Genomic DNA, 54,811 nt, shown 5'->3' with positions numbered 1-54,811 from the left:
TCGCGTTTGCCCGAAAGTGCGAGCAGATCGCGCGCCGCGTGCAGGTCTTCCTGGGAGCGGCGCAAGAGGGCGGTAGCCAAGGCGGGATAACGGCTGATCGCGCGTTCCATTTCGGCACCGGCGAAAACACACAGGGTGCTGTCGGTCAGCGAAACGACATCGTAATGGGCGAAGGGCGAAAACATCTCGCCCACGAAACCGGAGGGGTGGACGAGCGCGAGAATTCGCTCATCGCCCGCGGCATCAGTAGCGCTGATCTTCAACGCGCCGCTGATCAGCGTCGCGCAGGCGGAGGATTCGTCCCCTGCGGCGAACAGGGTTTCGCCGCGAGAGAGCGTGCGGGTGCGGCCGACCGATGCGAGCGCTTCCCTTTCCTCATCCTCCAGCACCGAGCACGCTGCGCGGTCGCGCACGGCGCAGGTGCTGCAGGCAAGCGCGGTCACAGCCGGCCGCGTAGCCTGGCAAGCACGGCGTCTTCCTCCGCGACGAGCGCCTCCACGTTGCTGCGCACCGATCCGATCGCTTCGCGCGGGCCGGGCTCGATCGTCGAATCGACCCACAGCGAATCGAGGTCCGCAAGGTTCACGGCGACCCGGCTGCGAATCGAATCGAGATTCGCCAGCGCTACCTGGGCTGCTGCCCAGCTATCGGTGCCGATCGCCCCGGCGCCGCTTGCCAGTCGTTCGGTCGAAGGGACGGCAGATACGAATTCGCGGTGCGCCGCTTCGGCCTGCCGGGCATTCTCGGCCAGGCGTGCGGCGAGATCGGCTGTCGGGGTGATCGGAACGGGGGCAACCGGTGCAGCCTGCTCCGGAGTGAACGTACCTTCCACGCGCTCGGCCGGGCGTTGGGCCAGCGAGGGGTAGTCGCCCGACGTGGCACATGCGCCCAGGGTCAGGGCGATCGAAAGGACGGGAACCGCGCGTAGAATTTTCACCGAAGAGCCTTTAGCACGCGAACTGCGTCGCGAAACCATCTGCACGGGTCGAACCTGCAAACCGTGCCGCATTTCCTACTGGGGCGTTGACTTGGCGGGATCGTTCCCCTAACGGCACCCATCTTTCCGGGACCCCTCACGGGCGTTCCGGTTTCGCCGCCTTTAGACGGGTGGCCACACACGTAAAGCGGAAGTGAAGAACCGATGTTCGCAGTAGTGCGTACGGGCGGCAAACAATACCGGGTTGCCGCCGGAGACAAGATCGCGGTCGAGAAGCTGGCGGGTGACGCCGGCGACACGATCACGCTGGGCGACGTTCTCCTCGCCGGCGAAGGCGACAAGATCGCCGACGCGGCCAAGACCGTCGTCTCGGCAGAGATCATCGCCCAGGCGAAGAGCGAAAAGGTCATCGTCTTCAAGAAGCGCCGCCGGCACAACTATCGTCGCAAGGCGGGTCACCGCCAGCAGATGACTCTGCTGCGCATCGTTTCGGTCGGCGACAGCAAGGCCGAGAAGAAGGCCGCGCCGAAGGCGGACGCCGCTCCGAAGACGGAAGCTCCGAAGGCGGAAGCTGCTCCCAAGGCCGAAGCGCCGAAGAAGGAAGCCGCCGCTCCGAAGAAGGCTGCGGCGCCCAAGGCCAACGCGAAGCCCGCTGCCGACAAGAAGGCCCCGGCCAAGAAGCCGGCCGCCAAGAAGACCGACAAGTAAGAAGGTAGGACGAAACAATGGCACATAAAAAAGCAGGCGGTTCGTCCCGCAACGGCCGCGACAGCGCGGGCCGTCGCCTCGGCGTCAAGAAGTTCGGCAGCCAGGAAGTGATTCCGGGCAACATCATCGTGCGCCAGCGGGGGACGAAGTTCTACCCGGGCAGCGGCGTCGGCATGGGCAAGGATCACACCCTGTTCGCGCTCGTCGAAGGTCGCGTGCGATTCCACGCCGGCAAACTCGGTCGCAAGTACGTCTCGGTCGACATGCAGGCGATGGCCGCGGAATAATCGGACGACCCGAAAAAGGGGCCGTCCTCTGGATGGTCCCCCGCCGGAGGTAAAATCCGGCACGAAGAGGGAGATGGGGCCATCCTGAGAAATCAGGGGGCCCGTCTCCCTCTTGTCGTATCTCCCTCACCGATCGTCGACCCGAAGGGGCGGCGCAACGAGAGTGTCACGCGCCGCGGCTAGCGGGCGGACAAAGAGGAGATGGCACGTGTTTCATCGGACGGAGAGGCTGTTCCTGCGGCCCGCTTGGCCCGAAGACTGGGAAGCGGTTCTGGGCGGAATCGCGGACGAGGGCGTGGTGATGAACCTCGCCCGCGCGCCCTGGCCCTATGGACCCGAAGAGGCGCGCGAATTCGTCTCGCGGGGGCAGGACCTGTGCTGCCCCAGTTTCCTGCTCGTGCGGCCCGACACCGGCAAGGCTATCGGGTGTGCAGGTCTGGGCCGCGACGGCGAAGACTTCGAGATCGGCTACTGGATCGCGCGGCCGTTCTGGGGACAGGGCTTCGCGACCGAGGCCGGCCGGGGCGTGATCGAGATTGCGCGCCTGCTCGGCCACCGCCGTCTGAGCGCGGGGCACTTTGTCGACAACCCCGCGTCGGGGCGCGTGCTCCGCAAGCTGGGCTTCGTGCCGACCGGCAAGGTGCGTGCACGGCATAGCTGCGCGCGCGGTGCCGAGGTGCAGTCCGTGGAATACGCGCTCGATCTCGACGAGCAATCCGACCCGGTCATGCGAGCCGCATGAATCGAAAAGCGCCGCCCCGGCTGGACCGGAGCGGCGCTTCTTGGTTCCGCGACAGGGCGATCAGGACGGCAGCAGCGCGTCCGCGAATTCGCCCTCGTGCTTGCTGATGAGGTGGCGATCGTCCTCGTTCCAGGGATGGAAGCCGGGCAGGAAGAACGCCATCCACGGCAGGGCTATGCGCCGCAGGAAGCCGGGGCGGACGAGCAGGTATGCCCAGATCCGCGCGGTCACCTTCCAGCCGGTCGGGCCGTCCTGGGCCAGCAGGTCCTTCATGTCCTTCACGCGGTTGCCGATAAAGCGCTTGGTGACGATCAGCATGATCAGGCTCTTCACCTTCCAGCGCCGCCAGCGGCTCCAGTCGCGCGTGGCGTGCAGCCAAGTGTCGTAGGCGACGCCCTTGTGCTCGATCTCCTCGACCGAATGCCAGCGCCAGATGTCGCCCAGGTCGCCCTCGGCACCCTTCAGGTGCGCGGGGTTGGCGAGCAGTTCCTGGCCGAACATCGCGGTAAAGTGCTCCAGCGCCATCGTCGCCGCGAGATTGAGGTAGGCGGGGCGATCCTTGAGCAGCGCGAGCAGCTCCTCGACGCGGCGGTCGATGAACGCGATATCGTAGCCGCTGTCTTCGGCCAGCTTGTTGAGCACGATATGCTCACGCGTGTGGTTGATTTCCTGGCGGATGAACGCGCGGATCTCGCCGGCAAGCTTGGGATCGGCCCCGTCGCGGAAGGCGCGGACGGATTCGATGAAGAAGGCTTCGCCGCGCGGGAAGGTCGCGCTCAGCGCGTTGAACCATGCGGTGGCGATCGGGTCTCCGTTCAGCCACCAGCGCTTCGCCTTCTGGCCGCGAAGGAAGCGGCGGTCGCGGATCACGATCTCCAGATCGTCCGGCGTAGCGGTGGAACGAGCAGCGGGAGCGAGATCGAACTTGGCAGGAGCATTCATCGAATCAGGTCCTTTAACTGACATCAATGTAAGTACGGTCAACTGACATCAGTGTCAATAATGGCCTTCGACTTTGGCAGCTTGTTCCACGCGCCTCGGCGGACTAGTCGCAATGACGATGGCCACCCGCAAGCGCCTTAAGCCTGAAGAATCGCGTACGGCCGCTCTCGAGGCGGCGCGCCACCTCTTGATCGAGACAGGACCCCAGGCGGTCACGCTGAAAGCGGTGGCTGGGCGTATCGGGCGCACCCATGCGAACCTGCTCCACCATTTCGGCTCGGCATCGGGCCTGCAGAAGGCGCTGGCGCAGCACCTCGCCGAAACGGTCTGCGAGACGATCAAGGAAGCGGTCCGCGCGAGCCGGGCGGGGCTGGGTTCGCCGCGCGAAGTGGTCGACCTGACCTTCGACGCCTTCGACAAGGAAGGCGCGGGCGCACTGGCCAGCTGGATGCTGCTCACCGGCAACGAAGACGCGCTCGACCCGATCGTAGAGACGATTCACGAGCTGATCGACGAAATCGCGCCGGAGGAAGCCGACACCCACAGCGGCGTCCTGGCGCTGCACGAAACGACGCTGACCCTCGTGCTGCTGGCGCTCGGCAACGCGCTCATGGGCCCGGCGCTTGCGCGCTCCCTCGGCCTGCCCGAAGGAAGTGCGCGCGATCGTGCCGAACGACTATTGATCGGATCGCTCGCGCGCGATCCTGCACAAAGCTAGAGCGCCGGAACCTAGAAGGCGCCGGGCATCTCGCGCTGCGCTGCGGTGGGTTGTTCGGGCCTGATCGGCTCGCGGCGCTGACCGGTCGATTGAGTCCCGATACCACCGGACGATGCGATCGGCGTGCAGGTCCGGCCACCCAGGAAATCGAGTGCAGCCTTGATCGCCGCCTCCTGCGGATCTCCCAATTGCCGGAAGATGTCGTCGGGTGCCGCGCACGTGCGGGGGAAAACGCTGGCCAGGCCGGTGTAATAGTTGCCCTGGCCGTCGCGGTTCTCGGTCTGGAACGCGGTCACCCGCATCCGGTCGTCGCACTCCGCCCTGTCGAATGCGATTTGCCCGACCGGTTTTCCGAAAGTGTTGCCGCCGATAAGGGCCGTGTTCGTGCCCAGGTACGGAATGAACGCGTTTGCCACCAGTTCGCTTGCCGAAGCGGTGCCGGAATAGCCGATAAATGCTATCTTCGTCGCCGCGATGGCCTGGGTCTGGGCGGCGAAAGTCTTGGTCGTATTGTTTGCGGCCTTGCTGTCGCGGAACGTCGTCCGGCTGAACACCTGCCCGACCCGGTTGGCCGAGAGAAGGTCACCGAACAGTTCGGCGATGCGCACGAGCCCGCCGCCATTGTATCGCACGTCGACGATCACTTCCGTCACGCCTTGCGACTTGAAGTTGGCGAACGCCGCGCGGAGATCCGCATCCGCGGTATCGATAAAGGTGCGCAGGTTGATGTAGCCGACCAGCTTTCCGCCGTCGTTCAGCACCTTTGCGCCGTACCGGTTCGAAACCGGATCGAGCGCGAACTCGGTCTTGGCGACGGTAACTTCGCTAACGGTCCCGCCGTTGTTGATGCGCAGCACGCGCGAGACGCCCGCCGTGTTGGGGCCGAGCGCATTCACCACCGCCTGCGGTCCGCCCGAAGCCATCAGATTATTGACCGTCTGCAGGTTGCTCGAGCTCGTGCCGATTGCGACAATCTCGGTTCCGCGATCGATGCCCGCGGCAAGGGCGGGGGCATTCTCGAAGGCTTCGGCCACGAAAACGCGGTTCTGCGTCGTATCGTAAACGAGTCGAACGCCGAAGCCGGCGCTGGAGCCGGAATTGAAGAATGCGTTCTCCTCGGCAATCGAGGTGATGTAGGTGAAGAAGCGATCACGCGACTGCGCGCGGGCCGGCGCGACCAGCGCATCGATGTAGCCCTGGACGGTCGAATAGCTCGCCTTGTTGACCGAACTGTCGACGAGCGAAGGGAACAGGTACCACTCGTCGATGACCGCCTTCGCGAAATCCTGGCGTGCCGAAAGGGCGCAAGCGCTGGTGGTTGGCGTCGGAGTTGGCGAAGGCGTCGGCGTCGGCGTCGGAGCGTTGCCGAAATTTCCGCCGCCACTGCTGCCCCCGCCCCCGCAAGAGGCAAGGGAGGCTGCGAGGACTATCGAGAGCGAAGTGCGACCCATGCTCATGGTGAAATACCTTCCTGATCCATCGATTATGCTTCTATTCGGCCCGATCCCCACCACGACCGTATCAGTGCAAAATGCCGTTGCAACGGCACTTGGGCAAACGAATCTTGCCGACAACGCCCAATAATTCGGCGATTTAGGCCGAAATACCTCTCGCGCCTGTCGAAAACTCGGCTCCCGGGGCCTTGCGCCCTCGCAGTAAGGCGGTGGAGCGCCTAGGATCGCCTCCATAGCCAAGCAGGAAAGGACCACTAATCATGGCTGGCAAGAATAACGCTCTGCAGAAGCCCGTGAACCTGACGGGAGACCTGGAATCCGTCGTCGGCAAGGGTCCGATGACCCGTGCACAGGTCACCTCCAAGGTGTGGGACTACATCAAGAAGAACGGCCTTCAGGATTCGAAGGATAAGCGCATGATCAATCCCGACGCCACCCTGGGCAAGGTGATCGGCAGCGAACAGATTTCGATGTTCAAGATGACCGGTGCCGTTTCCAAGCACATGAGCTGATCCTTCGGGATCACTTGCCTGCTGGGCGGGCGAACGGCCAGTCGGTCGCTTCGCCCGCCCACAGCGCCAGCCATATCAGCACCGGCTGAAAGGCAAGCCGGGAAATGTGGTAACCTAGCCCCAGGCCGCCATCCGCTCGGTCCATGTCCAGCACCATATGCTGGAAGTTGGCGGGCCAGACGCACAGCGCATAGAGTGCCAGCCCGATACCGGCCGCTCGCCGAAGCTCGGGCCACCGCGATTGCAGCAGCCCTGCCGCTCCCGCCAGTTCGGCGATCCCGGTCGCCGCCACAACGCTTTCCGGCATCGGAACCCACGCGGGCGTTATAGTGAGAAATGGCGCGGGTGCCGCGAGATGGAAATACCCGGCGACCGCATAGAAGATGGCAAGCAGCCAGCGGAAACCGGTCCGGATCATGCTGGAAACAATTGGATCGCGTTTTGCCGCATCGCCAGCCCCTAACGCACGCGATCGTTTCCGCACAGGGTCAGATTGACATTGCCTCTTACGGATGGAGCATGGCTCTCGTCCGAAAATGAATTTGCAGCCCAATGGCAAGGCGATACGTAGTCTTGCCAAAACGGTGATCGCGGTCGCGTTCGCCCTAAATCCAGGAGCCGATCGATGCGATTGACCGTTCTTGCGCTCGGTGCGCTTTGCCTCGCTACCACTGCAACCGCGCAAACCCCGGAGCAGACCGCCGAAGCCGCACTCAAGGCGACGCCGGTCTGGGACGGACACAACGACCTGCCCGAGCAGCTCCGCAGCCGATATCGCAACATGATCGCCGGCTTCGATTTCGCCGACACCACCGACACCGCCGAGCCTGCGAAGAACATCGGGGCAATGCACACGGACCTGGCGCGTATCGCGCAGGGTCGTCTCGGCGCGCAGTTCTGGTCGGTCTACATCAGCGCCAACCTGACCGAGCAGCAGGCCGTGCAGGCCACTCTGGAACAGATCGACGTGATGAAGCGGATCATCGCCCGGCATCCCGACAGGCTCGAACTGGTCACCACCGCCGACGGCGCGGAGCGTGCCATGAAGGCGGGAAGGGTGGCATCGCTCATCGGCATGGAAGGGGGGCACTCGATCGGCTCGAGCCTCGCGGTGCTGCGCCAGATGCACGCGCTTGGTGCGCGATACATGACGCTGACGCACTCGAAGAACACTCCCTGGGCCGACAGTGCGACCGACGTGCCCGCCCACGGCGGCCTGACCGACTTCGGCAAGGACGTCATCCGCGAAATGAACCGGCTCGGCATGCTCGTCGACCTGAGCCACGTCAGCGAAGACGCGATGAACGACACGCTGGACCTCACAGAAGTGCCGGTGATGTTCAGCCACTCGGGTGCGCGCGCGGTCAACGGCCACGCCCGCAACGTGCCCGACGGCGTGCTGACCCGCCTCAAGTCGAACGGCGGCATCGTAATGGTCGTGGGCTATCCCGACTTTCTCAGCGAGAAGCGGCGCCAGTGGGGCGCGTCGCAAGCTGCCGAGAAAGCGCGGCTGGAATCGCTGTGGCGGGGCAACCCGCAGGCGGTCGTCGCGGGCATGGAAGCATGGCGCAGCGCGAATCCCGAAGTGCTCGCCACCGTGTCGGATTGGGCCGACCACATCGACCACGTCCGCAAGGTTGCGGGTGTCGATCACATCGGGATCGGCGGCGACTACGATGGGATGGAAACCGGCCCGGTCGGGGCGGAGGACGCCGCAGGCTATCCCGCGCTGTTTGCCGAGCTTGCGCGCCGCGGATATTCGCGGGCGGATCTGCAGAAGATCGCCGGCGGCAATATCGAGCGGGTGCTGCGGGCTGCCGAGGCCTATGCGACCGCGCACCGGACCGATCCGCCGATCGAGAATCCCACCGCTTTTTAGCGCCAGCAGCGCCGCCCGAAGCTCGGATCAACGCGAGGCGATTTCCGATCCGAGCTTCAAAACCTTCCCGCCGTCTTCCTGTTCGATCAGGTAGGCAGGATCCGCAGCCGTCCCGTTGCGGACGATCCTGGAGCCTTTGATCGTTCGCTGAACGCGCCGCTCGAACCGCTCCGCCACCTTGCCGTGCGCGGTTCCCTCGCCCCACTTCCAGGACACTTGCGCGCCCTTCCGGAACGAGCGACCGTCCGCCACGATTACTGCGCGTCGTTGACGGGATCGCCCGCAGGCGCGTCGCCCGGCGTCGCTGCGGGCTGGGGACCTTCCATCGCGGGCGCGATCGGCTCGCCGCGATCGACCTGTGCGTCCTGTTCAGCCGCGATCGTGTTGCTGACACTCGTTTCGCTATCCGGGCCGTCGTCCTGCACTGCGGCGCCGGTGACCCAGATGATCGTGAGGAAGCCCACTGCCAACAGGAGCCCGATAATCAGGACCCAGCGTACCACGCCTTCCTTCGAGCCGCCGCTCGCTTCGGTTTGGGTGGCGTGAACTTCGTCGCCGTGCTGGTGCATCGATGTGGCTCCCTTCCAGATGTCCTCGCACTACGAATAGCCCAAGCGCCGGTTCCTAGTCACGCAGAAGATCGTTGATCCCGGTCTTGGCGCGGGTTTGCGCGTCGACCGTCTTGACGATGACCGCGCAGTAGAGGCTGGGGCCGGGGCTGCCATCGGGCAAGGGCCTGCCGGGGAGCGAGCCGGGAACGACCACCGAATAGGGCGGCACCCGCCCAATATGGATTTCTCCGGTCTGGCGGTCGACGATCTTGGTGGAGGCGCCGATGAACACGCCCATCGACAGGACCGCTCCCTCGCAAACCCGCACGCCCTCGACGACTTCGGACCGGGCGCCGATGAAGCAGCCGTCTTCGATGACGACCGGCCCGGCCTGCAGCGGCTCCAGCACCCCGCCGATACCCACGCCGCCCGAAAGGTGGACGTGCTTGCCGATCTGGGCGCAGCTACCGACGGTGACCCAGGTATCGACCATCGATCCCTCGCCGACATAGGCACCGATGTTCACGAAGCTGGGCATGACGACCACGCCCTTGTCGATGAAGCTGCCGCGGCGCACCACCGCGCCGGGCACGACGCGGAAACCCGCTTCGCGGAAGCGATTGTCGCCCCAGCCGGTGAACTTCAACGGAACCTTGTCGTAGGCCGGCGCGCTGGCGCTGCCGCCTTCGATCACCGCATTGTCGGCCAGCCGGAAGCTGAGCAGCACCGCTTTCTTCAGCCATTCGTTGACGCGCCATCCGCCCGATCCGTCCGGCTCAGCGACGCGCGCCTTGCCGGTGTCGAGCAGTTCGAGGGTCGCCTCGACCGCCTCGCGAACTTCGGTGCTCGCCGGTGTAACCTCGGTCCGGCGCTCCCATGCGGCTTCGACGGCTGCTTGGAGATCGGCTGACATGGCATAAGGCTCCGGACTGGAATTGGCTGTGGAGGCGCTAGCGGCGCGTGGTTGGCGGAGCAAGCTGCCTTGACGTTTCGCACTGGTGCCGGTGTGCCGCGTTCAGGCAGTCTTCAACATCTTGGTGCAAGGTGCCCGGAAATTCGGGGACGCTGCGCACAGTGATGGAACGTCGAGAACGGACTGACTGGAAGATCGGCTGCGCGCTCGCCGCCCTCCTGGCCCTATCGGGCTGCGGCGGTGGCGGTGGAGGCGGCGGCGGCGGAGTGATCAGCACCCCGGCGCCGGTCCCCACGCCAACGCCAACTCCCACGCCCACTCCCACGCCCACGCCTCCTCCGGTTTCGCCTGCGTCGTTCGACACCGCGGAGTTCCGCCGGTCGGACGGGCCCGGCTACCACAACGCGCCGACCGCCTGGGCACAGGGCGCGACCGGCTCCGGGGTCAAGATCGCGGTGATCGATACCGGGATCGACACCGACAGTCCGGAATTTGCCGGCAGGATCGATCCGGCCAGCGCGGACGTCGCCGGCAACGGCACGGTCGAGGCGGTCGACGATCACGGCACGAACGTTGCGATGATCGCGGCGGCCGCACGTAACAATACCGGGATCGTGGGCATCGCCTACAATGCGACCATCGTCGCCCTGCGGGCAGATCGACCGGGCAGCTGCACGAACAACTCTCCGTCCACCACCGACGGCTGCGTATTTTCGGACCGCGATATCGCCGCTGGCGTCGATCGTGCGGTTTCGGCAGGCGCGACCGTGATCAATCTGTCCCTGGGCGGCTCTGCTCCAGGGTCGGCCCTGGTAGCCGCCGTCCAACGGGCCGCTGCAGCAGGTACCGTGGTGGTCGTCGCCGCGGGCAACGAAGGCGACGGCAGCGACGCGGACGTCGACCCGAACCAGCCCAATCCATTTGCCACCGGTGTTCGCAACGCTGGCGGCTCCAACGTCATCATCGCCGGCTCGGTGAACGACGCGGGACAGTTTTCCGCGTTCAGCAACAAGGCGGGATCGCAAGCGAGCTTTTACCTGTCCGCCCTCGGCGAGCGGGTGTGCTGCGTGTACGAGAACGGCGTTCTCAAGGTCGAGGAAACGCCGAGCGGCAGTTTCGTCACGGTCATTTCCGGCACCAGCTTTTCGGCACCGCAGATCGCGGGTGCGGTCGCGCTGCTGAAACAGGCGTTTCCCAATCTTTCGGGCACGCAGATCGTGGACATTCTGCTGTCCAGCGCGCGGGATGCGGGGGCAGCGGGAACCGATACCACCTACGGCCGGGGCATTCTCGATATCGCTGCGGCCTTTGCTCCGCGCGGCGCGACGACGCTGGCGGGTGGGGCGGTCTCGGTCCCGTTGAATGACGACACGGCGATTGCCTCGACCCCGATGGGAGACGCGCTTGCCGGCACATCGGTGCAGGCGATCATTCTCGATTCATACGGTCGCGCCTACGGAACCGATCTGGGCGGCAGAATGCAGCGTGCGGGCATCGCCCCGCGCTTGCACGGTGCCTTGGACGATGCTTCGCGCCGGGTCGACGTCCGGCCGTCCGAGGCCATGAGCCTTTCTTTCTCGATCGCCGATCGGGCTGTTGGCGGGAGCTTTGGGACAAGTCGGCTGCTTTTGAACCGCGCAGATGCAGAGGCCGCCCGCGTCCTGGCCGGCCGTGCGGCGCTGCGGCTTTCGCCCGGCCGCCAGGTGGCATTCGGGTTTCGCGAAAGTGCCGACGGTCTGGTCGCGCAACTACAGGGGCACGATCGTCCGGCCTTCCTGATCGCCGGCGAAGCGCGTGGCGATCTCGGCTTCACCAAGGGAGCCGACGCAGCTTTCGCATTTCGCCAGCAACTCGGTCCCTGGGGCGTGTCGGCGAGCGCGGAGCGCGGCGAGGCGTGGCTCGGTACGTTGCGGGTGGCCCACGGTGCGCTGGGCCGCCGCCGCGAAACGAAGGGTCTTTCGACCTTCGCCTTATCGGTCGACCGCAAGTTCGGCGCTTTCGAGACCGCGGTCGGGCTGAGCTGGCTCGACGAGGATCGCACCGTGCTTGGCTCCTATTTCCATGAGGCGCTGGGCGGGGGCGGAGCGCGGACGCTGTTCGCCGACGCCAGCGCCACCTGGCGGTTCTCCGACGACTGGCGTCTCGGCGGTGCGCTGCGGCAGGGCTGGACCCGTGCCGACCGCGTCGGGACGATCGGCGCGGGGTCGAATTTCGTCAGTCGATCCTGGTCGCTCAACGTCTCGCGCGAAGGCGTATTCGCTCGCGACGATAGTTTCGGAGTGCGCCTTTCGCAGCCTTTGCGGGTCGAAAGCGGCGGGCTCGCACTCAATCTGCCGGTCGGATACGACTACGCGACGTTGACGCCCACTTACGGGACGCGATTCGTTTCGCTGGCACCGGGCGGCAACGAGCTCGATGGAGAGATCGCGTGGGCCGGGCGGCTGTTCGGCGGTAGCGCCATGGCGAGCCTGTTTTATCGCCGCGACCCGGGGCACCTGGCAGCGACGCCCGACGACAAGGGCGTGGCGCTGCGCTGGTCGCGCGGGTTCTAGCGGGCGCCGGCTTTCTCGGCAAAGCTCCAGGCTCTCTGCGCCAGCGGATCGACCCGCGCGCTCATCGCCTTGGCGTGCGCCGAACTGGCGGTCCCGTCGATCACCCGCTTCTTGATGCCCTGCAGGATGCCTGCCAGCCGGAAGTGGTTGTAGGCGAAGTACCAGTTCATGTCGGGCACGTCGCTGCGCCCGGTCGCCGCGCAATAGCGTTCGACCACTTCGTCGAGCTCCGGGATGCCGAGGTCCGCACGATCGAGATCCATGACGCCTGATCGTCCGCCGTTTTCGGTAACCCAGGCCATGCAGAAATAGGTGAAGTCCGCCAACGGGTCGCCGAGCGTCGACAACTCCCAGTCGAGCACGGCGAGCACTTCGGCCCGGTCGTGCGCGAAGATCATGTTGTCGATGCGGTAATCGCCGTGGACCACGCTGGTGCGGGTCTGTTCGGGCAGGGTCGCCGGAAGATACTCGATCAGCTTTTCCATCGCGGGCATGTGCTCGGTCTCGGACAGCCGGTACTGCTTGGTCCAGCGGTCGACCTGCCGGCCGAAATAGTTGCCGGGCTTGCCGTAATCCTCGAGCCCGGCCTCGCTCAGATCCACGTTGTGGAGGGACGCCAGGGTGTCGGTCATCGCGAAATAGACCGCGCGGCGTTCATCCGCTGAAGCGCCCGGCATAGCGCCGTCCCAGATCGTGCGCCCGTCGACCATGTCCATGACGTAGAACCACGAGCCGACCACATCGTCGTCGGTGCACAGCCCGTATTGCCGCGCGACAGGGAAGCCGGCCTTGTGGAGGCCCGATTGGACCTTGAACTCGCGGTCGACCGCGTGTGCGCTCGGCAGCAGCTTGCCGAACGGCTTGCGGCGCAGGACGTAGTTCTTCGTCGGCGTGGACAGCTTGTAGGTCGGGTTCGATTGCCCGCCCTTGAACTTGCCCTGGGTCAGCGGTCCGCGGAAGCCCTCGACGTTGGCCTCCATCCATGCCGTGAGCTTGGCCTCGTCGAGCCGATCGGCCTCGGACGGTTCGATCGTGCCGGTGAAAGCTGCCTGGGCGTCCTGGACTGCGGGCTGATCGCTCATTGGTCGAACACGATCACGCTGCGCGCACTGTCGCCGCCCTTCATCTTCTCGAACCCTTCGTTGATCGCCGATAGCGGTATCCGCTCGGCGATGATCGTGTCGAGATCCAGCAGCCCGCGCATGTAGAAATCGACGAGGCGCGGCAGATCGACCGGGAAGCGGTTCATGCCCATGATCGCCCCCTGCAGCTTCTTGCCGCCGAGCAGGTCGAGCGCGCCGAGGCCCACCTTGCAGTCGAGCGGCATCATGCCGAGGATCGTGGCGGTCCCGCCGCGGCGCAGGACCTTACAGGCGAGATCGGCCGAAGCCTGCCGCCCGACCGCCTCGATCGCGTGATGGACGCCGCCCTTCGACAGCTCGATGACCTGCTGCGCGGCATCTTCGGCGAGTGCGTCGACGGTGTGGGTTGCGCCGAGCACCTTGGCGAGTTCGCACTTGGAGGCGATCGGATCGCAGGCGATGATCTGGCCGGCGCCGGCGATCTTGGCCGCGTTGATCGCCGCAAGGCCCACGCCGCCGCACCCGATCACCGCCACCGTTTCGCCCGGCACCAGCTTGCAGGCATTGAAAATCGTCCCCGCGCCCGTCGTCACCGCGCAGCCTATCACGGCGGCCCGATCGAGCGGCATTTCGGGATCGATCCGCACGCAGGCGTGCTCGTGAATCAGCATCTGTTCGGCGAACGCCGACAGGTTGAGCATCTGGGCGACCGGACTCCCGTCGGGGCGCGACAGCCGGGCCGGATCGCCTTGCGCCCGCCGCGTATCGGCACCCAGGCACAGCGCCATCCGGCCGGTGACGCAGAATTCGCAATGGCCGCAGAATGCGCTGAGGCAGGACACCACATGGTCGCCCGGTTTCACGGTGCGGACCTCGCTGCCCACAGCCTCGACCACACCCGCCGCCTCGTGTCCCGGCACCGCGGGGAGGGCGTGGGGATAGGTGCCTTCGATGAAGTGCAGGTCCGAATGGCACAGGCCGCACGCCGCGGTGCGGATCAGCACCTCGTGCGGACCGGGCTTGGCAATGGAAATGTCCTCGACCTGCAACGGCTGGTTCGGGGCGACAAGTACGGCGGCTTTCATTCTTCTCTCCGGTACCCCTCCCGTGTTCGGGACAGGTCAGTATCTTGGCTAGTGCTTCACCCCCGACCCCTCCCGCAAGCGGGAGGGGTGGCGTCGATTTATCGCGTAGCTGCCATGTCGCCGGAGCTGAATTCAGCATCTCCGGAAGCGCTGATATTCGGCGCATGGCGAGCGAATTCCATCCGGGCGATGGCGCGCGCGTGCACCTCGTCCGGACCGTCCGCCAACCGCAGGGTACGCTGGTGAGCATAGGCGTTGGCCAAGCCGAAGTCGTCGCTGACGCCGGCCGCACCATGCGCTTGGATGGCATCGTCGATGATCTTGAGCGCCATGTTCGGCGCCTGCACCTTGATCATCGCGATCTCCTGCGCGGCCGCCTTGTTGCCGACCTTGTCCATCATGTCGGCCGCCTTGAGGCAGAGCAGGCGCGTCATGTCGATGTCGATCCGCGCGCGCGCGATCCGCTCTTCCCACACGGAATGCTGGTAGATCGGCTTGCCGAACGCTTCGCGCGTCTGGAGGCGGCGGCACATCTTGGCGAGTGCTTCCTCGGCGACGCCGATCGTGCGCATGCAGTGGTGGATGCGGCCCGGCCCGAGGCGGCCCTGCGCGATCTCGAAGCCGCGCCCTTCGCCCAGGATCATGTTCGAAACTGGCACGCGAACGTTGTTGAGCACGATTTCCATGTGGCCGTGCGGCGAATCGTCATAGCCGAATACCGGCAGGAACCGCTTGATCTCGACGCCCTCTGCATCGAGCGGGACGAGCACCTGCGATTGCTGCTGGTGACGCTTGGCCTCGAAGTCGGTCTTGCCCATGCAGATCGCGATCTTGCACCGAGGGTCGCCCGCGCCGCTCGACCACCACTTGCGTCCGTTGATGACGTAATGATCCCCGTCGCGCACGATGCGGGTTTCGATGTTGGTGGCATCCGAACTGGCGACGGCTGGCTCTGTCATCAGGAAGGCTGAGCGGATTTCACCCTCCATCAGCGGCTTGAGCCATTCGTCCTTCTGCTCGCGCGTGCCGTAGCGGTGGAACACCTCCATGTTGCCGGTATCGGGGGCAGAGCAATTGAACACCTCGCTCGCCCAGCCAACGCGGCCCATTTCCTCGGCGCAAAGCGCATATTCGAGGTTGGTGAGGCCCGGACCGTCGAATTCGAAAGTGTCGTCTACATGTGGGCGGCCCGCCTGGGGGGGCATGAACAGGTTCCAGATGCCCTGCGCCTTGGCCCGCGCCTTTTCTTCCTCGACCACGGGATTGACGCCCCAGCGATCCTTCGCATGAGCCGCCTTGTACTCGTCGTTGCGCGGGCGAACGTGGCTGTCAATGAAATGGCGCACACGGTCTCGCCAGTGCTTCTGCCGTTCGGTGGGTTCGAAATCCATGGCGGTTACGTCCTTCCTTGCAATCGATGTTGTGGTGACAGAGCGGGGCTGGCTAGCCAAGCCCCGATGGTGATTGAGCCGCCAACCCGTTCTCGCGAGCGGCTAGCGTGGCGATGCGGCTGTTGTGATCGTCCTCGCCCAGTGGGTAGCGCAGGAACATTGTGATCGCGGCGGTGACGAATAACGCCGTCAATATGACGAAGACGAGGATGAGCCGGTCGATCACCGCAGGGTCGACCGCTCCCGGGACGGCGTTCTGCGGAAAGCCGACCATTGTGATCAGGCTGCCTGCGGCGAAAGTGCCGATACCCGTCACGCACTTCTGCATGAACAGGTTGCCCGCGAAAAACAGGCCTTCCTCCCGATATCCGGTGCGCATTTCGGAGTCCTCGATGACGTCGGCCAGCATCGAGCCTGTCAGGATCATGGGGCAGATGCCCAAGCCGGTCGCGGCCGTCACGAATGCGAAGAACAGCGGAATGGTGAGAGGATCGCCATTTTCCGGAAATATGCCGAGGAGTCTCAGCACGTAGGGGGCCATACCGACGAGTACGGCAAGTCCCGCCGTCAGCGCTGCGCCATGCTTCTTGCCGAACCGCCGGGAAACGACCGGCGCTGCCAGAAATGCAAACACGACCCCGACCAGCAGCGTAACCGGCCAAGCCGAAAACGCCCACGCAGGGAATTCCCAGACGTATCCCTGCATGTAGGTGCTCGTCGCGAAGTTCAGTCCCTGGTTCGCGTAGGCGAAGACCCCGGCGGCCATGAGTGTCAGGAAAGCGCGGTTCCGAAGGGTGCCAAAGATTGCCCTCAACTCCGCTTTCAAGGGCTTCCGCTCGGGCAGTTTCGCTGGCGGTCGCGCCATTCGCTTGTGGGTGCCGATCGCCGCTATCAGGATCGCGACAACCATAATGGCCGCTCCGGTCAAGGCATAGGCGTCGTATCCCTCGCGCCGCAGCAGTCCTGCGGGCTGGTCAGCGGTGGGGGCAAGGAAAACCGCGTAGGCAAGCCATAACAGCGCCAGGCCACCGATCCATCCGAACAGGAAGCGGTACCGCAGCACGTCGGTCCGCTCGCGATAATCGCGCGTCAGTTCCGGCAGCAGCGCGATCGAGGGCACCTCGCTCATTGCGATTGCCGAGCGTACCAGAATGGCCGAACCGATGAGGTACAGCAGCACCAGGGTCTGGTTTTCGAGGGCCGGTGGATGCCAGAGCAGGAACCACGACAACGCCACGGGAATGACCGAAGCGTAGAGCCAGGGGTGTCGCCGACCCCAACGGGTGTCGGTGCGGTCCGACAGATGGCCGATGACCGGGTCGATAAACGCATCGATGATCAGCGCGATCATCACCGCAAGCCCGACGAGATTGGCGGGCAGGCCGATGACCTGGTTGTAGAAGATCAGAAGGAATACGGAAAAACCGTTGTCTTTGACCCCATAGGCCATCGCGCCCATGCCGTAGGCGAGCTTGATGCGCACGGGCACGCGGGTCAATTTCCGCGCCTCCTGAACTGCCCTTTCGGGACAGGGGTATTGTCGAATCGCATACCTCTCCCCGAGGAAACTCGTAAGCCGGGTATGGTAGAGCCGGGCACAGGCGCGTCAACGTCGACGCGCTGACGCTACGGCAAGGCGTAATGCCCAATCGGGCCTTGCCCCGGGTCGCGAATCGGCCTTAACGTAAGCGTCAAGAAGAGGAGACTCCCGATGGCCGATCTTGACGCCTTCCGCTCGGAAACCCGCGCTTGGCTCGAAGCGAACTGCCCCCCCGAAATGCGCGAACCCGTGCAGAGCGAGGAGGACGTCTATTGGGGCGGCCGCCGCGCCACGTTCAAAAGCGACGCGCAGAAGGCCTGGTTCGAGGCGTGCCGCGACAAGGGCTATACCGTTCCCTCGTGGCCGAAGGAATACGGCGGCGCCGGCCTGTCGCCTGCCGAGGCCAAGGTCCTACGCGAGGAAATGGCGCGCATTTCCGCCCGTCCGCCGCTGTCGAGCTTCGGCATCTGGATGCTCGGCCCCGCGCTGCTGCACTTCGGTACCGAGGGGCAGAAGAAGCACTTCCTCAACCAGATCGCCCGCGGCGAAATCCGCTGGTGTCAGGGCTACAGCGAGCCGGGCAGCGGATCCGACCTCGTCTCCCTGCAGACCTTCGGCGACGACCAGGGCGACCACTGGGTCGTCAACGGCCAGAAGATCTGGACAAGCTACGCCGACAAGGCGGACTGGATCTTCTGCCTCGTCCGCACAGACAAGGCGAACAAGTATCAGGGCATCACCTTCATGCTGTTCGACATGGAATCGGCTGGCGTCTCGACCAAGCCGATCCTGCTGATCAGCGGCAACAGCCCGTTCTGCGAGACGTTCTTCGACGACGTGAAGGTGCCCAAGTCGTACGGTGAGGGCATCCCGGCGCAGGTCGGCGAGGTCAATCGCGGGTGGGATGTCGCCAAGTATCTGCTGGGCCACGAGCGCGAGATGATCTCGGGCGCGGACGGCGGTGCGCGCACCAGCGCGATCGGCGCGGCGATGAAGCGCGCTTCCGGGGAACTCGATCCCCTCCTGCGCGCCGAACTGGCGATGTTCGATGTCGACGCGCTGGCATATGCCGCCATGGGCGAAAAGTTCCTCGACGAGATCAAGGTCGGCAAGGCGCACCCCGCGCAGCCCAACATGATGAAGTACGCCGGAACCGAGCTTAACAAGCGCCGCCACGAAATGTTCATGGCCGCCGGCGGCTCGACCGCGCTGGAGTGGGACAGCGAGGAAACCCGCGGCGGCGCAAGGGCGCGCGAATGGCTGCGGACCAAGGCCAACTCGATCGAAGGCGGCACCAGCGAAGTCATGCTGAACGTCGTCGCCAAACGCATTCTCGACCTGCCCGGAGCCTGAGCCGATGCCGCTGTATCATAACGAAGACCAGGCAATGCTGGCCGAGACCGCAGCCCAGTTCATGGGCGAGGAAGGCGCGATCGGCAAACAGCTGCGTCACTGGCGCGACCGCGAGTGCAAGGACGGTTTCGGGCACGCGCTGTGGAAGCAGATGGCCGAGATGGGCTTCACCGGCCTGCTCGTGCCCGAGGCGGACGGCGGACTCGGCATGGGTCATGTCGAGGCCGGGATCGTGCTCGAGGAGATCGGCCGCAACCTCACACCCTCGCCGTTCCTGACCAGTTCGGTCATGGCGGCCAGCGCACTGGCGCACGCCAGCGACGAGGCGAGGGGGCGCTGGCTCCCCGGCCTCGTGTCGGGCGACAGCGTGTTCGCGGTGGCGATCGACGAAGGGGCCAAGCACCGCCCCGAACGGATTGCCACGCGCGCCGAACGGTCGGGCAACGGTTTCCGGCTGACCGGCAAGAAGGACTTCGTGGTCCACGGCGCCAGCGCCGACATGATCGTCGTCGCCGCCCGCACCGCCGGAGCGGACAGCGACGAGGACGGGGTGACCCTGTTCGCGGTGCCCCGGGATGCCGCCGGCCTTGGCCACAACTCGGTCCGGCTGGTCGACAGTTCGATGGCCAGCCAACTGACGCTCGACGGGGTGGAACTCGACGGCGATGCGGTGATCGGCGAAGTCGACGGCGGCCGCGCGGTTCTCGACAAGGTGCTTGACGCAGGCCGCGTCGGCGCGGCGGCCGAAGGCGTCGGCGTTGCGCGCGGGGCGATGGACATGACGGTCGATTACCTCAAACAGCGCAAGCAGTTCGGCAAGCTGATCGGCGAATTCCAGTCGCTTCAGCACCGCGCCGCGCACCTCTATTCCGAAGTTGAGATTGCCCGCGCGGCGACGATCAAGGCGCAGCAGTTGCTCGATGGAGGCAGCGAACACGCCAGCCTGATGGCCTCGGTCGCCAAGGCCAAGGTCGGCAAGGCTGCCGGTCTTTCGGTGAAGGAAGGCGTGCAGATGCACGGCGGCATCGGCATGACCGACGAATACGACATCGGCCTCTACATGAAGCGCGACCGCGCGCTCGCGGAGTTCATGGGCGACGTGTACTACCACGCCGACCGCGTCGCGCGGCTGAGCGGGTATTGATTCAGGCTCCCCTCCCGCTTGCGGGAGGGGTTGGGGGTGGGAGTGGGCCGTGAGGCCCACCCCGCTGCGACTAGGCAGGCAAGCTGCCAAGTCTCGCTCCCCTCCCGCAGGCGGGAGGGGCGACAGGAGAGAGAAATGACCCTCGAAGAGATGTTCGGCCTCAAGGGCCGCGTGGCACTGGTAACCGGCGGCAGCCGCGGAATCGGACGGATGATCGTCGAGGGCTTCCTCGCGGCCGGAATCGACCGCGTCTACATCACCGCGCGCAAGGGCGGGGAATTGCACGAAGCGGCAGCGGAGCTCGGCGACAAGGTCATCCCGATCCAGGGCGATATATCGACCATGGCCGGAATCGAGGAACTGGTTCGCGAGATTTCCGCGAAGGAAAGCAAGCTCGACATCCTCGTCAACAATGCCGGCGCGGCGTGGGGCAACGACTTCGAGGATTTCCCCGAAGAGGGCTGGGACAAGGTCATGGACCTCAATGTCAAGACGCCGTTCTTCCTGACCCAGAAGCTGCACGGTCTGCTCAAGGCCGCGGCGAGCCAGGCGCACCCGGCCAAGGTGATAAACATCACCTCGGTCGACGGGCAGCGGGTCAACCCGTGGGAGACCTACAGCTACCAGGCGTCGAAGGCCGCGCTGATACACCTGACCCGGCGGATGGCCGCGCGGCTGGTGAAGGATCACATTTACGTCACCTCGCTGGCGCCGGGCGCGTTCCCTTCGAACATGAACAAGGCCGCGCGCGATCACGCCGATCGTTCGGCGGCGGGCATTCCCAACAAGCGTGTGGGCGACAAGTGGGACATGGGCGGCACCGCCGTCTATCTCGCGAGCCGCGCGGGCGATTACACCGTCGGCGAAACGGTCACGGTCGACGGCGGGATCGTCAACGCGCACCTGCCGACGCACTTCGCCGAGCCTGCCTGAGCGGAGTGACACGGGCCGCCGTATGCGGCTTCCTGTGTCACGCTTTCGGTCTGTTTTTTCAAACCCGGTCACCATGTGCCCGGGTCGCCTCGCTCGACCCTTGCCGCGATCGCTTTCGTGCGGCGCAAGTATTCCAGAAGCGCGGAATTGTCGGCTTTTTTGCGGATCGCGGTGATGCGCCCGCAGTGGATCACGGGTGCGACCAGCCCTTGCTCGAACCGGCGGTTGAGTTCTCCAAGCGTGACTTTCCGCTTTGCGGGCCCGGCGGCATTTACGTGTCCACGACCGGGCGGCGTGAGAACGCGGTCCCACTGATGCGCGAAGCTGTCTGCCCCATCGCGCCTGCGCAGCCGATGCGCGCTTTCGCGCGTCATGCCCACGGCGCGCGCGGCTGCCGCGACCGATCCGGTCAAGTAAAGCTGGGCGAGAAACGCGCACTGCCGCACCACCGTCCACCCGTCGCGCCGCGCGCGGAGCGGCACCGGATGAAAAAACCCCGGCTTGCGGCGGATGCGATGCGCGGGCTGCGGCATCCGCGAGGGTAGGGCACAGTAGATCGTCTGTAGGAAAGTGGTTTCGCGGGCGAGGTGGGAAACCTGTCGGCGATCGGCAGGTTTTCAGGAAACGATCCTGAGCGATTGATTGTCCGCAATCAGGGTGGGAAGCGGAGATCGGCCGAGTCCACCCCGAGCGGCGATTGCTGGGCAGATTGCGCAACTACAGGTTCCATGCGACGAGAACCGAAAGCAGCCGTTCGGTCGGGCAATCAAGATCGGCAGATCATGACCCGATACGGTCGTCCACGATTGCAAAATCGAACGTCTGGGTCCGCCTGTCCAGCGAGGGACGAAAAACCTTATCCAGGGATGTGAATCCCGCAAAGCTTGTTGCCGTCGGGATCGCGGACATAAGTCAGGTGTATCGTACCCATCGCGGATTCTCGCGGGCCAGGAGCGTCTTCGATCGACGTTCCGCCGTTGGCTACAGCTACATCATGAAATTGCTGAACTTGCTCGGGCGAATTGCACGAGAAAGCGACGGTGCTCCCGTTCGCCACGGTGGCAGGTTCATCGTTGATCGGCTGGGTGACGATGAAGTTGGTTCCGCCCTGGTTCGGGTAGAAGAGGCGCGTATGTCCGCTTCCCGCAATGTTAATCATCGGCTCTGGCACCCCCAGAACACCCAAGACCGCGTCGTAGAACCGCCGCGATCGCTCGATGTCATTGGAGCCTATCATCGTGTGGAACAGCAATTTCTCTCTCCCTATCGTTACGAGGACGCTTGTGGAGGCGGTGCGGGATCGGAGCAAGCCGCGAGTTGCGCTCTCAGCCGATTTCAGGCGATTGGCCAGCGAGCCGCACTGGTCGTTTAGAGGGCGCAATGTGGACGAATTTCGAAGCTTCGCCCGATGTCTGCTTTGGGGTCGTTTGCCGACAGTCCGCTTTCGCACCCCACGGCACGAAAGCGGACACTCTCATCGGCATCAATCCATGAGTTGCTGCATCAGGTAGACGTACTGGTACGCCTGCAGCTTGGCGCGCTGTGCGTTGTCGACTCCGCCCGAGTGGCCGCCGGTCATGTCTTCATAATAGTAATAGGGCTGGCCGTTGGCGCTCATCCGGGCGGCGGCCTTGCGGGCGTGGGCCGGGTGGGTGCGGTCGTCGGCCGTGCTGGCCCAGTAGAACGGGGTCGGGAATTCCTTGCCCTTCACCAGCTTCTGGTAGGGCGAGTATCCCTCGATCCAGGCGCGCTGTTCGGGGATCCGCGGGTCGCCGTATTCGCCGACCCACGATGCTCCGCGGCCGATCAGGTGCAGGCGCAGCATGTCGAACAGCGGGATCGCCACGATCGCCGCGTTGAACAGGTCGGGCCGCTGGGTGAACGCCGTTCCCACGAGCAGGCCGCCCTGGCTGCCGCCCTGGATGCCGAGCCGCTTCGGGTTGGTCAGGCCGCGCTTCACCACGTCGTCGCCGATGGCGATGAAATCGTCCCAGGTGCGCTGCTTGTTCGCGCCCATCGCGGTCTGGTGCCATTCGGGCCCGAACTCGCCGCCGCCGCGCATGTTGCCCAGCACGTATGCGCCGCCCTTTTCGAGCCACAGCTTGCCGAGCGTGCCCGAATAGCCGGGAAGCTGCGGCACCTGGAACCCGCCGTAGCCGTAAAGCAGCGTCGGCGTGTTCCCGTCGAGCTTCACGCCGTCCTTGGCGACGACGAAGTAGGGGATCTTGGTCCCGTCCTTGCTGGTCGCTTCGAACTGCGAGATCTTGAGGCCGGTGGCGTCGAACCGTTCGGGGCTGGTCTTGAGCACGGCGGGCGCGCCCGTTCCGTTCGAATACCAGAGCTGCGAAGGCGAAAGGAAGTCGGTGGAGGAGAACATCACCTCGCCCGTCGTGTCCGACGCCGCTGCGATGCCGACGGTGGCGTTCTGCGGCAGGGCGACGGGCGTGGAGGTCCACTTGCCGCCGTCGAAATTGAACCGCAGCACCCGCCCGCGCACGTTGTCCAGCAGGCTCACATAGAGCGCATCCTTGGTGATCGCGCTCCCCTGGGATGTCTGCTTCGGTCCCGGTGCCCACACCAGCGTCTTGGCGGCCTTGTCGGGATTCGCCTTGAATTCCGCCAGGTCGGCCGAAAGGATCGAGTCCGGTGCATAGACCGTGTTTCCGATCCGCCATTCCTCGTTCGTGCTGAACAGGATGCGGCCATCGACGATCCCGCCGAAGCTCGCCTTCTTCGGCATGTCGAGCTTCAGCCATTCGCCATTGTGCCAGACGAAGTTCTCGCTCTCGAAGAACGAGACGCCCCGGCGTGCCCCGCGGCCGTGGATCGTGCCTTCCGAATCGCGGATCAGGTAGGCGCCCGAAGAGACGTCCTTCGCATCGCCGCGGAAGATTGCCGGCGCGTCGGCCAGCGGCGTGCCGCGCTTCCATTCGCGGGTGGTGAAGGGATAGAAGCTCTCGGTCACGGTGCCGCCGCCGAAATCGCGGCTGACGAGCAGGGTGTCGGCATCGACCCACTGCGCACCGCCCTGGCTTTCAGGCAGGAAGAAACCGTCCTTTACGAAACTGCGAGTGGTCACGTCGAACTCGCGCAGTTCGGTCGCGTCCTTGCCGCCGTCCGACAGGGCGACGAGGCACCGCGTCTCGGCGGGCGGCAGGCAGGTCATGCCCTTGTACACCCACTCGCGCCCCTCGGCCTTGGCCAGCGCGTCGATGTCGAGGATGGTTTCCCAGGTGGGGTTGTCGCTGCGATAGCTATCGAGCGTGGTCACTCGGACCAGCCCGCGCGGGTTGGTCGCATCCTGCCAGAAGTTGGTGAGCCCATAAGGGGTGAATGACACGCCCGGGATGCGGTCCTTGGCATCGAGGATCGTCAGCGCCTCTGCCTGCAGCTGGGCGAAACGCGGATCCTTTCCGAGCGTCTGCTCGACCCGCTCGTTCTGCGCGCGGACCCAGGACAGCGCTTCTTCGCTGCGCGCCTCCTCGAGCCAGATGAACGGATCGTCTTGCGCGGCCTGTGCGTCACCGGCGGGCGCGGGCGCAGGGGTAGCGGTCTGGGCGAAAGCGGGCGTGGCAACGGTCATCGCAACGGCGATGGCAAAAGTGGATACAAGCTTCAACGGTGATCTCCCCGGGGTCAGGGGGCGTACCCTAACGGATTGATCGCGAAAGCAAAGACCTCGGCGCTTAATTTGGCGGTCCGGTCAGCCGCCCATCAGTTCGCGCACGAAATCGATCAGGCCCGTCTGGCGGCGGCGCTTGATCCGCTCGGTCTGGAGAATTCCGCAGACCGACGTGAAGCACGCGTCGACCTCGTCGTTGATAACGACGTAGTCGTAGGCATCCCAGTGGCTGATTTCCGCGCGCGCCCGCTCCATGCGCGCCTCGATCACCTGCGCGCTGTCCTGGGCGCGGTGCTCGAGCCGGCGACGCAGTTCCTCGATGCTAGGGGGCAGGATGAAGACCGGGACCACGTCCTGCTTGTCCTTCTGGATAAGCTGCTGGGTGCCCTGCCAGTCGATATCGAACAGGAAGTCCTGCCCGTCCTTCAGGCCGGAGCGGATATGCCCCTTGGGCGTGCCGTAGCGGTGGCCGAAGACGTGCGCCCACTCGTAGAAATCGTCTTCTTCGACCATGCGATCGAAATCGGCATCGGTGCAGAAGTGATAGTGCACCCCGTCGATTTCACCCGGACGCGGCGGGCGAGTGGTGACGCTGACCGAAAGCTTGAGCGTCGGCTCCGCTGCCAGGAGCATGCGGCTGATCGTGGTCTTGCCCGCGCCCGACGGCGAGGAGAGCACGAACATGAGCCCGCGGCGCTTGAAGGCGGGGGATTGGATGTCGGACGTGGCCATGCGCGCTCTTGCGCCGGGCGGCCCCGTCGAATCAAGCCTTGCGCTTCAATCCTTCGCCATCTTCTTTAGCGAACGGTCGCCGCTGCGCCGGGCGGTGCGCTTCGACTGGCTGCGATCGAACAGGGTCTTGGCGACTAGCCCCGTCCCTACGAGCAGCGCGCCCGGCAGCGATCTGGTGGCATATCGGGCGAGGACCGATGTCACCATCGTATGCATCAGCGAGCGATTCTCGACGATCGCCTTCGCCCCGTCGCCGCCATAGCGACCCCGCAGCAATCCCTTCTCGACAGTGTGCCGCACGAGCCGACCACCGGCGCGGATGGCGATGTCCTGGATGATGAGATTGGTCGCGGGGTTGCTGCTGGGGCCGGGGACTTCGCTCGACTTGCCCGTCATGGCAGAGACTGCCTTGCCGCCCGCGTCGGATATCCCGCCGCCTGCCTCGGGCTTTTCCTGATACGGTATCCTGCGATTGGTTGGCTTCTTCGCCACGCCGCCCCCTTTTTGTAGCGGCAATGGCCGCCGGGTTATTTCTTGCGACCGAAATCGACCGTTACGACGTTCGATCCGTCGTCGCTTTCGGTAACGGCCGGGTGAGGGCCGCGTTCCCCTGGCTCGCCCGATCCGTCGTTCTCGGCATGATCGTGCGCCTCGGGCGCCATGTCGGCCACGGTTGCCTGGAACTGAAGGCCAAAATCAACCGCCGGATCGACGAAGGCGGTGATCGCGCCGAACGGAATCTCGAGCTTTGCGGGTATCTGGTTGAACGTGAGTCCGACGCTGAAGCCGTCCTCGTCGACCTTCAGGTCCCAGAACTTGTTCTGCAGGACGATCGTCATCTCGTCGGTGAATCTTTCGCGCAGGTGCGACGGGATTTGCACCCCCGGCGCACCGGTCTTGAAGGTGATGTAGAAGTGGTGGCTGCCGGGAAGGGTTCCGCCGCCCGCTTCGACCTCTCCGAGCACGCGGCCCACCACTGCGCGCAGGGCCTCCTGCACGATTTCGTCGTAAGGGATCAGGCTGTCGGGCGTCTCGTCGGTCATCGCCGGCACAGGTGGCGGCGCCGCGCCGTCCGGTCAAGCCGGAAAGCGGCGGCACGAATGCTTGCACCCGGCCCATCGGCGCGTATAGGCCGCAGCCCATGCGCACCGGCCGGATCGAACGAAAGACCACCGAAACGTCCATCGAGGTCGAGGTCGATCTTGACGGGACCGGCACCTATGTCGTGTCGACCGGGATCGGGTTCCTGGATCACATGGTCGAGCAGTTCAGCCGCCATTCGCTGATCGACGTGACGATGAGGGTCGTCGGCGACCTTCACGTCGATCAGCACCATACGACCGAGGACAGCGCGATCGCGCTCGGACAGGCGCTCGCCCAGGCACTCGGGGACAAGGGCGGCATCGGCCGGTACGGTCAGGCCTATTCGCCGATGGACGAGACCCTCTCGCGCGTCGCGCTCGACATTTCGGGTCGGCCCTACCTCGTCTGGCGCGCCGGTTTCAGCCAGGAAAAGCTGGGCGAGTGGGATACCGAGCTGATCGAGCACTGGTTCCATTCGGTCGCGCAGGCCTGCGGCATTACGCTTCACGTCGAGCTGCTGTACGGCACCAACAACCACCACATATGCGAAAGCATCTACAAGGGCTTCGCGCGGGCTATGCGCCACGCGGTCGAACTCGATCCGCGCAAGGGCGGGGCGGTGCCGAGCACCAAGGGCCAGCTGGGCGGCTGACGATGGCGGAAGCTATCGCCCTGATCGATTACGGCGCGGGCAACCTTCACTCGGTCCACAATGCGCTGCAGGCGGCTGGAGCGGGTCACGTCCATGTGACCGCCGATCCGGCGATCGTCCGCGGCGCACGGCGCATCGTGCTGCCGGGCGTCGGATCGTTCAAGGCCTGCGCGAACGGTCTGAAGGCGATACCGGGCCTTGTCGAAGCACTGGAGGATCGGGTGATCCACGCGGGCGTGCCGTTCCTCGGCATCTGCGTCGGAATGCAACTCCTCGCCACGCGTGGAAAGGAGCACGGCACCACCAAGGGGCTTGGCTGGATTGCGGGCGAAGTGCGGGCAATCGAAAGCACGGATCCGGCGATCAAGGTGCCGCACATGGGCTGGAACGACGTGATGCCCATGCCGCATCGCGACGGCGCGCAACTGGTCGAGCAGGGCGAGGCCTATTTCCTCCACTCGTATCATTTCGCGGTCGCCGAAGGGCGCGATGTGGCCGCGATGACCGATCACGGTGGCGGCCTGGTCGCGGCGGTCGCGCGCGACAATATCCTGGGCGTGCAATTCCATCCCGAAAAGAGCCAGGCCTACGGGCTGGGTTTGCTCGCGCGCTTCCTCGAGTGGAAGCCGTGATCGTTTTCCCGGCGATCGACCTCAAGGGCGGCGAAGTCGTCCGGCTGGCCGAAGGCGACATGGCACGCGCCACCGTTTACGGCGACGATCCCGCCGCGCAGGCGCTGTTGTTCGCCGAGGCGGGTGCCGAGCACCTCCATGTGGTGGACCTGGACGGTTCGTTCGCCGGTCGGGCTGAAAACCGTACCGCCGTCGAAGGCATCATCGCCGCGTTCCCCGGATACGTCCAACTCGGCGGCGGTATCCGCAACCGTGAGGCGGTCGAGGGCTGGTTCGATCTTGGCGTGGCTCGCGTGGTGATGGGTTCGGCCGCGCTCAAGGACCCTGAATTCGTGAAGGACATGGCCCGAGAATTTCCCGGCGGCATCGTTGTCGCGGTCGATGCGAAAGACGGCATGGTCGCGACCGAAGGCTGGGCGGACGTGTCCGACGTTCCGGTGGCGGACCTGGCCCGCCGGTTCGAAGACGCCGGGGTCGCGAGCCTGCTTTTCACCGACATCGGCCGGGACGGGCTACTGAAGGGTGTGAACATCGACGCGACACTCGACCTCGCGCGCCGGGTGGACATTCCGGTGATCGCCAGCGGCGGGGTGAAGGGACTCGACGACATCCACATCCTGTCGCTTCATGCGAACGAAGGGATCGAAGGCGTGATCACGGGACGAGCGCTGTACGAAGGGCGGCTCGATCTCGTCGCGGCGATCGCGATGGCGGGGCGGGCATGACCGTCCGCATCCGCGTCATCCCCTGCCTTGACGTGCGCGACGGGCGCGTGGTGAAGGGCGTGAACTTCGTCGACCTGAAGGATGCCGGCGATCCGGTCGAGCAGGCGCAGGCCTACGACCGGGCCGGGGCCGACGAGCTGTGCTTCCTCGACATTTCCGCCAGCCACGAAGGGCGCGGGACGCTGCTCGACGTGGTGCGACGGACGGCCGAGGTCTGTTTCATGCCGCTTACGGTCGGCGGCGGGGTGCGTTCGGTGGAGGATGCGCGCGCGCTGCTGCTAGCCGGGGCGGACAAGATCGCGGTCAATTCGGCGGCGGTGGCGCGGCCCGAACTGGTGGGCGAGATCGCCGCCCGGTTCGGCAGCCAGTGCGTCGTCGCCAGCATCGATGCGCGGCGCAGCGGGGCGGGCTGGCAGATCTTTACCCACGGGGGGCGCAAGCCGACGCACCTAGACGCGTTCGAGCACGCGGTGAAGCTGGCGGAACTCGGCGCCGGCGAACTGCTCGTCACCTCGATGGACGGAGACGGCACGCAGGGCGGATATGACCTGGCTCTGACGCGCGAGATCGCCGACGCGGTCAGCGTTCCGGTGATCGCGAGTGGCGGGGTGGGTACGCTCCAACACTTGGTGGAGGGTGTAACCGAGGGCCACGCGAGCGCCGTCCTTGCTGCGTCGATCTTCCATTTCGGCACGCACACCATCGCGGAAGCCCACGAAGCCTTGCGCGCAGCGGGACTTCCGGCGCGCGCCTGACCGTCCCGACGCGGGACGCGGCAAATTGATCGGTTGCTCGCAAGCGATTGAGAGTGCTGACGAAATGCGTGGTCCGCGCTTCATTCATTCTTTGCCTGATGGTTTCGTCCAGCCCCGCGCTGGCGGCAAACGAAGGGTTTGCAGAACCGTCGAATCTCCCCCTTTTCGGCTTGGGAGTGTTGGGTGTCATAATCGGTCGCCAGTCCTCGCGAGGGCGACGCGATTGACGGGCACTTGACCGGCACGGGCCGTAACCGCCAATGCGGACGGAATGGATACTCTCTCCCGGCTCGAACAGACGATCGCAGGGCGGCTCACGACCGGTGATGCTGCGGACAGCTACGTCGCTCACCTCAAGGCGCGCGGGCTTCCGGTGATTGCACGCAAGGTGGGCGAGGAAGCGATCGAGACTGTTACCGCCGCGCTGGCCGGCACTAACGACGAATTGACTGGCGAAGCGGCCGACCTGCTGTTCCATCTTCTCGTCCTTTTGGCGGCGAAGAATGTGCCGCTTGCCGACGTCCTCGCGGAGCTCGACCGGCGGGAAGGCACTTCGGGCCACGACGAAAAAGCCAGCCGGAGCACCTGATGCCGATCGATCCCACGCTGCCCTATGACGACGCCAACATCTTCGCCCGGATACTGCGCGGCGAATTGCCTTCGAAGAAGGTCTACGAGGACGAGTGGGCGCTGGCGTTCGACGACATCGCGCCCCAGGCGCCGGTTCACATCCTGGTGATCCCCAAGGGCAGCTATGTGAGCTGGGACGACTTTTCGGCCCAGGCGTCGGATGCGGAGATCGCGGGATTTGCCCGTGCGGTCGGGCAGATCGCACGCGATGCGGGGCTGGTCGAACCGGGTTACCGGGTGCTTTACAATGTCGGCCTGCACGGCGGGCAGGAGATACCGCACCTCCATGCGCACATCTTCGGCGGCCGCCCGCTGGGGAGGATGATCGGATGAATTTCCCGGTTTGATCCCACTGCGCTTGCCACGCGAGTCGCCCGTCCGCTAAGCGCCGCCTCGCATGACTGCCAACCCTTCATCGCCGGCCCCCAACCCTCCAGGCGGAGTGATCGACGGGTCGCGCCACCTGTTCGCGGTGCGCGCGTACTACGAAGACACGGACTTGTCGGGTATCGTCTATCACGCCAACTACCTGCGCTGGTTCGAGCGTGCGCGCAGCGATCTGGTGCGGATGCTGGGGATCGACCAGCGCGTTGCGGTGGAAGGAGGAGAAGGCGCCTATGCGGTCGCCGATCTCCACATTCGTTACGCGCGTCCCGCACGGCTGGACGACACGGTGGTGATCGAAAGCCGCTGCCTAGAATTGGGCGCGGCCAGCGTGCGGATTCATCAGCGGGCAATGCGCGATGATGAACTGATTGCTGAACAGACCGTCAGGGTAGGATTCATCGATCCGCAGGGCCGACCGCGCCGCCAGCCGGCCGCGTGGCGCGCGGCTTTCACCCAGTTCGCAGAAGGAACCGAATGACCGACCTGCTTTTCCTTGCCGCCGCCACGCCGGAGCTTCCCGGACGGCTCGATCCGCTGCGCCTGTTCCTCGATGCCGACATCGTCGTCCAAGCGGTGATGCTGGGACTGCTTCTCGCCAGCGTCTGGGTCTGGATGATCATCGTCGGGTTCTCGATGCGCATCGCCGCCGTGCGGCGTCGGTGCCGCGAATACGAGACGGATTTCTGGGAGGCCGACAGCTTCGAGACGCTGATGAAGGAGCGGGGCAAGAAGGACATCGCCAGCGCGCGCGTGGCCGCTGCCGCCATGCGCGAATGGCGAGCATCGGTGAAGGGCGGCCGCGTCGCCGATCGCGACGGGCTGCGTCAGCGTCTCGCAGGCGCGATGCACGGCCAGATCGCCACCGAGGCGGACGAATTGTCCAACCGGCTCAATTTCCTCGCGACGGTGGGGTCGGTCGCGCCCTTCGTGGGTCTGTTCGGCACCGTCTGGGGCATCATGAACAGCTTCTTCCAAATCGGGCAGCAGCAGAATTCGTCGCTCGCGGTGGTCGCTCCCGGCATTTCAGAAGCGCTGTTCGCGACGGCGATCGGCCTGTTCGCGGCGATTCCCGCCGTGATCGCTTACAACCGGTTCGGCCACGCGGTGAACTCGGTAGAATCGCGTCTCCATCGCTTCGCCGACCGGTTTCATGCGAGCCTCAGCCGCGAGATCGAGACGCTCTGATGGCGATGGGATTGCACCGCGCGGGCGCTCGCGGAGGCAGCCGCAGTCGGACGCCGATGGCGGAGATCAACGTCACGCCGTTCGTCGACGTGATGCTGGTGCTGCTGATCATCTTCATGGTCACCGCGCCGCTGCTCAACGCCGGCGTTCCGGTGGAACTGCCCGACAGCCGCGCCAATCCGCTCGATCAGACGCCGGATCAGGTAACCATCTCGATCGACCGCGAGGGGTACATCTACATCGACGAGACGCAGGTTGCCGAAGGTGGCTTGGCGCAGGCGCTGGACGATTTGCGCACCGGCGGGGAAACGCCGCCGCAGGTGACGCTGCGAGCCGATCGGGCGCTCGATTATGGGCGGGTGATGGCCGTGATGGGCGAACTCAACCGCGGCGGGTTCAATTCGATCAGCCTGGTCACCAACAGTTCAGTTTCGGCACCATAGCCCGATTACGATGGTTTTCGAGAACCTCAGACGCGAAGAGCGCATCGGTCTCGGCATCGCTGTGGTGCTGCATATAGGGCTGGGCGCGGCGTTCCTGGTCCAGTCGACGAACCGCGAAGCCGTGCCGCCGGTCGAAAAGATGACGGTCAATCTTGCCACCGACGTCGGGCTCGAAGCAACCGCGCCCGATCCGGTTTCCGAAAGCGCAGCGGCGATCGCGCCCACCCTTGCGCCGGAACCGGCGGCGGCAGTCGAATCTGCAGTCCAGCCGTTGCCTGAACCTCCCACGCCGCGACCTGTCCCGCGCGCGACCGCAGCACCGCGACCCGAGCCGCCGACGCCGCGTCCTGCGGCGCGGGCCACGCAATCGCCGCGGCCCCAGCCGGCACGCGCGGCGAGCGAAGCCCGTCGCCGTCCCGATGCCCCTGCGAGCCGCGAGCGCGCGGCGCCGAGGCCTGCGGGCGGTAGCCGTATCGGAGCCGACTTCCTGCCCGGAGCCGGAGACAGCACGACGACCCGCGAAACCCGCGTTCCCGCCAGCCAGATCGGCGCGAGCGCCAAGGCGTCGCTGGTCCAGGCTATCGCGCGAGAGATCAAGCCGAAGTGGTCGCCTCCCGACGGACCGGACGTGAACGAGATCACGACCTATCTGCGGTTCCGCCTCAATCCCGACGGTAGCTTGGCCGGAAGACCCGAACTGATCCGCCAGACAGGGATCAATGACGTGAACCGCGCGCAAGCCGGTCGCCACGCCGAGCAGGCGATCCGCGCCGTGCAACTCGCGGCCCCGTTCGATTTGCCGGAAGAATACTACGAGGCATGGAAGCTCGTCAGCCCATTCAGTTTCGATTGGAAGCTATCGCAATGACCAAGACATTCCTCGCCCTGCTTTTGCTTTCGACCGCGATCCCAGCGGCGGCGCAGGACCTGGGGCAGAAGCCGCCCGAAACCGTCCCGGTCGAAACCACCGAAGAAGAGGGCTTGTCGGGGTCGGTTAGTTTCGAAGGCAATCTCGAGGATCTCGGGATCGCGATCCCGGCCTTTGCTACCGACCGCAATGCGCCGACCGCGGCGAATTCGGCCGGCACGGCAGCACTCGGGCGCGAGCTGGCGCAGGTGGTGTTCAACGACCTGCGCAACAACGGCCTGTTCAAACCGACCGGTCCCGGCTCACTCCCGGTCCCGAGCTATCCCGAGATCACCAACCCGGCCTGGGCCACCTGGACGAGCCGCGGAAGCGAGATGCTGGTCAAGGGATACGTGCGCGGCGGGGAGGACGGACGGCTCACGGTCGGCTGCTATCTCTACGACGTCGCTTTGCAGAAGGAACTGGCGCGCGCTGGCTGGGTGGTGCCGCCGGTCGACTGGCGCCGCGCCGCGCACAAGTGCGCCGACCTGGTCTATTCGCGGCTGTCGGGCGAGAGTCCGTTCTTCGACAGCCGGATCGCATACATCGCCGAAACCGGACCGAAGGATAATCGGGTCAAGCGCCTCGCGATCATGGATTCGGACGGGGCGAACCACCGCTTTATCACCAATGGACGCGCCACCGCGCTGACCCCGCGTTACTCGCCGGATTACCGCAAGCTGCTCTATCTCAGCTACGTCGACGGGAATCCGCGCATCTACAGCTACGATATCGGGACCGGGCGCCAGACGCTGATCACGCAGAGCCGTAACCCCACGTTCGCGCCGCGCTGGTCGCCGGACGGACGCTGGGTGCTCTATTCCATGGCGGTCAACGGCAACACCGACATCTATCGCGTTTCGGCCGAGGGCGGTGCGAGCACACGGCTGACCGATACGCCCGGCATCGACATCGGCGGTTCGTTTTCGCCCGACGGACGTCAGATCGTGTTCGAAAGCGACCGGTCCGGTGGTCAGCAGTGCTATGTCATGAACGCCGACGGATCGAACCAGCGCCGCATCAGTTTCGGAGGCGGGCGCTGCGCCACGCCCGAATGGAGCCCGCGCGGCGACCAGATCGCGTTCACCAACGCCAGCACGTTCAATATCTCGGTCATGTCGCCTTCGGGCGGCGGGGTGCGCACGCTCACCAACGGTTGGCAGGACGAGGCGCCGACCTGGGCGCCCAACGGCCGCGTGATCCAGTTCTTCCGGACCGAGCGCAATTCGGGCCGAACGGGCCTCTACCAGATCGATCTGACGGGAAAGAACGAGCGCCGACTGGCGACGCCGGCCGATGGATCGGACCCCGCATGGGGACCCATCCTGCCGTGAATGCATTCGGGTTTCAGGTGGGTCGCACCGCTTAAGGCTATCTAGGAGAGTTGATATGAACCGCCGCATCCTTGTCACCGCGTTGCTCGCGGGCACCGCTGCGCTGTCGGCCTGCAAGAAGGAGCCGCCGGCTTCGCTGCCGCCCGAACCCCAGCCGACGATGACCAGCACGCCGGGCGACAACATGAGCGGCGGCATCGCGCAACCGGGAAGCCAGGCGCATTTCGAGCAGGGCGTTAACGGCCAGAATGTGATCTACTTCGAAACCGATCGCTACAACGTCGACAGCACCGATGCAGCCGCGCTTCAGACGCAGGCGCAATATCTCGGCCAGTATCCGCAGGTCTCGATCACTATCGAGGGTCACGCCGACGAGCGCGGCACGCGCGAATACAACTTGGCCCTGGGTGAGCGGCGTGCGAACGCGGCGAAGAACTATCTGACCTCGCTGGGCGTCGCCGCCAGTCGGATCAGTGTCGTCAGTTATGGCAAGGAACGCCCCATCGCTCTGGGTTCGAACGAGCAGGCCTGGGCGCAGAACCGCCGCGCGGTCTCGGTCGTCGTTAATTAGCGCGGAAGCAAAGTGGGAAGCGTGGGGAAGTCCGGCAGGTCTATCCCCACCACCGTCGGCACGGGCGACCCATGGTCGCTCCGATGCCCGCCAATCGACGACGCGTTCAACGCAAGCGCCACCAGCGCGAGCGCGCTCGCTGAGGCGGACATGATCAATTGAGGGCTCGGCTTCGGCATGACGGGTTTCATTTAGGGACTTTCATATTGCAGTGCAACAAAGTTCCTAAGGAACCGTTCCCTTGGCTTTCATTCTCTCCGCAAGCCACCTAGGTAGCCAGGCATGGTTGGCGCGCGCAGATCGGTCGATTGGGGCTTTCCCCGCTGGCGTGGCTACGGCTCGTCGCGCGAAGCAACGACCGTGCGCCTGTGCGATCGGCACGGCTGCGACGATCCGGGCAACTGTCCCGCACCCAAAAGTCCGAACAGCCCCGAACGGTGGCATTTCTGCCAAAAGCACGCCGCCGAATATAATTCGAAGTGGGATTATTTCGAAGGGCTGTCGAAGGAAGAAGCGGCGGAGCGGGCGGCGAACGAGCAGCGCGACAATGCCGGTTATGCCGAAGCCTCGCACTACGGCTGGGCCGGCAGCGGCGACGGCAGCCGCTCGGCTGACGAGATGCGCGCGCTCGAGGCCCTGGACTTGGAATCGGACGCCGATTTTACCACTATCAAGAAGGCTTATCGCGAACTCGCGAAGAAGGTTCACCCCGACGTCGCGCCCGGCGACAAGGCCGCGGCGGCCGAATTCCAGAAGATCCAGATCGCCTACGAAGTCCTCCGCCAGGCCGAGGAACGGCGCGAGTGGAAGGGCTAGCGGGGGCAGGCTAACCCTTTGGCAATCCGTCGAACATATTCTGGCTTGAAGGGCCAGGAAGAGACGAAGTGTTCGGATTGTTTAAGCGGAAGGGGGATGCCACAGTTCCCGATGAACCCATCCAAATGTCCGTTTCAATCGAAATCGAGAAGGCGGCGGACGATGTTTACGCGCTCCTCGATTTCGGTGACGAACGTCATCAACTGCGTGCACGGGGCAGCGAAATCCGCGAGATATCAGGCGATCCGCTGACATACCGCCTTTGGTACGACCTTACGCCAGATATGAACTACCTCTTCACGGTAACCGAAGCGGTGCCTGGCCGATCCTATGCCTATAGCGCCTCGATCGTGCCTCAGATCGGTCTGCGGACGGGCTCACACGAAGCTTATGCAATCGAGCCGATCTCGAGCGGTTCGTGCCGCCTCACTATCGTGAACACGATTCACCATGCTCCCGGGATGAACCGCCGTCAGTTGGACGCCGAAATCGCGAAGTCGTCGCAAGCGGTCGCGAGCTCGCTGACCAAACTCAAAATTCAAGCGGAAAAGGGCGTCGAAGCGGTCGAGGAGTTCGAGCGGCAACTCGGTCACCGCTGACCCCTCCTCGACCGGCTTCGGTAAGGCTCAAACCGCGTCGAGCGCCTGCGCGAAGTCCGCGATCAGGTCGTCGGCGTCCTCGATCCCGATGCTGATCCGCACCAGGTTGTCGGTGATCCCCAGCGCGCTCTTGCGGGCGTCGGGGACCGACAGGTGCGTCATCGAGGCGGGGTGGCTGGCGAGCGTCTCGGTACCGCCCAGGCTGACCGCCAGCTTGGCGATGGTCAGCGCGTCGAGGAAGCGGAAGCACTCGGCTTCTCCGCCCTTGATGAACAGCGAGAACGTGCTGCCCGCGCCGGTGCAGTGGCGTAGGTATATGTCCTGCTGGCGCGGATCGTCGATCATGCCGAGGTAGCCGAGGCCGTCCACCTTGGGGTGGCTCGCGAGGTACTCGCAGACCTTCGCCGCGTTCTCGCCCGCACGGCTCATGCGCAGTTCGACCGTCTCGAGGCTGCGCACGAGCATCCAGGCGGTGTTGGGATCGGCGATGCCGCCCATCGTGTTGCGCAGCATCCGCACGGGCGTCAGCCACTTCGTCGCGCCGGACACGCTGCCGGCGACGAGGTCGGAGTGGCCGCCGACGTACTTGGTCAGCGAATAAACGATGAGATCCGCGCCGTGGTCGATCGGCTTCGACCAGAGCGGACCGAGGAACGTGTTGTCGATCGCGATTGGACATTCGGTGCCGAGCAGAGCGTTGCGCGCATCGCGCACCGCCTCAACGTCGACTAGCGCATTGGTCGGGTTGGCGGGGCTTTCCAGATAGATCATCGCGACCTTGCCGCCGTTCGCCTCAGCCTGGGCCTTGGCCTTGGCCATGACCGCGTCGAGCTCGTCGCGACCCGCGCCTGCCGGGAAATCGATGTAAGTCACCCCGAAGCGGCTCATGTGCTTGGCAACGAAGCCTTCGCTTGCGGCATAAAGCGGGCCCGAGTGGACGATCACGTCGCCGCTCGAGCACAATGCCAGCATCAGCACGCAGATCGCGGTCATGCCGCTCGAGAAGCACAGCGATTCCTCTGCGCCGTCCCAGATCGCCAGGCGTTCTTCCAGGATTTGCTGGTTCGGCCCGTTGAACCGCGAATAAACGAGGCCCTCGGTACCGCCGGGACGCTTGCCGGTGATGCCCTCGAAATGGTGCTTGCCCGCTGCCGCGTTCTCGAACGCGAACGTGCTGGTCAGGAACATCGGCGGCTTGAGGCTGCCTTCCGAAAGCTGCGGATCGTAGCCTGCGCCCATCATCAGTGTGGCCGGCGACAGTTCGCGGTTGCCGATGCGGGTAAGGGTGGGCTTGGGCTTGCGGCCTTCGGACGGCTTGCGGGTATCGGACATGGTCTGCCTCGTTTTCCAAACGCTCCCAGGGAGGCGGGAGCCGATGGGACGAGAAGCCGGGGCGCTCGCGCCCTAACCTCCGCAGGACGCATCTCCGCCGGCTCGCCGGACGGGCGGGCCGTTACCGCGTGGCGAAGATGATTTCAACCGTAACCAAGCACCGTGTGCATGGTCCAGATGACGCCCACGATGAGCAGTGCTCCCAATACGTCGAGCCAAAACCCGGCGGCGATCATCCGTTTTAGGGTGATATGCCCGGTCGCCCAGGCGAGCGCATTCGGTCCCGTGCCCGCTGGCAACATGAAGCCCCAGCTTGCGGCGATCGCGGCAGGCAGGGCGATCAGCAGCGGGTCCGCGCTCATCGACGGGGCGAGCGCGGCGACCACCGGCATGATCCCGCTTGCCGTGGCGATGTTGCTTGCGAATTCGGTGATCACGATGATGAAAGCGACTACCACCAGGACCAGAACGAACGGCGGCAGGCTGGCCAACGGCAGGAGAGCTTGGCCCAGCCACTCGGCAAGGCCGCTGGCGGTCATGCCCATGGCGAGCGCAAGGCCCCCGCCGAACATCAGCACGACGTCCCACGGCGCTCGGTTTGCTTCGGGCCAAGTCAGCATCGGGCGCCCGGTGCCGTCCGGCAGCAGGAACATGGCGAGGCCCGCGGCGGCTGCGATCGTGCCATCGGTCAGCCCGCCTTTCGGCAGGAGAGGTTCGGTCCATGGCTGGGTGATCCAGGCGAGCATCGCGAGCACGACGACCACCATGAGGCGCCTCTCCGCAGTCGACCAGGCACCGCCGTCCGTGGCGATCGACGCGCGGGCGGCGACCGGATCGAATGAAGAATCCGCAATCCGCTGCACGCGCGCGATAAGAAATGCCGCGAGCGGAATGGCGATCGCAACGAGCGGGAGGGCGAACAGGCTCCACTCAAGGAAGCTGATCTTCACGCCCAGCGCCTGCTCGATCAGGCCCGCGCCGATCACGTTGGTCGGCGTACCGATCATCGTGCCGAGGCCGCCGATCGATGCAGCGAACGCTATCCCCATCGGGAGCGCACCGGCAAAACCGCCGGTGTCGGTCGTCTTGACGCCGCCGGCGGCGAGCATGGCCACCGCCATTGGCATCATGATGAGGGCCGAAGACGTGTTCGAGATCATCATCGAGAGCAGCGCGGTCGCGCACATCACCCCCAACAGGAGCTGCCACGATTTAGGCCCCGTCATCCCCATGATCCACAGCGCCAGTCGCTTATGAAGCCCCGTTCGCTCGATCGCGAGCGCGAGGAACGCGCCGCCGATGAAGATGAATATGATCGGAGAGTAATAGGCGGCTGCGGTCTTGTTGGCGTCGGCCACTCCGGCGAGCGGCAGGACGATAAAGGGCAGGAGTGCCGTAGCATAAAGCGGGATCGCCTCGGTCATCCACCAAGCGGCCATCCACATGACGAGGCCCGCGGCAGTCCACGCCTCGCGGCTCATGCCGCCGGGGGGAGGCAGGACTACGGTGAGCAGGAAGAGGACCAGTCCGGCCACCAGGCCGATGCGGCGTGTTGTCATGGTTGCGGCATTCTCCCCCTGTCGCCGGGTCTAGCGAAACCTTAAGCGGAGGCAACCGCGCGGTTCAGTGCGTTGCAATCGGATGGGGGGCAATGTCGGCACCATGAAGCAGTATATAGCGCCCTTCGCTCTGTTCGCTGCAATTGCCGCACCCATAGCCTACGCGGCGGCGCAGCCAGCCGAAGCGTGGCGCATCGGGCCGGTGATCCGGGGCAAGAACTACTCGGTCGGTATCTCCGGTACGTTGCGGGAAGGACCCCAGGGACCATGGTTTCAGTTTCCTACCGAGGGGCGCGGCCACATTCACTATGTGACCCTGAATACGGGCCCGATCGAAGGCGCACGGCAGATCACTGTGCGTTACCGTATCGATGCGGCGCCAGAGACGAAGTTCGTGGCGCATGAATTCGGGCGCCCAGGAAATTTTGGCCTCGCGTTTCAGCGCACCGGAGACAATTGGACCGCACGCGGGCGATACGACACCTATCGCTGGTACTCACCATCGATCCTGCCGCTGCGACCAGGCGTGCATACCTTTACCGCCCGGCTTGACGACCCCCGCTGGATCAGCGTGGGCTATCGTCCGGCTGCGAACGACCCTCAGGCCTTTACCGCAGCACTTTCGCAAACGGAGAGCGTCAGCATGACGTTCGGGGCGGAGGGTGGCCGGGGGCACGGCGTCTATTCCACCGCGCCCGCCAGGTTCACATTACTCGATTTCCGGATGGAGTGAGCGACAGAATATTCGCAGCTAACGTACGATTTCCGGCGGTGGCGGTGGGTTGGCCTCCCCCGCCTGAACCGTCACCTTGCCTTGGCGTTCGTTCTGCCGAACGGCCCGCTCTATCTTGTCTTTCCGCTCCGCAAGCAGGCGTGCGATCGCTGGGTCCACCGAAGTACTCTGATACTGGTCGCCCTTGACCAAGTTGGTCAATTGCGGCTCACGCTCACCTTTCGATAGGTCGGCGATATCGGTTTCCGACACACTCGCATCCACCGCGCTCGTACTAGCAAGGATGGCAGCGACGTCCTCTTCCGCATGCTTGGCGATGTGCGCTCGTAGATCCGCGGGCCAGTTCGGAAAGAAAAATGGTCGGGCCTCGTCATAAATGCTGGAGACCAGCATGGTGTTGCCCGACTTCTGGGTTCCCCGGAGCGAGTTGACGAACTCCAGTGCTAGGAAATCCAGTTGCGCCCCAACGTTATCGGAAGCGAATGCTTCGCGGCTGATAGATGGCCCGCCGATATCACCGCGCCAAAAACCGTAGATCACCTTTGGATCGCGCCAGTTTGGATAGACAATCTTCGTGCGAATATCCTTCGGGCTCAATTTAACGCCGGCCACGGTAATGAAGGGGGACTCGTCCAGCGGTAGGCCGCTGTCGCCCACCGGGATCAGCGACGGCTTCTTGACCGGATATGCCAGTGCAATCTGCTCGATAACCGCCACGTTGTGCAGATTCATCCAATAGGCAAGCTGCTCGTTTCTGCTGAGCCGAGCTATTGGAACAGTGGCAGCAAGTTGCTCAAGGTCTCGCCGATAGTCGGTGAGCGACTGGATCACATCGGGCGGAAGAAGCGAAAATGCGACCCGGTTGCCTTCAAGTCGGTAGGCCGAATCGTGCCCGTAAGAAAAGCGTGTACCCAACTGGGTGTCCGGCCGTGGTTCGTACTCGCGCAAGGACCGGCCCATGCGCAGTACGAACCAACGCAGAGCGGTGTTCCAATAAGTGAAATCCAGCCGCGTCGATATCGTATCGTCCTGCGGCACGAACTGAGCGAAGTTACCCGCCTGCTCAGTCTGTGGGGGTTGCGACTGCGCTGTTGCCGGTGTGCAAACGATCACAATCGCGCAGGCCGAGAGTCCGCATAGCAGGGCAGATCGCATCAGTTTGGTGCTCCATCCAGACAGTCTTGTCCGGAGCATGTCCTTATCGATAAGTCGATGCAATCGACAGGCAATCCGTCGATCCTGCCTGCCGTTCGTCGATCCGTCGGAGTTTGAGACGCGGCAACGGCGGCTGCGATCAACCGCCGTCGCTCGTTGTCACTTGGGCGAGAGGACCATCAGCATCTGACGGCCCTCGAGACGTGGATACGCCTCGACCTTGGCGATCTCGGCCGTATCGTCCTGGACGCGTTTGAGCAGATTCATGCCCAGTTCCTGGTGCGCCATCTCGCGGCCCCGGAACCGCAGGGTCATCTTGACCTTGTCGCCTTCGCCGATGAACTTGGCGACGCTGCGCATCTTCACATCGTAATCGTGATCGTCGATGTTCGGACGCATCTTGATCTCTTTGATGTCCTGCGTCTTCTGCGTTTTGCGCGCGGCGTTCGCCTTTTTCTGCGCCTCGTAGCGGTGCTTGCCCACGTCGAGGAACTTGGCGACCGGCGGATCGGCGTTGGGAGAAATCTCGACGAGGTTGAGGCCGATTCCGTTGGCCTGCTCGATAGCCTCGCGGGTGTACATCACCCCGAGGTTCTCGCCGTTCTCGTCGATGACGCGAACCTTGTCGGATTGAATCATGCTATCGTAGCGCGGGCCGCTCTTTACGGGCGGGGCCAGCATGCGCCGGGGGGGACGGGCTATGGGGCGTTCTCCTGGAAATTGCCTTTGGTCAGGGGCCGCTACTTAGGGACGAATCGCCTGCGAAGGAAGGGGGCCGATTCAGGCGGCCGCACGCCACAGGGGAAATGTGGCAAGCTTGCCACCAGCAGGCACGAGAGCGTCGATCGCACGCGCGGGCTGTAACACCCTGAGAATCTCGTGATCGGCCGCATCCATTCCGCCGGTAAGCGCACCGTAAGCGGGCAGGATCATCCGTCCGGCACCGTCGGCATCGGTGCTGATCACCGCGCAGGGGCGTCGGATTCTCCGCTGGCGCACGGTAATGTGGAGGCGGGGGTGATAGTGGCCAGACAGTTCCGGCCTCGTCTCCCCCCGCGTGGCCCTGTGGCGCAACACCAGCCCTGCAATCTCCAGCTCTTCCGCAAGGGTACCACCCGCCGTCGCTTCCATCGCAGAATCGTGGTTGCCCGTGATCCAGACCCAGTCCGTTGCACGGGTGAGGGCCGCCAGCATCCCCGCGGCGTGCGGTTCGAGCCGGGAGGGGCCCGCCGAATCGTGGAAGTTGTCGCCCAGGGTATAGACCCGGCGCGCACCCGTCTCGCGAATGGCCAGCGCAAGGCGCTCCAGCGTCTCGCGGCTGTCGTAAGGGGGAAGCATCTGTCCGTGCCGCGCAAAGAAGCTTGCTTTTTCGAGGTGCAGGTCGGCCACCAGAAGCGCGTTCTCGCGCGGCCAATAAAGTGCGCGCCCCTGAATCAGGGCAAACTCCTGGCCTGCGAACGAAAAGGGAACCATTGGTTGCTCTTGCCCCGGTGCATCGGGCTTGGCAAGGGTGGCAGGACATGACTGACTGGACCCCCCAAACCGCCCGCGCAAAGGATTGGTTCGAGTCGCTACGCGACCAGATCTGCGCCGCATTCGAGGCTATCGAACAAGAGGCGGGATCGGACGCGCGCTTCGAATATGCACCTTGGAGCCGAGAGGAAGACGGCAACGACAATCCCGGCGGAGGCGTTCGCGGCGTCATGAAGGGCAAGGTGTTCGAGAAGGTCGGGGTCAACGTCTCGACCGTCCACGGCGCTTTCGCTCCCGGCTTCGCGGCGACGATTCACGGTGCGGACGACGACAACCCCGGCTTTACCGCCACCGGAATCAGTCTCGTCGCGCACATGGCCAATCCCCACGTGCCCGCCGTCCACATGAACACGAGGTTCCTGACGACCGGCAAGACGTGGTTCGGGGGCGGGGCGGATCTCAATCCGCCGATCCCCTACGAAGAGGATACCGCCGAATTCCATGCGGCATTCCGGGCGGCCTGCATGGCGCACAACCCGACTTACTACGAACGCTTCGCCAAGTGGGCCGACGAGTATTTCTTCATTCCGCATCGCGGCGTCCACCGGGGCGTCGGCGGGATTTTCTACGACCACCTCGAATGCCCGGACGACGCGGCGTGGGAGCGCAATTTCACGTTCACGCAAGACGTCGGCAAGGCTTTTCTCGACGTCTACCCTAAGCTTGTGCGAAGGCGCATGGGCATGGAGTTCACGCCCGAGCACAAGCGCACCCAGCTCGAATGGCGCGGACGCTATGCCGAATTCAATCTGGTCTACGACCGTGGTACCCTGTTCGGCCTGAAGACGGGCGGCAACATCGAGGCGATCCTGATGAGCCTGCCGCCCGAAGCGGTCTGGACCTGATCGCGCCGGCGGCTAACGGGGCGCGTAAACCCGCACCCAATCGACCTCCATCGACAGTTCGCCGCGCTTGATGCGTTCGGCGGTCGCGAGTGGGAGGCCAGGATAGGGCTGCTTGGCGGTGTTGTTCTTCACCGGGTAGGCGCCGCCGAGCGCGAAATTGACGATCACGTGTTCGGGATTGTCGAACACCCAATTTCCGTAGTGTTCGACCATCGGCCGCGTGACGCGGTATGTGAGGCGGTCGTCGATGTAGAATTCGACAGAGTCCTTCTTCCATTCGGCGGCATAGACGTGCCAGCCGGTCGCATCCTCCCCGGGCGGGAAATAGAAACGATCGACAAACGGCGTTTCCCCCGAATATTTCGGGCCGTGCATCGCCACGCCGATCCAGTCCTTTTCACCGACATATTCCATGATGTCGATTTCGCCGGTGGACGGCCACGGTCCGTTGCCCAGGAGCCAAAAGGCCGGCCAGACCCCGACCGCGTCGGGCATCCGTATGCGCGCTTCGGCGCGGCCATAGGTAAAGTCGAACTTGCCCTTGCTCTCGATCCGTCCGGCGATGAAGTCCGCCTTGCGCCGCTCAATCGTGTCCACACCGGGCGCGTAGCGCGGGGTGAGGACCAGGGACCCGTTTCGAACCTCGAGAACGTCGGGCCGATCGACATAGGCCTGCTGCTCGTTGTTGACCCAGAAGTCGGGTCCGATGACCTGCCACTTGCTGCGGTCGAGCGACGTACCATCGAACTCGTCGGCAAACAGGAGCGTCCGCCCCGTTGTGGGTGCATCGTCGGCGGGAGCGATCGTCGCGCAACCGCTGAGCGCCAGGGCGGCGGGAAGGGCGAACGGCAGAACGGTCAGTCTCACGGGCAGCCTCTCGATCGTTATCTTGTGAACGTTCTCATAACGTGCGTCAGCGAGGCTGCCAAGCGCCCGCGAGGTATGTCCTCAGGATGGAACCAGCCAGTATCGGATCGCCATCGCCACCAACCCTAGTGCTGCGACGCTGGCTATCCAGATGGCGACCATCCACGCGAGGCGTTTGATGAGCGATGGCTCGGTCAATGGTAACCGTCCTGGTCGACCTTACCGCGGAATACCCAGTACGCCCATGCGGTGTAGGCGAGGATCAGAGGCATCGTGATGGCGACGCCGATCAGCATGAACGACTGGCTCCGTTCGGGCGCGGCGGCATCCCAGATCGTGACCGATGGCGGCACGATGTGCGGAAAGATGGTCACTCCCAGCCCCGCCATGCCCGTGAGAAACAGACCCAGTGAACAGCCGAACGGCGCTGCTTCGCGGCCTTGGGCTAGGGCGCGGAGCAGCGCGATGGCGAGTAGCCCCGTCACGAACGGGATCGGCGCTGCCCAGAGCAGATCGGGCATGGACAGCCAGCGTTCGGCGTATTCGGGCCGCAATACCACGTTGTAGAGGCTCACCGCGCCCATCAGCGCGATCGTCGCCCAGGCGGCGCGGACCGCCATCCGTCGCGCATGGTCCTGCGCGGCTCCCTCGAGCTTCCAGACGAGCCAGGTGCTGCCGAGCAGGGCATAACCGGCGACAGTGCCGAGGCCGGTGAGAAGGGTATAGGGCGTCAGCCAGTCCCACCAGCTACCCGCATAGGCACGATCCTCGACCGCGATACCCTGAAGCAAGGCGCCCAAGATCATCCCCTGCGAAAGCGCGGCTACAAGCGAGCCGCCTGCGAACGCGAGATCCCAGAAGCCGCGGTGTGCCGAGTCGCGCCAGCGAAATTCGAACGCGACCCCGCGAAACACCAGCCCCAGCAGCATCGCAATGATCAACGGGTAGGTCGCGGGCATGACGATCGCATAGGCAAGCGGAAACGCGGCAAACAGGCCGCCGCCGCCCAGCACAAGCCAGGTCTCGTTTCCATCCCACACCGGCGCGATGGAATTCATCGCCGAATCCCGCTCGCCGCCCACCGCGAAGGTTGGAAACAGGACCCCGATGCCAAGATCGAATCCGTCCATGACGACGTACATGAACACCGAAAAGGCGATCAGGAACGCCCAGACGAGCGGCAGGTCGATCATCGCTCGGTCTCCGTCGCTTCGCGCGGATCGCCTGCGTCCATCCCTTGCGCGGCGGGTGTGATGCCCGCCGCCCTGATCGGTCCGGCCACTCCGCTCGACGGTCCGCTTTCGCCGGTCTGCACTCCATCCGCCATAAGACGCAGGATGTACCACACGCCCGCGCCGAACACGGCGAAGTACACAACCACGAAAGCGGCCAGCGAAGTCGCGACGGCGGGGGCATCGAGCGGGCTGGCGCTGTCGGCGGTGCGGAGCAGGCCGTGGATGGTCCAGGGCTGTCGACCGACCTCCGTCGTGATCCAGCCGGCAAGGACCGCGACGAAGCCGGATGGCGCCATGACAAGTGCGGCGCGGTGCAGGCCTTTCGACTCGTAGAGCCTGCCGCGCCAACGCGCGAACAGGCTCCACATGCCGAGTGCGAGCATCGCCATGCCGATGCCCACCATGATGCGGAACGACCAGAAGACGATTCCGACAGGCGGGTGGTCTTCGGGCGGTATGGTATCGAGGCCGTCGAGCGGTGCATCCGGATCGTGCTTGAGGATCAGGCTCGACGCCTTGGGAATTTCTATCGCGTAACGCACCGTGCCCGCTTCGCTGTCGGGGATGCCGAACAGGATCAGCGGTGCGCCGTCCGGATGGCTCTGGTAATGCCCCTCCATCGCCATGACCTTGGCCGGCTGGTGTTCGAGCGTGTTGAGGCCGTGGAGGTCGCCCAGAACGATCTGCAACGGGGCAACCAGCGCCGCCATCCACATCGCCATCGAGAACATCGTGCGCGCGTGCGGCTGGGTGCGATCCTTGAGCAGGTGCCATGCACCTACCCCGCCGACGACGAATGCAGTCGTCAGGTATGCCGCAGTGATCGTGTGGAGCAGGCGATAGGGAAAGCTGGGGTTGAAGACGATGTCCCACCAGCTCGGCCCCGGCAGGAACTGGCCGTTGGCGGCGATCTCATACCCCGTGGGCGTGTGCATCCAGCTGTTGACCGACAGAATCCAGAACGCGCTGATGAAGGTGCCGAGTGCCACCATGCAGGTCGCGGCAAAGTGCAGGCGCTTGCCGACCTTCTTCATCCCGAACAGCATGACGCCCAGGAATCCCGCCTCCAGGAAGAATGCGGTCAGCACTTCATAGGCCATCAGAGGTCCGATGACTGGCCCGGCCTTGTCGGAGAATACGGCCCAGTTCGTGCCGAACTGGTAGGACATGACGATCCCGCTCACCACGCCCATCGCGAAGGCGACGGCGAAGATCTTCAGCCAGAACTTGAACAGGTCGAGATAACGCTGCTGTCCGGTCTTCAACCACAGCCCCTCGAGCACCATCAGATAGCTTGCCAGGCCGATCGAGAACGCCGGGAAGATGAAGTGGAAGCTCACCGTGAAGGCAAACTGGATTCGGGCTAGAAGCAGCGCGTCGAGGTCCGGCATGATCGGCAGGTATGGCGTGTCGTCGGGCTTCGCTCAATCCGCGTTTCCACACACTGCGTTGCAAGGAATGCAACGCTGCAATTGCGAAAAGACTTGCCGCGCGCCGAACAATCCGCACATCGTGGCGGCAAGATGCTGCGACAGTACGAACTAGTGGAACGGGTCAAGGAATACGACCCGGACGCCGACGAGGCGCTGCTCAACCGCGCCTACGTTTATACGGTCCAGAAGCATGGCACGCAGAAGCGGGCGAGCGGCGACCCCTATTTCAGCCACCCGGTCGAGGTTGCGGGCCTGATGACCGACCTGAAGCTGGATCAGGAAACGATCATCACCGCGCTGCTCCACGACACGGTCGAGGACACGCTGGCGACCATCGAGGAGGTGGAAGAGCTTTTCGGCCCCGATGTCGCGCGGCTGGTCGACGGCGTCACCAAGCTGTCGAAGATCGAGGCGATGCCCGAGAACGAGCGTGCGGCGGAAAACCTGCGCAAGTTCCTTCTAGCCATGAGCGAGGATATCCGGGTGCTCTTGGTGAAGTTGGGTGACCGGCTGCACAACATGCGCACGCTGCACTTCATAAAGTCGCCAGAAAAGCGCCAGCGCATCGCCCGCGAAACGATGGATATCTACGCACCGCTCGCCGAGCGGGTTGGGATGTACGAGTACATGCGCGAGATGCAGATGCTCGCATTCGAGCAGATTGAGCCCGAAGCTTACGGCACGATCACCGGCCGCCTCGCGCAGATACGCTCTGCCGACGGCGGACAGGTCGATGCGATCGCTTTGGCAATCAAGCAGGCGCTTGCCGCGGCGGGCTTGACCGTCGAGGTCTCCGGACGGGAAAAGCACCCCTATTCGATCTGGCGCAAGATGGCCGAGCGCCATGTCAGTTTCGAGCAGGTGACCGACATCATGGCGTTCCGCGTGATCGCCCAGAACGACGCCGACTGCTATCGCGCGCTCGGCGTGCTGCACACGACCTGGCAATTCATCCCCGGCAAGTTCAAGGATTACATCTCGACGCCCAAAACCAACGGTTACCGGTCGCTGCACACAAGCCTGATCTACGAGAATTCGATGCGGGTGGAGGTGCAGATCCGCACGAAGCAGATGCATCGGACCAACGAATTCGGCCTTGCCGCGCATTGGGCCTACAAGCAGGGCGAACGACCGGACGGGCAAGTCGGCTGGCTGCGAGACCTGATCGAAATCGTCAATGCCAGTCACGATGCCGAAGAACTGCTCGAGCATACCCGTCTCGCGATCTACCAGGACCGGATTTTTGCCTTCACGCCCAAGGGTGCACTGTTCCAGCTGCCGAAGGGGGCGACGCCGGTGGATTTCGCCTTCGCGGTGCACACCGATCTCGGCGCGCAGACGGTCGGCGCGAAGATCAACGGCCGACACATGCCGCTGCGGACGGTGCTCAACAACGGTGACGTCGTCGAGATCATCAAGGGCAAGAACGCCGAACCGCAAATGAGCTGGCTCGGCTTCGTAACCACGGGCAAGGCGCGCGCATCGATCCGTCGTGCCGTGCGCCTGAAGGAGCGCGACGAAGTCGCAACCTTGGGCCGAAAGCTGTTCGACGAGATCGCCGCGCGGCTGCCCGCCAAGATCGGCAAGAAGGCGATCCGCGAAGCGGTCAAGCGGCTCGATCTCGAGGACGAAGACGAGTTGATGTATCAGGTCGGCGCCAACAAGCTGGGCGACCGCGCGGTGATGGAGGCTCTGGTTCCCGGCAGCACCTCCGACCTCGGAGAGACGGACGAAGTTCCACGGCAGGAAAAGGCCATCTCGATCCGCGGCCTTACCCCGGGGGTCGGATTCCACCTCGCCGATTGCTGCCACCCGGTCCCGGGCGATCGGATCGTCGGCCTTCGCAAGACCGATGCACCGGTGGAGGTCCATACGATCGACTGCCTGGAACTTGCGAGCGGGATCGACGCGGACTGGATCGACCTCAATTGGGGCAAGCGAAGCCAGGGCGCGGTCGGGCGGCTGCGGGTGACGCTTTACGACCGGCCGGGCACACTGGCCGAAATGGCCGGGCTCTTCGCGCAGAATCATGCCAACGTCGTTGCGCTCGACCAGACGCAGAACGATCACCCGTTCACGACCTACGACGTCGAGCTCGATGTCGCGGACCTTGCGCACCTCACCCGCATCCTCAGCGCCCTGCGCGCCAGCGACGCCGTCGCCCAGGCCGAGCGCCTGTGATCGATTGCCTGATCGAGGGGCTGGACCACGTCCAGATGGCGATGCCTGCGGGAGGCGAGGATCGTGCGCGCGCGTTCTATGCCGGCGTTCTCGGGCTAGCCGAAGTTCCCAAGCCTGCCGACCTCGCGGCGCGAGGCGGCTGCTGGTTCGAGGGCGGCGGGGTGTCGATACACCTCGGCGTGGATGCGGATTTCAGGCCCGCGTCCAAGGCGCATCCGGCATTCCTCGTGCGTGATCTGGAGGCGACGAGAATGCGCCTCGCAGCCGCGGGCGTCGCGTTTGCCAACGGCAAACCGATCGACGGATACGAGCGCGGCGATATTGCCGATCCATTCGGCAATCGCATCGAGCTGATGCAGCGACTCTGAAGGTCCGCTCAAGCGCAATGCGACTGGCTCTCTACGAACCCGAAATCGCCGGAAACGTCGGCGCGGTCTTGCGGCTGGGCGCGTGCATGGGCGTCGCTGTCGACCTGATCGAGCCGATGGGCTTCGAGTGGGATGACCGGCGGGTGCGCCGGACCGCGATGGATTACATCGATCATGTCGACGTAGCGCGCCACGCCGGTTGGGATGCGTTCGCCGGGACCGTCGGCAATGCCCGTCTGGTGCTGTTCACTACCAAAGCAACGCAATCGCTCTACGACTTCGCGTTCTCTCAGGACGACGTCCTGCTGTTCGGCAAGGAAAGTGCGGGCGTGCCCGATATGGTCCGCGATGCAAGCCATGAGAAGCTCCGCATTCCCATGCGGCCTGCCGTGCGATCCATGAACCTTGCGACATCCGCCGCGCTCTCGGTCGGCGAGGCGCTCCGCCAGACCGGTGGGCTTGGCGCCTAGGGAGCCCGGCGAACGGGCACGGGTATGTTGCATATGTCCGCGCCGCCCGCCGGAACGATGAAGAAGGGGTCTCTGCGGTTGGCCCTCGCATCGGCATAGCGGGTGAAAGTCGTGCTGTCGGTAGACAGGTATTCGTAGGGGGGCAAATCCGCGATGTCGCTGCCCAGACGGATCGATACTATCGGCGTTCGCTCATCGGGCGTCCCGTAGAACCCCAGCGCTTCCGTGCCGCGGGGCAAAGTGGACAGGTGCTCGATCCCCTCGATCACTCGTCCCACCAGCGCGATGTTGCGGTCTAGGTGGCGCGGCGCATGACCGATGACCGTGTAGAGTTCGGCGCCCGAGCCGGCGTCTGGCGGCATGTTTCTACCGACACCGACCGAGCCGTAGCAGTGGACCGGCCACTTTGCTTCGGCCATCCAGCCGATCGGCCATCCGCGGTAAAAGCCATGGTGATTGGCGTAAGGACCGTTGGCCCATTCGAACCATGTTGCATCACCCGATTTTCGGGTCGTTACGTAATCCGCCTCATTTGTTCTCGATAGACCTTGCGGCAGCGCCCTGGCTCTCGCCGCATCCTCGGCGTCGGGATCGCCCCACTGGACGACGTAGTTGTCCTGGGTCCGCACGATCGCGAGGCCGTTCCACCATCCTGCCTTCGCCAAAGTGCGAATGTTCGCGATCCACGGTTGGCTGAACGGTGGCGGCATGAGCTGGATGACAACCCGTCGCGCTTTCCCGTCGCGGTCGGGCGCGAGGTCCATGACCAGCAAGTCCTGAGGCGCAATCCGCATCCATTCGCCGGCCGCGGCGGCGGCCACGATCTCGCCGGGCGAGGGTGGAACAGGGGCTTCCTGCTGGGCGCCAACTGGTGAAGCGGCAAGGGCGGCGACGAGGGCGAAATGTTTGATCATCCAAGCGTTGTGCCACGCGCTGGGCGCAAAGCAAGGGTCAGTCCGCGGCATTCTCGAGAGCATGCATGTCGTCATCGCTCAAGCCGAAGTGATGGCCGATTTCGTGGATCACCACGTGCGCGATCAGGTGTTCGAGATCGTGTCCGTCTGCCACCCATTCGTCGAGGATAGGCTGGCGAAACAGGCGCACCCGGTTAGGCATCTGCCCGCTGTCCGAAATCGACTGATCGGTCATGCCGATACCCTCGAACAATCCGGTCAGCTCGAACGGATCCTGGATGCCCATTTGCGCCAGCGTTTCCTCGTCGGCGAATTCCTCCACGCTCATCACGACATCGCCGATGTGGGCTGCAAATTCGGCCGGGAGCCGTTCCAGCGCGGCAAACGCCATCGCTTCGAATTCGGCAGGGGATGGCGGCGCTCCGAACGTGCGTTTCATTGGGCGGCATATGATTGGTCGTGGCACGCTTGTCACCATCGGCACACATGGCTAGGGGCGCGCTTCCAGTGCATGCGGAGCGGTGGCCGAGTGGTCGAAGGCGCTCGCCTGGAAAGTGAGTATACGTCAAAAGCGTATCGAGGGTTCGAATCCCTCCCGCTCCGCCAGCCACCTTCCGATCATTGAATGCGAGTCACGCGCATCCACACCAAATGGTGTCGTTCGCCACTCCCCCGAAGACCTAAACACAGGCAGGTCGGAGCACCTTGCGTTCGAACTCTCGTTCCGCCATCCCTCCGGTCAAGGGACACAGGGGGGGCGCCCTCCGCCACATCGAGAGAGTCTGAATGCTGTCGAAGCTTCCGTTCGTTTGCGTCTTGCTGGCGGGTTCCGCCATTGTTTCCGCGCAGGAGGCACCGCCGGTCGAAGCCTCGCCGAGCGAAGCGGCCTCCCAGCATCAACCGCCGGCGAATTCGGGTGCGGATCCCGCCGCTGCGAAAGCCGCTTCGGCCTGGAGCGTGGACGCACCGCAAGGGCTCACCTTGCGCAAGGTGTCGATCGACACGAGCGAAGGCACGTGGATGAACGTGGACGTGTCGCCCGACGGCACGCGCATCGCGTTCGACATGCTCGGCGATATCTACGTCATGCCGATTTCGGGCGGAACACCGACCCGTATCGCCGAAGGCATGGCTTACGATCAGCAGCCGCGCTGGTCGCCGGACGGCACCCGGATCGCATTCGTTTCGGACCGGGGCGGCGGCGACAATATCTGGATCATGCGCGCCGATGGCTCGGACAGGAAGCAGCTGACGAAGGAAGACTTCCGCCTCCTCAACCAGCCTAGCTGGAGCCCCGACGGCCGCTACATCGTGGCGAAGAAGCATTTCACCACCGCCAGGTCGCTGGGGACCGGCGAGGTGTGGCTATATCATGTCGACGGGGGCAGCGGCGTCCAGCTGATCAAGCGCGTGGACGAACGGCACCAGAAGGAACTGGGCGAGCCGACCTTCGCGCCCGATGGCAAGCACATTTATTTCAGCCGCGACATCACGCCGGGCGCAACGTTCCAGTATGCCCAGGATTCCAATCGCGGCCTGTTCGCGATCGAGCGCTACGAACTGGAGACGGGCGAGACGCGCCGCGTGACCGGCGGGAACGGCGGCGCGGTGCGGCCCAATCCTTCACCTGACGGGAAATACCTGGCTTTCGTTCGCCGCGAGCGGGCCAAGTCCAAGCTGTATGTGCGCGATCTGGCGAGCGGCAACGAACGCAAGCTGATGGACCTGCCCGACCAGGACATGCAGGAGACGTGGGCCGTCACGGGCGTCTATCCGAACATGGACTGGACCGCGGACAGCAACGAGATCGTGCTGTGGAGCGGCGGAAAGATCCGGCGAGTCCCGGTACGCGGCGGAGAGGCGCGCGACATTCCGTTCTCGATCGCGGACGACCGCACTGTCGCGCAATCGCTTCATCCGGAAATCGAGGTCGCGCGCGACACCTTCCAGACCAAGATGGTGCGGTGGGCCCAGGTCTCTCCCGACGGGCGCCAGGTCGTGTTCGAATCGCTGGGCAAGCTGTGGGTCAAGTCGGCCAACGGTGGAGAGCCCCGGCGGCTTACCCGCACGGCCGCCGATCGGTTCGAAGCCTGGCCCAGCTGGTCTCGCGACGGAAACTCGATCGTGTTCGTCGATTGGACCGACCAGGAACTGGGCCGGGTCATGACGGTGCCCGCCAGCGGCGGCACGGCGCGCCCGGTAACGACCGAACCGGGGCATTATTCCAGTCCGCGCCTGTCCCCCGATGGCAAGATCATCGTGTTCGAGGCGGGATCGGGAGGCGGGCTCACCGCCGATCGCTGGAACCGCGAAGGGGGCACCTACATGGTCCCCTCGGGCGGCGGCAAACCACAGCTGGTCGAGCGCGGCGGTGGTAATCCGCAGTTCGGCGCAAGTTCCGACAGGGTGTTCATGAGCGGCCGGTCGGGTGACAAGTTGCAGCTGTTCAGCACCGATCTCTCCGGAGAAGCCCGGCGTACCCATGCCTCGGGCGACCTGACGAGCGGTTTCGAGGTCTCGCCGGACGGTCAGTACGTCGCTTTCCGGCAGAACTACGAAGCGCACCTGATGCCGCTGCTGCCCGGTTCGCAGGACGTAACCGCGGCGACCGACAAGGGCGCGCTGCCCGCTGTCCGCCTCAGCCAGGGCGGCGGCGACTTCATCCATTTCTCTGACGGCGGGCGCCGCGCGCACTGGAGCATCGGGCCGGTCCTTTACAGCGCCGACACCGGGAGCCTTTTCAACGGCGAATACAAGTATCCGGATGCCGGCCTCGACCTGTCCCGGACGGTGCGCGCGGACCACACGGCGGGGACAGTCGCGTTGACCGGCGCGAGGATTGTCACGATGCGCGGTGAAGATGGCGGGATCATCGAGGACGGCGTCATCCTCGTGAGCGGAGATCGCATCACCGCAGTCGGACCGCGAGCAGACGTCGTTGTCCCTGCAGGCGTGCCCGCCGTCGACCTCAGCGGAAAGACGATCGTTCCCGGGTTCATCGACGCGCACGCGCACGGACCGCAAGGCGTGAACGGCCTGGTGCCGCAGCAGAATTGGTCGGCGATGGCCAATCTCGCGCTGGGCACGACCACGATCCACGATCCGTCCAGCAGCGCGATCGAGATATTCGCCGCGAGCGAAATGCAGCGAGCCGGACTGATCCTTGCGCCGCGCATCTTCTCGACCGGCGAGATCGTCTATGGCGCCAAGGCTGCAGGCCGCTTCGCCGAGATCGGCAAGCTCGACGACGCGCTGGCCCACGTCCGCCGTCTGAAGGCGCAGGGCGCGATGAGCGTGAAGAACTACAACCAGCCGCGGCGCGAGCAGCGCCAGATGGTCGTCAGCGCCGCCCAGGCGGAAAACATGCTGGTCGTTCCGGAGGGCGGATCGCTGTTCAACATGGACATGAGCCTGATCCAGGACGGAAATGCCACGGTCGAACACAACGTCCCCGGAAGCGTCTTCTATAAGGATGTCCTGCAGTTCTGGTCGCAGACGGGGGTGAACTACACGCCGACGCTCGTGGTGGCTTATGGCGGGCCCGGTGCCGACCCCTATTGGCGAGCCCGTACGAACCTGTGGGAACACCCGTTGCTCATGGCGCACATTCCCCCGGGCACGCTGGCAGCAGCAGGCGCTCGGCGCGAAATTGCGCCCGAAGATGACTACGCCGATACGTGGGCGGCACGCGAGGCGCGCAAGCTGGCCGATCGCGGTATCCAGGTGAATATCGGCGCGCATGGCCAGCAGGATGGCATCGGCGCTCACTGGGAAATGTGGAGCTTCGTGAAGGGTGGATGGACGCCGTTGCAGGCCTTGCAGGCCGCGACGTTCATGCCTGCCAAGACGCTTGGCATGGCCCGCGATCTCGGAACTCTGGAAGCCGGGAAGCTTGCCGATCTGGTCGTTCTAGACGCCAATCCGCTCGAGAATATTCGCAACACCGAAAAGGTGTCGCGCGTGATGCTCGGCGGGCGGCTCTACGATGCGGCGACGTTGAACGAACAGGTGACCGGCGATCGCCGCCGCGCGCCATACTGGTGGGAGGGAAGCAGCGATTGGGCTGCTGGAAAACCCAGCGAACCGGCGCATCGGCACTGATAGCGACCGCGAATCGACTAACGGCAGTGCCTGCGGGATCGGGCACTGCCGCGTCGTAACCCAGCCGGAAGATCGACCGTAAATTCGCGGGCTTGTCTGTTGCCGGGCGCTGGTCCAAACATCCGTCCGAATGGCGCAGTTTCCCGAAAAAATATACTCTTCGTTCGGCGGTATCCGGGTTAGCCGCAATTTCCGCAAAATCCTCCTCGTTCAAATCCCCCTGAATTCTCCGAATGCGCGCCCGATCTAGAGCATGTGCATTTCGCTTGCCAGCTTGCGGCACGCGCGG

The 54,811-nt window shown here is 64.7% G+C and carries 59 protein-coding genes and 1 tRNA gene (1 of these 60 only partly in view); 31 read left to right on the top strand and 29 right to left on the bottom strand.

What is annotated here, in order from left to right:
* Together AR323_RS06660 and AR323_RS06655 are read right to left on the bottom strand one after the other, a co-directional pair.
* Positions 1-413, bottom strand: the 5' portion of a protein-coding gene (locus AR323_RS06660; RefSeq protein ID WP_235510476.1) for a Crp/Fnr family transcriptional regulator. It extends 250 nt beyond the left edge of the window; 413 of the gene's 663 nt are visible here — the first part of the coding sequence; its start codon is at positions 411-413; its stop codon lies off the left edge, out of view.
* Positions 414-439: 26 nt separating this feature from the next.
* A complete protein-coding gene (locus tag AR323_RS06655) occupies positions 440-937 on the bottom strand; it encodes a hypothetical protein (RefSeq protein WP_057883140.1) in 498 nt (165 codons plus the stop codon).
* A 204-nt stretch (positions 938-1,141) separates the two neighbouring features.
* Here AR323_RS06655 and rplU point away from each other — a divergent pair, with 204 nt between their 5' ends.
* The 3 genes from rplU to AR323_RS06640 all read left to right on the top strand — a co-directional run bounded on the left by rplU (position 1,142) and on the right by AR323_RS06640 (position 2,674).
* Complete coding sequence (gene rplU, locus AR323_RS06650) at positions 1,142-1,645, top strand: 50S ribosomal protein L21 (RefSeq protein ID WP_057883139.1); 504 nt, start codon at positions 1,142-1,144, stop codon at positions 1,643-1,645.
* Positions 1,646-1,662: 17 nt separating this feature from the next.
* The gene (gene rpmA / locus AR323_RS06645; protein WP_057883138.1) at positions 1,663-1,932 is read left to right on the top strand and encodes a 50S ribosomal protein L27; all 270 of its coding nucleotides are present in this window, start codon (positions 1,663-1,665) and stop codon (positions 1,930-1,932) included.
* A 208-nt stretch (positions 1,933-2,140) separates the two neighbouring features.
* Positions 2,141-2,674, top strand: coding sequence for a GNAT family N-acetyltransferase (locus tag AR323_RS06640; RefSeq protein ID WP_057883137.1), 534 nt, complete (start codon positions 2,141-2,143; stop codon positions 2,672-2,674).
* A gap of 60 nt (positions 2,675-2,734) precedes the next feature.
* Here AR323_RS06640 and AR323_RS06635 read toward each other — a convergent pair whose 3' ends face one another.
* A complete protein-coding gene (locus AR323_RS06635; protein ID WP_057883136.1) occupies positions 2,735-3,616 on the bottom strand; it encodes a metal-dependent hydrolase in 882 nt (293 codons plus the stop codon).
* A 118-nt stretch (positions 3,617-3,734) separates the two neighbouring features.
* Between AR323_RS06635 and AR323_RS06630 the strand changes: the two genes are divergently transcribed.
* Complete coding sequence (locus AR323_RS06630) at positions 3,735-4,334, top strand: TetR/AcrR family transcriptional regulator (protein ID WP_057883215.1); 600 nt, start codon at positions 3,735-3,737, stop codon at positions 4,332-4,334.
* A gap of 11 nt (positions 4,335-4,345) precedes the next feature.
* Here AR323_RS06630 and AR323_RS06625 read toward each other — a convergent pair whose 3' ends face one another.
* Positions 4,346-5,791, bottom strand: coding sequence for a S41 family peptidase (locus AR323_RS06625; protein ID WP_057883135.1), 1,446 nt, complete (start codon positions 5,789-5,791; stop codon positions 4,346-4,348).
* Between the two features lie 257 nt (positions 5,792-6,048).
* Here AR323_RS06625 and AR323_RS06620 point away from each other — a divergent pair, with 257 nt between their 5' ends.
* Positions 6,049-6,300, top strand: a complete 252-nt coding sequence (locus tag AR323_RS06620; RefSeq protein WP_057883134.1) for an SWIB/MDM2 domain-containing protein — start codon at positions 6,049-6,051, stop codon at positions 6,298-6,300.
* A gap of 10 nt (positions 6,301-6,310) precedes the next feature.
* Here AR323_RS06620 and AR323_RS06615 read toward each other — a convergent pair whose 3' ends face one another.
* A complete protein-coding gene (locus tag AR323_RS06615; RefSeq protein WP_057883133.1) occupies positions 6,311-6,718 on the bottom strand; it encodes a DoxX family protein in 408 nt (135 codons plus the stop codon).
* Between the two features lie 207 nt (positions 6,719-6,925).
* Between AR323_RS06615 and AR323_RS06610 the strand changes: the two genes are divergently transcribed.
* Entirely contained in the window at positions 6,926-8,179 is a 1,254-nt protein-coding gene (locus AR323_RS06610) for a dipeptidase (RefSeq protein ID WP_057883132.1), read from the top strand.
* Positions 8,180-8,206: 27 nt separating this feature from the next.
* On the opposite strand, the gene AR323_RS06605 is transcribed toward AR323_RS06610, so the two are convergent.
* From AR323_RS06605 to dapD, 3 genes are read right to left on the bottom strand one after another with little or no spacing between them, the layout of a single operon-like run.
* Positions 8,207-8,395, bottom strand: coding sequence for a hypervirulence associated TUDOR domain-containing protein (locus AR323_RS06605; RefSeq protein ID WP_235510475.1), 189 nt, complete (start codon positions 8,393-8,395; stop codon positions 8,207-8,209).
* Positions 8,396-8,433: 38 nt separating this feature from the next.
* A complete protein-coding gene (locus tag AR323_RS06600) occupies positions 8,434-8,748 on the bottom strand; it encodes a hypothetical protein (protein ID WP_057883130.1) in 315 nt (104 codons plus the stop codon).
* Positions 8,749-8,803: 55 nt separating this feature from the next.
* Positions 8,804-9,643: a 2,3,4,5-tetrahydropyridine-2,6-dicarboxylate N-succinyltransferase gene (gene dapD / locus AR323_RS06595; RefSeq protein ID WP_057883129.1), complete on the bottom strand. Its 840-nt coding sequence runs from the start codon at positions 9,641-9,643 to the stop codon at positions 8,804-8,806.
* A gap of 164 nt (positions 9,644-9,807) precedes the next feature.
* Here dapD and AR323_RS06590 point away from each other — a divergent pair, with 164 nt between their 5' ends.
* Positions 9,808-12,195, top strand: coding sequence for a S8 family peptidase (locus AR323_RS06590; protein ID WP_057883128.1), 2,388 nt, complete (start codon positions 9,808-9,810; stop codon positions 12,193-12,195).
* On the opposite strand, the gene AR323_RS06585 is transcribed toward AR323_RS06590, so the two are convergent.
* The 4 genes from AR323_RS06585 to AR323_RS06570 form a co-directional block, all read right to left on the bottom strand.
* Complete coding sequence (locus tag AR323_RS06585; protein ID WP_057883127.1) at positions 12,192-13,277, bottom strand: phosphotransferase family protein; 1,086 nt, start codon at positions 13,275-13,277, stop codon at positions 12,192-12,194. The genes AR323_RS06590 and AR323_RS06585 overlap by 4 nt on opposite strands.
* Positions 13,274-14,362 carry a Zn-dependent alcohol dehydrogenase gene (locus AR323_RS06580; protein ID WP_057883126.1) on the bottom strand — a complete coding sequence of 363 codons (1,089 nt, stop codon included), beginning with the start codon at positions 14,360-14,362 and terminating at the stop codon, positions 13,274-13,276. The genes AR323_RS06585 and AR323_RS06580 overlap by 4 nt, the downstream gene beginning before the upstream one ends.
* Positions 14,363-14,460: 98 nt before the next feature.
* On the bottom strand, positions 14,461-15,753 hold the full coding sequence (locus tag AR323_RS06575; protein ID WP_057883125.1) for an acyl-CoA dehydrogenase family protein: 1,293 nt from the start codon (positions 15,751-15,753) through the stop codon (positions 14,461-14,463).
* Positions 15,754-15,805: 52 nt separating this feature from the next.
* Entirely contained in the window at positions 15,806-17,242 is a 1,437-nt protein-coding gene (locus AR323_RS06570) for an MFS transporter (protein WP_235510486.1), read from the bottom strand.
* A gap of 222 nt (positions 17,243-17,464) precedes the next feature.
* On the opposite strand from AR323_RS06570, the gene AR323_RS06565 reads away from it, so the two are divergent.
* From AR323_RS06565 to AR323_RS06555, 3 genes are all read left to right on the top strand, one after another.
* A complete protein-coding gene (locus AR323_RS06565) occupies positions 17,465-18,646 on the top strand; it encodes an acyl-CoA dehydrogenase family protein (protein ID WP_057883124.1) in 1,182 nt (393 codons plus the stop codon).
* A gap of 4 nt (positions 18,647-18,650) precedes the next feature.
* Positions 18,651-19,790: an acyl-CoA dehydrogenase family protein gene (locus tag AR323_RS06560; protein WP_057883123.1), complete on the top strand. Its 1,140-nt coding sequence runs from the start codon at positions 18,651-18,653 to the stop codon at positions 19,788-19,790.
* A gap of 135 nt (positions 19,791-19,925) precedes the next feature.
* Positions 19,926-20,723: an SDR family NAD(P)-dependent oxidoreductase gene (locus AR323_RS06555; protein WP_057883122.1), complete on the top strand. Its 798-nt coding sequence runs from the start codon at positions 19,926-19,928 to the stop codon at positions 20,721-20,723.
* 68 nt (positions 20,724-20,791) lie between these two features.
* On the opposite strand, the gene AR323_RS06550 is transcribed toward AR323_RS06555, so the two are convergent.
* The 6 genes from AR323_RS06550 to AR323_RS06525 all read right to left on the bottom strand — a co-directional run bounded on the left by AR323_RS06550 (position 20,792) and on the right by AR323_RS06525 (position 26,120).
* Positions 20,792-21,256 (bottom strand): hypothetical protein, encoded by a 465-nt coding sequence (locus tag AR323_RS06550; RefSeq protein WP_057883121.1) that lies wholly within the window; start codon positions 21,254-21,256, stop codon positions 20,792-20,794.
* A gap of 323 nt (positions 21,257-21,579) precedes the next feature.
* Positions 21,580-21,975, bottom strand: coding sequence for a VOC family protein (locus AR323_RS06545; RefSeq protein WP_057883120.1), 396 nt, complete (start codon positions 21,973-21,975; stop codon positions 21,580-21,582).
* Between the two features lie 231 nt (positions 21,976-22,206).
* Complete coding sequence (locus AR323_RS06540; RefSeq protein ID WP_083495262.1) at positions 22,207-24,306, bottom strand: prolyl oligopeptidase family serine peptidase; 2,100 nt, start codon at positions 24,304-24,306, stop codon at positions 22,207-22,209.
* A gap of 120 nt (positions 24,307-24,426) precedes the next feature.
* Positions 24,427-25,077, bottom strand: a complete 651-nt coding sequence (gene gmk, locus AR323_RS06535; protein ID WP_057883118.1) for a guanylate kinase — start codon at positions 25,075-25,077, stop codon at positions 24,427-24,429.
* 45 nt (positions 25,078-25,122) lie between these two features.
* A complete protein-coding gene (locus AR323_RS06530) occupies positions 25,123-25,569 on the bottom strand; it encodes a hypothetical protein (RefSeq protein ID WP_057883117.1) in 447 nt (148 codons plus the stop codon).
* 35 nt (positions 25,570-25,604) lie between these two features.
* Complete coding sequence (locus AR323_RS06525; RefSeq protein WP_057883213.1) at positions 25,605-26,120, bottom strand: SspB family protein; 516 nt, start codon at positions 26,118-26,120, stop codon at positions 25,605-25,607.
* 98 nt (positions 26,121-26,218) lie between these two features.
* On the opposite strand from AR323_RS06525, the gene hisB reads away from it, so the two are divergent.
* The 14 genes from hisB to AR323_RS06450 all read left to right on the top strand — a co-directional run bounded on the left by hisB (position 26,219) and on the right by AR323_RS06450 (position 35,796).
* Entirely contained in the window at positions 26,219-26,812 is a 594-nt protein-coding gene (gene hisB / locus AR323_RS06520; protein ID WP_057883116.1) for an imidazoleglycerol-phosphate dehydratase HisB, read from the top strand.
* Between the two features lie 2 nt (positions 26,813-26,814).
* Complete coding sequence (gene hisH, locus AR323_RS06515) at positions 26,815-27,444, top strand: imidazole glycerol phosphate synthase subunit HisH (protein ID WP_057883115.1); 630 nt, start codon at positions 26,815-26,817, stop codon at positions 27,442-27,444.
* Positions 27,441-28,169: a 1-(5-phosphoribosyl)-5-[(5-phosphoribosylamino)methylideneamino]imidazole-4-carboxamide isomerase gene (hisA, locus tag AR323_RS06510; RefSeq protein WP_057883212.1), complete on the top strand. Its 729-nt coding sequence runs from the start codon at positions 27,441-27,443 to the stop codon at positions 28,167-28,169. The genes hisH and hisA overlap by 4 nt, the downstream gene beginning before the upstream one ends.
* Positions 28,166-28,924, top strand: coding sequence for an imidazole glycerol phosphate synthase subunit HisF (gene hisF, locus AR323_RS06505; RefSeq protein WP_057883114.1), 759 nt, complete (start codon positions 28,166-28,168; stop codon positions 28,922-28,924). Before hisA ends, hisF begins: the two co-directional genes overlap by 4 nt.
* A 271-nt stretch (positions 28,925-29,195) precedes the next feature.
* A complete protein-coding gene (locus tag AR323_RS06500) occupies positions 29,196-29,513 on the top strand; it encodes a phosphoribosyl-ATP diphosphatase (protein ID WP_057883113.1) in 318 nt (105 codons plus the stop codon).
* Complete coding sequence (locus AR323_RS06495; RefSeq protein WP_057883112.1) at positions 29,513-29,887, top strand: histidine triad nucleotide-binding protein; 375 nt, start codon at positions 29,513-29,515, stop codon at positions 29,885-29,887. The genes AR323_RS06500 and AR323_RS06495 overlap by 1 nt, the downstream gene beginning before the upstream one ends.
* A gap of 64 nt (positions 29,888-29,951) precedes the next feature.
* Positions 29,952-30,419, top strand: a complete 468-nt coding sequence (locus AR323_RS06490) for a YbgC/FadM family acyl-CoA thioesterase (RefSeq protein WP_057883111.1) — start codon at positions 29,952-29,954, stop codon at positions 30,417-30,419.
* The gene (gene tolQ, locus AR323_RS06485) at positions 30,416-31,126 is read left to right on the top strand and encodes a protein TolQ (protein WP_057883110.1); all 711 of its coding nucleotides are present in this window, start codon (positions 30,416-30,418) and stop codon (positions 31,124-31,126) included. Before AR323_RS06490 ends, tolQ begins: the two co-directional genes overlap by 4 nt.
* The gene (locus AR323_RS06480; RefSeq protein WP_057883109.1) at positions 31,126-31,569 is read left to right on the top strand and encodes an ExbD/TolR family protein; all 444 of its coding nucleotides are present in this window, start codon (positions 31,126-31,128) and stop codon (positions 31,567-31,569) included. The genes tolQ and AR323_RS06480 overlap by 1 nt, the downstream gene beginning before the upstream one ends.
* Positions 31,570-31,579: 10 nt before the next feature.
* Positions 31,580-32,437, top strand: coding sequence for a hypothetical protein (locus AR323_RS06475; RefSeq protein ID WP_057883108.1), 858 nt, complete (start codon positions 31,580-31,582; stop codon positions 32,435-32,437).
* Positions 32,434-33,810, top strand: coding sequence for a Tol-Pal system beta propeller repeat protein TolB (gene tolB, locus AR323_RS06470; RefSeq protein ID WP_057883107.1), 1,377 nt, complete (start codon positions 32,434-32,436; stop codon positions 33,808-33,810). The genes AR323_RS06475 and tolB overlap by 4 nt, the downstream gene beginning before the upstream one ends.
* A gap of 55 nt (positions 33,811-33,865) precedes the next feature.
* Positions 33,866-34,381 (top strand): peptidoglycan-associated lipoprotein Pal, encoded by a 516-nt coding sequence (gene pal, locus AR323_RS06465; RefSeq protein ID WP_057883106.1) that lies wholly within the window; start codon positions 33,866-33,868, stop codon positions 34,379-34,381.
* A 282-nt stretch (positions 34,382-34,663) separates the two neighbouring features.
* Positions 34,664-35,197, top strand: a complete 534-nt coding sequence (locus AR323_RS06455; RefSeq protein ID WP_057883104.1) for a J domain-containing protein — start codon at positions 34,664-34,666, stop codon at positions 35,195-35,197.
* Positions 35,198-35,322: 125 nt separating this feature from the next.
* Positions 35,323-35,796: an SRPBCC family protein gene (locus AR323_RS06450; protein ID WP_057883103.1), complete on the top strand. Its 474-nt coding sequence runs from the start codon at positions 35,323-35,325 to the stop codon at positions 35,794-35,796.
* Positions 35,797-35,823: 27 nt separating this feature from the next.
* Here the strand turns inward: AR323_RS06450 and AR323_RS06445 are convergent, their stop codons facing one another.
* A complete protein-coding gene (locus AR323_RS06445) occupies positions 35,824-37,128 on the bottom strand; it encodes a cystathionine gamma-synthase family protein (RefSeq protein WP_057883102.1) in 1,305 nt (434 codons plus the stop codon).
* 143 nt (positions 37,129-37,271) lie between these two features.
* Positions 37,272-38,687 carry an SLC13 family permease gene (locus AR323_RS06440; RefSeq protein ID WP_057883101.1) on the bottom strand — a complete coding sequence of 472 codons (1,416 nt, stop codon included), beginning with the start codon at positions 38,685-38,687 and terminating at the stop codon, positions 37,272-37,274.
* 103 nt (positions 38,688-38,790) lie between these two features.
* Between AR323_RS06440 and AR323_RS06435 the strand changes: the two genes are divergently transcribed.
* Positions 38,791-39,420, top strand: coding sequence for a hypothetical protein (locus AR323_RS06435; protein WP_152980308.1), 630 nt, complete (start codon positions 38,791-38,793; stop codon positions 39,418-39,420).
* Positions 39,421-39,438: 18 nt separating this feature from the next.
* Here AR323_RS06435 and AR323_RS06430 read toward each other — a convergent pair whose 3' ends face one another.
* The 3 genes from AR323_RS06430 to pdeM all read right to left on the bottom strand — a co-directional run bounded on the left by AR323_RS06430 (position 39,439) and on the right by pdeM (position 42,048).
* On the bottom strand, positions 39,439-40,575 hold the full coding sequence (locus AR323_RS06430; RefSeq protein ID WP_161808721.1) for a DUF547 domain-containing protein: 1,137 nt from the start codon (positions 40,573-40,575) through the stop codon (positions 39,439-39,441).
* A 159-nt stretch (positions 40,576-40,734) separates the two neighbouring features.
* Positions 40,735-41,256: a translation initiation factor IF-3 gene (gene infC, locus AR323_RS06425; RefSeq protein WP_057883098.1), complete on the bottom strand. Its 522-nt coding sequence runs from the start codon at positions 41,254-41,256 to the stop codon at positions 40,735-40,737.
* A 99-nt stretch (positions 41,257-41,355) separates the two neighbouring features.
* On the bottom strand, positions 41,356-42,048 hold the full coding sequence (pdeM, locus tag AR323_RS06420) for a ligase-associated DNA damage response endonuclease PdeM (RefSeq protein WP_057883097.1): 693 nt from the start codon (positions 42,046-42,048) through the stop codon (positions 41,356-41,358).
* A 47-nt stretch (positions 42,049-42,095) separates the two neighbouring features.
* Here pdeM and hemF point away from each other — a divergent pair, with 47 nt between their 5' ends.
* On the top strand, positions 42,096-42,953 hold the full coding sequence (gene hemF / locus AR323_RS06415; protein ID WP_057883096.1) for an oxygen-dependent coproporphyrinogen oxidase: 858 nt from the start codon (positions 42,096-42,098) through the stop codon (positions 42,951-42,953).
* 12 nt (positions 42,954-42,965) lie between these two features.
* On the opposite strand, the gene AR323_RS06410 is transcribed toward hemF, so the two are convergent.
* The 4 genes from AR323_RS06410 to AR323_RS06400 all read right to left on the bottom strand — a co-directional run bounded on the left by AR323_RS06410 (position 42,966) and on the right by AR323_RS06400 (position 46,446).
* Positions 42,966-43,820 (bottom strand): glycoside hydrolase family 16 protein, encoded by an 855-nt coding sequence (locus tag AR323_RS06410; protein ID WP_235510474.1) that lies wholly within the window; start codon positions 43,818-43,820, stop codon positions 42,966-42,968.
* 81 nt (positions 43,821-43,901) lie between these two features.
* Positions 43,902-44,018, bottom strand: coding sequence for a DUF2474 family protein (locus AR323_RS14335; RefSeq protein ID WP_123321826.1), 117 nt, complete (start codon positions 44,016-44,018; stop codon positions 43,902-43,904).
* On the bottom strand, positions 44,015-45,013 hold the full coding sequence (gene cydB, locus AR323_RS06405) for a cytochrome d ubiquinol oxidase subunit II (protein ID WP_057883094.1): 999 nt from the start codon (positions 45,011-45,013) through the stop codon (positions 44,015-44,017). The genes AR323_RS14335 and cydB overlap by 4 nt, the downstream gene beginning before the upstream one ends.
* Positions 45,010-46,446, bottom strand: a complete 1,437-nt coding sequence (locus AR323_RS06400; RefSeq protein ID WP_057883093.1) for a cytochrome ubiquinol oxidase subunit I — start codon at positions 46,444-46,446, stop codon at positions 45,010-45,012. The genes cydB and AR323_RS06400 overlap by 4 nt, the downstream gene beginning before the upstream one ends.
* 132 nt (positions 46,447-46,578) lie before the next feature.
* Here AR323_RS06400 and AR323_RS06395 point away from each other — a divergent pair, with 132 nt between their 5' ends.
* Genes AR323_RS06395 through AR323_RS06385 form a run of 3 tightly spaced genes read left to right on the top strand, consistent with a single transcriptional unit; the run spans position 46,579 to position 49,507 of the window.
* Positions 46,579-48,669, top strand: coding sequence for a RelA/SpoT family protein (locus AR323_RS06395; protein WP_057883211.1), 2,091 nt, complete (start codon positions 46,579-46,581; stop codon positions 48,667-48,669).
* Positions 48,666-49,037 carry a VOC family protein gene (locus AR323_RS06390; RefSeq protein WP_235510473.1) on the top strand — a complete coding sequence of 124 codons (372 nt, stop codon included), beginning with the start codon at positions 48,666-48,668 and terminating at the stop codon, positions 49,035-49,037. Before AR323_RS06395 ends, AR323_RS06390 begins: the two co-directional genes overlap by 4 nt.
* Positions 49,038-49,054: 17 nt before the next feature.
* Positions 49,055-49,507, top strand: a complete 453-nt coding sequence (locus AR323_RS06385) for a tRNA (cytidine(34)-2'-O)-methyltransferase (RefSeq protein WP_057883092.1) — start codon at positions 49,055-49,057, stop codon at positions 49,505-49,507.
* Here AR323_RS06385 and AR323_RS06380 read toward each other — a convergent pair.
* On the bottom strand, positions 49,504-50,421 hold the full coding sequence (locus tag AR323_RS06380; protein ID WP_057883091.1) for a peptidylprolyl isomerase: 918 nt from the start codon (positions 50,419-50,421) through the stop codon (positions 49,504-49,506). The genes AR323_RS06385 and AR323_RS06380 overlap by 4 nt on opposite strands.
* Positions 50,422-50,458: 37 nt before the next feature.
* Complete coding sequence (locus AR323_RS06375) at positions 50,459-50,860, bottom strand: metallopeptidase family protein (RefSeq protein WP_057883090.1); 402 nt, start codon at positions 50,858-50,860, stop codon at positions 50,459-50,461.
* A 76-nt stretch (positions 50,861-50,936) separates the two neighbouring features.
* On the opposite strand from AR323_RS06375, the gene AR323_RS06370 reads away from it, so the two are divergent.
* Together AR323_RS06370 and AR323_RS06365 are read left to right on the top strand one after the other, a co-directional pair.
* Positions 50,937-51,027: transfer RNA gene (locus AR323_RS06370), tRNA-Ser, on the top strand.
* A gap of 180 nt (positions 51,028-51,207) precedes the next feature.
* Entirely contained in the window at positions 51,208-54,522 is a 3,315-nt protein-coding gene (locus AR323_RS06365) for an amidohydrolase family protein (RefSeq protein WP_057883089.1), read from the top strand.
* Positions 54,523-54,811 lie beyond the last annotated feature (289 nt).

The organism is Tsuneonella troitsensis, from assembly GCF_001441535.1.
Taxonomy (GTDB): Bacteria; Pseudomonadota; Alphaproteobacteria; order Sphingomonadales; family Sphingomonadaceae; genus Tsuneonella; species Tsuneonella troitsensis.
Note: the sequence above shows the minus strand (reverse complement) of the source record. Positions and strands in the feature narration are given on the sequence as shown.

Excerpts from the sequence above, each read along its gene's own strand:
- rpmA (WP_057883138.1), top strand. The coding sequence starts at position 1,663 with ATGGCACATAAAAAAGCAGGCGGTTCGTCCCGCAACGGCCGCGACAGC.
- AR323_RS06445 (WP_057883102.1), bottom strand. The coding sequence starts at position 37,128 with ATGTCCGATACCCGCAAGCCGTCCGAAGGCCGCAAGCCCAAGCCCACC.
- cydB (WP_057883094.1), bottom strand. The coding sequence starts at position 45,013 with ATGATCGACCTGCCGCTCGTCTGGGCGTTCCTGATCGCCTTTTCGGTG.
- AR323_RS06380 (WP_057883091.1), bottom strand. The coding sequence starts at position 50,421 with ATGATCAAACATTTCGCCCTCGTCGCCGCCCTTGCCGCTTCACCAGTT.
- hisB (WP_057883116.1), top strand. The coding sequence starts at position 26,219 with ATGCGCACCGGCCGGATCGAACGAAAGACCACCGAAACGTCCATCGAG.
- AR323_RS06385 (WP_057883092.1), top strand. The coding sequence starts at position 49,055 with ATGCGACTGGCTCTCTACGAACCCGAAATCGCCGGAAACGTCGGCGCG.
- AR323_RS06615 (WP_057883133.1), bottom strand. The coding sequence starts at position 6,718 with ATGATCCGGACCGGTTTCCGCTGGCTGCTTGCCATCTTCTATGCGGTC.
- AR323_RS06560 (WP_057883123.1), top strand. The coding sequence starts at position 18,651 with ATGCCGCTGTATCATAACGAAGACCAGGCAATGCTGGCCGAGACCGCA.
- AR323_RS06580 (WP_057883126.1), bottom strand. The coding sequence starts at position 14,362 with ATGAAAGCCGCCGTACTTGTCGCCCCGAACCAGCCGTTGCAGGTCGAG.
- AR323_RS06500 (WP_057883113.1), top strand. The coding sequence starts at position 29,196 with ATGGATACTCTCTCCCGGCTCGAACAGACGATCGCAGGGCGGCTCACG.
- AR323_RS06590 (WP_057883128.1), top strand. The coding sequence starts at position 9,808 with ATGGAACGTCGAGAACGGACTGACTGGAAGATCGGCTGCGCGCTCGCC.
- AR323_RS06550 (WP_057883121.1), bottom strand. The coding sequence starts at position 21,256 with ATGCCGCAGCCCGCGCATCGCATCCGCCGCAAGCCGGGGTTTTTTCAT.
- AR323_RS06475 (WP_057883108.1), top strand. The coding sequence starts at position 31,580 with ATGGTTTTCGAGAACCTCAGACGCGAAGAGCGCATCGGTCTCGGCATC.
- tolB (WP_057883107.1), top strand. The coding sequence starts at position 32,434 with ATGACCAAGACATTCCTCGCCCTGCTTTTGCTTTCGACCGCGATCCCA.
- AR323_RS06490 (WP_057883111.1), top strand. The coding sequence starts at position 29,952 with ATGACTGCCAACCCTTCATCGCCGGCCCCCAACCCTCCAGGCGGAGTG.
- AR323_RS06480 (WP_057883109.1), top strand. The coding sequence starts at position 31,126 with ATGGCGATGGGATTGCACCGCGCGGGCGCTCGCGGAGGCAGCCGCAGT.
- pal (WP_057883106.1), top strand. The coding sequence starts at position 33,866 with ATGAACCGCCGCATCCTTGTCACCGCGTTGCTCGCGGGCACCGCTGCG.
- pdeM (WP_057883097.1), bottom strand. The coding sequence starts at position 42,048 with ATGGTTCCCTTTTCGTTCGCAGGCCAGGAGTTTGCCCTGATTCAGGGG.
- AR323_RS06495 (WP_057883112.1), top strand. The coding sequence starts at position 29,513 with ATGCCGATCGATCCCACGCTGCCCTATGACGACGCCAACATCTTCGCC.
- AR323_RS06585 (WP_057883127.1), bottom strand. The coding sequence starts at position 13,277 with ATGAGCGATCAGCCCGCAGTCCAGGACGCCCAGGCAGCTTTCACCGGC.
- gmk (WP_057883118.1), bottom strand. The coding sequence starts at position 25,077 with ATGGCCACGTCCGACATCCAATCCCCCGCCTTCAAGCGCCGCGGGCTC.
- AR323_RS06610 (WP_057883132.1), top strand. The coding sequence starts at position 6,926 with ATGCGATTGACCGTTCTTGCGCTCGGTGCGCTTTGCCTCGCTACCACT.
- infC (WP_057883098.1), bottom strand. The coding sequence starts at position 41,256 with ATGCTGGCCCCGCCCGTAAAGAGCGGCCCGCGCTACGATAGCATGATT.
- hemF (WP_057883096.1), top strand. The coding sequence starts at position 42,096 with ATGACTGACTGGACCCCCCAAACCGCCCGCGCAAAGGATTGGTTCGAG.
- tolQ (WP_057883110.1), top strand. The coding sequence starts at position 30,416 with ATGACCGACCTGCTTTTCCTTGCCGCCGCCACGCCGGAGCTTCCCGGA.
- AR323_RS06600 (WP_057883130.1), bottom strand. The coding sequence starts at position 8,748 with ATGCACCAGCACGGCGACGAAGTTCACGCCACCCAAACCGAAGCGAGC.
- AR323_RS06450 (WP_057883103.1), top strand. The coding sequence starts at position 35,323 with ATGTCCGTTTCAATCGAAATCGAGAAGGCGGCGGACGATGTTTACGCG.
- AR323_RS06455 (WP_057883104.1), top strand. The coding sequence starts at position 34,664 with ATGGTTGGCGCGCGCAGATCGGTCGATTGGGGCTTTCCCCGCTGGCGT.
- AR323_RS06375 (WP_057883090.1), bottom strand. The coding sequence starts at position 50,860 with ATGAAACGCACGTTCGGAGCGCCGCCATCCCCTGCCGAATTCGAAGCG.
- AR323_RS06440 (WP_057883101.1), bottom strand. The coding sequence starts at position 38,687 with ATGACAACACGCCGCATCGGCCTGGTGGCCGGACTGGTCCTCTTCCTG.
- AR323_RS06525 (WP_057883213.1), bottom strand. The coding sequence starts at position 26,120 with ATGACCGACGAGACGCCCGACAGCCTGATCCCTTACGACGAAATCGTG.
- AR323_RS06620 (WP_057883134.1), top strand. The coding sequence starts at position 6,049 with ATGGCTGGCAAGAATAACGCTCTGCAGAAGCCCGTGAACCTGACGGGA.
- AR323_RS06635 (WP_057883136.1), bottom strand. The coding sequence starts at position 3,616 with ATGAATGCTCCTGCCAAGTTCGATCTCGCTCCCGCTGCTCGTTCCACC.
- AR323_RS06575 (WP_057883125.1), bottom strand. The coding sequence starts at position 15,753 with ATGGATTTCGAACCCACCGAACGGCAGAAGCACTGGCGAGACCGTGTG.
- AR323_RS06435 (WP_152980308.1), top strand. The coding sequence starts at position 38,791 with ATGAAGCAGTATATAGCGCCCTTCGCTCTGTTCGCTGCAATTGCCGCA.
- rplU (WP_057883139.1), top strand. The coding sequence starts at position 1,142 with ATGTTCGCAGTAGTGCGTACGGGCGGCAAACAATACCGGGTTGCCGCC.
- AR323_RS06555 (WP_057883122.1), top strand. The coding sequence starts at position 19,926 with ATGACCCTCGAAGAGATGTTCGGCCTCAAGGGCCGCGTGGCACTGGTA.
- AR323_RS06400 (WP_057883093.1), bottom strand. The coding sequence starts at position 46,446 with ATGCCGGACCTCGACGCGCTGCTTCTAGCCCGAATCCAGTTTGCCTTC.
- AR323_RS06540 (WP_083495262.1), bottom strand. The coding sequence starts at position 24,306 with ATGACCGTTGCCACGCCCGCTTTCGCCCAGACCGCTACCCCTGCGCCC.
- AR323_RS06630 (WP_057883215.1), top strand. The coding sequence starts at position 3,735 with ATGGCCACCCGCAAGCGCCTTAAGCCTGAAGAATCGCGTACGGCCGCT.
- AR323_RS06395 (WP_057883211.1), top strand. The coding sequence starts at position 46,579 with ATGCTGCGACAGTACGAACTAGTGGAACGGGTCAAGGAATACGACCCG.
- hisH (WP_057883115.1), top strand. The coding sequence starts at position 26,815 with ATGGCGGAAGCTATCGCCCTGATCGATTACGGCGCGGGCAACCTTCAC.
- AR323_RS06625 (WP_057883135.1), bottom strand. The coding sequence starts at position 5,791 with ATGAGCATGGGTCGCACTTCGCTCTCGATAGTCCTCGCAGCCTCCCTT.
- AR323_RS06430 (WP_161808721.1), bottom strand. The coding sequence starts at position 40,575 with ATGCGATCTGCCCTGCTATGCGGACTCTCGGCCTGCGCGATTGTGATC.
- hisF (WP_057883114.1), top strand. The coding sequence starts at position 28,166 with ATGACCGTCCGCATCCGCGTCATCCCCTGCCTTGACGTGCGCGACGGG.
- dapD (WP_057883129.1), bottom strand. The coding sequence starts at position 9,643 with ATGTCAGCCGATCTCCAAGCAGCCGTCGAAGCCGCATGGGAGCGCCGG.
- AR323_RS06565 (WP_057883124.1), top strand. The coding sequence starts at position 17,465 with ATGGCCGATCTTGACGCCTTCCGCTCGGAAACCCGCGCTTGGCTCGAA.
- AR323_RS06365 (WP_057883089.1), top strand. The coding sequence starts at position 51,208 with ATGCTGTCGAAGCTTCCGTTCGTTTGCGTCTTGCTGGCGGGTTCCGCC.